At 69.5% G+C, this 57,671-nt stretch carries 37 protein-coding genes (2 of these 37 running past the window's edge); 22 read left to right on the top strand and 15 right to left on the bottom strand.

Going from position 1 to position 57,671, the window contains the following annotated elements; translation table 11 throughout:
- Positions 1 to 1,118: the 5' portion of a hypothetical protein gene (locus SYV04_RS17405; RefSeq protein ID WP_321546924.1), read on the bottom strand. Its footprint begins 1,018 nt before the window's first position; the window shows 1,118 of its 2,136 coding nt (coding positions 1-1,118); the start codon lies at positions 1,116 to 1,118; its stop codon lies beyond the left edge, outside the window.
- 24 nt (positions 1,119 to 1,142) lie between these two features.
- Positions 1,143 to 2,255 carry a hypothetical protein gene (locus SYV04_RS17400; RefSeq protein WP_321546923.1) on the bottom strand — a complete coding sequence of 371 codons (1,113 nt, stop codon included), beginning with the start codon at positions 2,253 to 2,255 and terminating at the stop codon, positions 1,143 to 1,145.
- Positions 2,256 to 2,329: 74 nt separating this feature from the next.
- On the opposite strand from SYV04_RS17400, the gene lpdA reads away from it, so the two are divergent.
- The 9 genes from lpdA (at position 2,330) to SYV04_RS17355 (ending at position 14,499) form a co-directional block, all read left to right on the top strand.
- Positions 2,330 to 3,727 carry a dihydrolipoyl dehydrogenase gene (lpdA, locus tag SYV04_RS17395; RefSeq protein ID WP_321546922.1) on the top strand — a complete coding sequence of 466 codons (1,398 nt, stop codon included), beginning with the start codon at positions 2,330 to 2,332 and terminating at the stop codon, positions 3,725 to 3,727.
- Between the two features lie 250 nt (positions 3,728 to 3,977).
- The gene (locus tag SYV04_RS17390) at positions 3,978 to 6,638 is read left to right on the top strand and encodes a choice-of-anchor A family protein (protein WP_321546921.1); all 2,661 of its coding nucleotides are present in this window, start codon (positions 3,978 to 3,980) and stop codon (positions 6,636 to 6,638) included.
- A gap of 297 nt (positions 6,639 to 6,935) precedes the next feature.
- Positions 6,936 to 7,865, top strand: coding sequence for a lipoyl synthase (gene lipA / locus SYV04_RS17385; protein ID WP_321546920.1), 930 nt, complete (start codon positions 6,936 to 6,938; stop codon positions 7,863 to 7,865).
- A 45-nt stretch (positions 7,866 to 7,910) separates the two neighbouring features.
- Entirely contained in the window at positions 7,911 to 9,191 is a 1,281-nt protein-coding gene (locus SYV04_RS17380; protein WP_321546919.1) for a dihydrolipoamide acetyltransferase family protein, read from the top strand.
- 14 nt (positions 9,192 to 9,205) lie between these two features.
- Positions 9,206 to 10,831, top strand: coding sequence for a ClpX C4-type zinc finger protein (locus tag SYV04_RS17375; RefSeq protein ID WP_321546918.1), 1,626 nt, complete (start codon positions 9,206 to 9,208; stop codon positions 10,829 to 10,831).
- Positions 10,828 to 11,910 (top strand): lipoyl(octanoyl) transferase LipB, encoded by a 1,083-nt coding sequence (gene lipB, locus SYV04_RS17370; protein WP_321546917.1) that lies wholly within the window; start codon positions 10,828 to 10,830, stop codon positions 11,908 to 11,910. Before SYV04_RS17375 ends, lipB begins: the two co-directional genes overlap by 4 nt.
- Positions 11,911 to 11,941: 31 nt before the next feature.
- Positions 11,942 to 12,652 carry an SDR family oxidoreductase gene (locus tag SYV04_RS17365; protein ID WP_321546916.1) on the top strand — a complete coding sequence of 237 codons (711 nt, stop codon included), beginning with the start codon at positions 11,942 to 11,944 and terminating at the stop codon, positions 12,650 to 12,652.
- Between the two features lie 42 nt (positions 12,653 to 12,694).
- A complete protein-coding gene (locus SYV04_RS17360) occupies positions 12,695 to 13,462 on the top strand; it encodes an SDR family NAD(P)-dependent oxidoreductase (protein ID WP_321546915.1) in 768 nt (255 codons plus the stop codon).
- On the top strand, positions 13,459 to 14,499 hold the full coding sequence (locus SYV04_RS17355) for an ABC transporter substrate-binding protein (RefSeq protein ID WP_321546914.1): 1,041 nt from the start codon (positions 13,459 to 13,461) through the stop codon (positions 14,497 to 14,499). Before SYV04_RS17360 ends, SYV04_RS17355 begins: the two co-directional genes overlap by 4 nt.
- A 12-nt stretch (positions 14,500 to 14,511) precedes the next feature.
- On the opposite strand, the gene SYV04_RS17350 is transcribed toward SYV04_RS17355, so the two are convergent.
- The 3 genes from SYV04_RS17350 to SYV04_RS17340 all read right to left on the bottom strand — a co-directional run bounded on the left by SYV04_RS17350 (position 14,512) and on the right by SYV04_RS17340 (position 17,451).
- A complete protein-coding gene (locus tag SYV04_RS17350; RefSeq protein ID WP_321546913.1) occupies positions 14,512 to 15,477 on the bottom strand; it encodes an MBL fold metallo-hydrolase in 966 nt (321 codons plus the stop codon).
- The gene (gene ribA / locus SYV04_RS17345) at positions 15,434 to 16,105 is read right to left on the bottom strand and encodes a GTP cyclohydrolase II (protein ID WP_321546912.1); all 672 of its coding nucleotides are present in this window, start codon (positions 16,103 to 16,105) and stop codon (positions 15,434 to 15,436) included. The genes SYV04_RS17350 and ribA overlap by 44 nt, the downstream gene beginning before the upstream one ends.
- Positions 16,106 to 16,215: 110 nt before the next feature.
- Complete coding sequence (locus tag SYV04_RS17340) at positions 16,216 to 17,451, bottom strand: molybdopterin molybdotransferase MoeA (protein WP_321546911.1); 1,236 nt, start codon at positions 17,449 to 17,451, stop codon at positions 16,216 to 16,218.
- 162 nt (positions 17,452 to 17,613) lie between these two features.
- On the opposite strand from SYV04_RS17340, the gene SYV04_RS17335 reads away from it, so the two are divergent.
- Both SYV04_RS17335 and rnr read left to right on the top strand, forming a co-directional pair.
- The gene (locus tag SYV04_RS17335) at positions 17,614 to 19,059 is read left to right on the top strand and encodes a protease inhibitor I42 family protein (RefSeq protein ID WP_321546910.1); all 1,446 of its coding nucleotides are present in this window, start codon (positions 17,614 to 17,616) and stop codon (positions 19,057 to 19,059) included.
- 112 nt (positions 19,060 to 19,171) lie between these two features.
- On the top strand, positions 19,172 to 22,057 hold the full coding sequence (gene rnr, locus SYV04_RS17330; protein ID WP_321546909.1) for a ribonuclease R: 2,886 nt from the start codon (positions 19,172 to 19,174) through the stop codon (positions 22,055 to 22,057).
- A gap of 6 nt (positions 22,058 to 22,063) precedes the next feature.
- Here the strand turns inward: rnr and SYV04_RS17325 are convergent, their stop codons facing one another.
- Positions 22,064 to 22,906 (bottom strand): hypothetical protein, encoded by an 843-nt coding sequence (locus tag SYV04_RS17325; RefSeq protein ID WP_321546908.1) that lies wholly within the window; start codon positions 22,904 to 22,906, stop codon positions 22,064 to 22,066.
- A gap of 277 nt (positions 22,907 to 23,183) precedes the next feature.
- On the opposite strand from SYV04_RS17325, the gene SYV04_RS17320 reads away from it, so the two are divergent.
- Positions 23,184 to 26,246, top strand: a complete 3,063-nt coding sequence (locus tag SYV04_RS17320; protein WP_321546907.1) for an ATP-binding protein — start codon at positions 23,184 to 23,186, stop codon at positions 26,244 to 26,246.
- 63 nt (positions 26,247 to 26,309) lie between these two features.
- Here the strand turns inward: SYV04_RS17320 and SYV04_RS17315 are convergent, their stop codons facing one another.
- From SYV04_RS17315 to SYV04_RS17300, 4 genes are all read right to left on the bottom strand, one after another.
- Complete coding sequence (locus tag SYV04_RS17315; RefSeq protein WP_321546906.1) at positions 26,310 to 26,603, bottom strand: hypothetical protein; 294 nt, start codon at positions 26,601 to 26,603, stop codon at positions 26,310 to 26,312.
- A 4-nt stretch (positions 26,604 to 26,607) separates the two neighbouring features.
- Positions 26,608 to 28,140, bottom strand: coding sequence for a DUF4331 domain-containing protein (locus tag SYV04_RS17310; protein ID WP_321546905.1), 1,533 nt, complete (start codon positions 28,138 to 28,140; stop codon positions 26,608 to 26,610).
- A 79-nt stretch (positions 28,141 to 28,219) separates the two neighbouring features.
- The gene (locus SYV04_RS17305) at positions 28,220 to 29,359 is read right to left on the bottom strand and encodes a HupE/UreJ family protein (RefSeq protein ID WP_321546904.1); all 1,140 of its coding nucleotides are present in this window, start codon (positions 29,357 to 29,359) and stop codon (positions 28,220 to 28,222) included.
- Positions 29,356 to 30,582, bottom strand: a complete 1,227-nt coding sequence (locus tag SYV04_RS17300) for a tetratricopeptide repeat protein (RefSeq protein WP_321546903.1) — start codon at positions 30,580 to 30,582, stop codon at positions 29,356 to 29,358. Before SYV04_RS17300 ends, SYV04_RS17305 begins: the two co-directional genes overlap by 4 nt.
- 460 nt (positions 30,583 to 31,042) lie before the next feature.
- Between SYV04_RS17300 and SYV04_RS17295 the strand changes: the two genes are divergently transcribed.
- Positions 31,043 to 32,314 (top strand): choice-of-anchor A family protein, encoded by a 1,272-nt coding sequence (locus SYV04_RS17295; protein WP_321546902.1) that lies wholly within the window; start codon positions 31,043 to 31,045, stop codon positions 32,312 to 32,314.
- Between the two features lie 108 nt (positions 32,315 to 32,422).
- A complete protein-coding gene (locus tag SYV04_RS17290) occupies positions 32,423 to 33,163 on the top strand; it encodes a class I SAM-dependent methyltransferase (RefSeq protein ID WP_321546901.1) in 741 nt (246 codons plus the stop codon).
- Positions 33,164 to 33,171: 8 nt separating this feature from the next.
- Here SYV04_RS17290 and SYV04_RS17285 read toward each other — a convergent pair whose 3' ends face one another.
- Positions 33,172 to 39,825, bottom strand: a complete 6,654-nt coding sequence (locus SYV04_RS17285) for an Ig-like domain-containing protein (protein WP_321546900.1) — start codon at positions 39,823 to 39,825, stop codon at positions 33,172 to 33,174.
- 84 nt (positions 39,826 to 39,909) lie between these two features.
- Positions 39,910 to 44,928: an Ig-like domain-containing protein gene (locus tag SYV04_RS17280; RefSeq protein WP_321546899.1), complete on the bottom strand. Its 5,019-nt coding sequence runs from the start codon at positions 44,926 to 44,928 to the stop codon at positions 39,910 to 39,912.
- Between the two features lie 337 nt (positions 44,929 to 45,265).
- Between SYV04_RS17280 and SYV04_RS17275 the strand changes: the two genes are divergently transcribed.
- The 3 genes from SYV04_RS17275 to SYV04_RS17265 all read left to right on the top strand — a co-directional run bounded on the left by SYV04_RS17275 (position 45,266) and on the right by SYV04_RS17265 (position 51,237).
- On the top strand, positions 45,266 to 45,787 hold the full coding sequence (locus SYV04_RS17275; RefSeq protein ID WP_321546898.1) for a hypothetical protein: 522 nt from the start codon (positions 45,266 to 45,268) through the stop codon (positions 45,785 to 45,787).
- Positions 45,788 to 45,969: 182 nt separating this feature from the next.
- A complete protein-coding gene (gene uvrA / locus SYV04_RS17270) occupies positions 45,970 to 48,486 on the top strand; it encodes an excinuclease ABC subunit UvrA (protein ID WP_321546897.1) in 2,517 nt (838 codons plus the stop codon).
- A 141-nt stretch (positions 48,487 to 48,627) separates the two neighbouring features.
- A complete protein-coding gene (locus tag SYV04_RS17265; protein WP_321546896.1) occupies positions 48,628 to 51,237 on the top strand; it encodes a sensor histidine kinase in 2,610 nt (869 codons plus the stop codon).
- A 9-nt stretch (positions 51,238 to 51,246) separates the two neighbouring features.
- On the opposite strand, the gene SYV04_RS17260 is transcribed toward SYV04_RS17265, so the two are convergent.
- Positions 51,247 to 52,080 carry an alpha/beta hydrolase gene (locus tag SYV04_RS17260; RefSeq protein WP_321546895.1) on the bottom strand — a complete coding sequence of 278 codons (834 nt, stop codon included), beginning with the start codon at positions 52,078 to 52,080 and terminating at the stop codon, positions 51,247 to 51,249.
- A 216-nt stretch (positions 52,081 to 52,296) separates the two neighbouring features.
- Between SYV04_RS17260 and SYV04_RS17255 the strand changes: the two genes are divergently transcribed.
- The 5 genes from SYV04_RS17255 (at position 52,297) to SYV04_RS17235 (ending at position 56,210) form a co-directional block, all read left to right on the top strand.
- On the top strand, positions 52,297 to 52,962 hold the full coding sequence (locus SYV04_RS17255) for a hypothetical protein (RefSeq protein WP_321546894.1): 666 nt from the start codon (positions 52,297 to 52,299) through the stop codon (positions 52,960 to 52,962).
- 54 nt (positions 52,963 to 53,016) lie between these two features.
- Positions 53,017 to 53,607 (top strand): hypothetical protein, encoded by a 591-nt coding sequence (locus SYV04_RS17250; RefSeq protein ID WP_321546893.1) that lies wholly within the window; start codon positions 53,017 to 53,019, stop codon positions 53,605 to 53,607.
- Between the two features lie 65 nt (positions 53,608 to 53,672).
- Complete coding sequence (locus tag SYV04_RS17245; RefSeq protein WP_321546892.1) at positions 53,673 to 54,308, top strand: hypothetical protein; 636 nt, start codon at positions 53,673 to 53,675, stop codon at positions 54,306 to 54,308.
- A gap of 121 nt (positions 54,309 to 54,429) precedes the next feature.
- Positions 54,430 to 55,137, top strand: coding sequence for a hypothetical protein (locus tag SYV04_RS17240; RefSeq protein WP_321546891.1), 708 nt, complete (start codon positions 54,430 to 54,432; stop codon positions 55,135 to 55,137).
- A 101-nt stretch (positions 55,138 to 55,238) separates the two neighbouring features.
- A complete protein-coding gene (locus tag SYV04_RS17235; protein WP_321546890.1) occupies positions 55,239 to 56,210 on the top strand; it encodes an Ig-like domain-containing domain in 972 nt (323 codons plus the stop codon).
- A gap of 16 nt (positions 56,211 to 56,226) precedes the next feature.
- Here SYV04_RS17235 and SYV04_RS17230 read toward each other — a convergent pair whose 3' ends face one another.
- Together SYV04_RS17230 and SYV04_RS17225 are read right to left on the bottom strand one after the other, a co-directional pair.
- Complete coding sequence (locus SYV04_RS17230) at positions 56,227 to 57,060, bottom strand: hypothetical protein (protein WP_321546889.1); 834 nt, start codon at positions 57,058 to 57,060, stop codon at positions 56,227 to 56,229.
- Positions 57,057 to 57,671, bottom strand: the end of a protein-coding gene (locus SYV04_RS17225; protein ID WP_321546888.1) for a TonB-dependent receptor. Its footprint extends 1,611 nt past the window's final position; 615 of the gene's 2,226 nt are visible here — the last part of the coding sequence; the start codon falls outside the window, past its right edge — the gene reads right to left on this strand; its stop codon occupies positions 57,057 to 57,059. The genes SYV04_RS17230 and SYV04_RS17225 overlap by 4 nt, the downstream gene beginning before the upstream one ends.

Below are 57,671 nucleotides of genomic sequence, written 5' to 3'. Positions count from 1 at the left end.
CGCGAAGTCTCCTCATGGCCCAGGGCGAAGGCGACATCCTGGGCGAGGTGGTGGACGGTGAGGTCGTCGGGGTAGCGCTCGGTGAGCTCCTGGGTGAACGTCTCCGCGCGATCCCATCCGTACGGAAGGGACCAGCGCAGCGCCTCCTCCCGGGCGCGAAGCGCGGTGGGGTCGGCGATGGCCACGTCCTGGGCGAGCTCCGCGGCTTGCTGCCAGTTCCCCGCCTCGGCGTACTCGCGCACCAGAAGCTCCCAGCCGCCGCGATCCGCGACCAGCTCCTCATGGGGCGCGAGGCTCGCGATGGTCCCTGGCAGCCGCCGGGGCGCGGCCGAGTCACTCGCGTCATCCACCTGCAGGGGGGCCGCGCCCAGGACATTGTAGACGGCGCGCGTGCCGCTCTGGATGGAGCGCGTCTCGAAGGGCTTGGGCTCACCCGGCCACCGGGCTTCGAGCTGGTGCGTGGCCTCCAGGCTGAAGATCCGCTCCTTCATCACGACGCCGGGCTCCAGCGTGATGGGCCGGCCGTTCAGACTCACCTGCACGGGCCGGGAGAGGCCGTTGGCGAGGCTCACCTCGTGGAGGGCGGCCGGAAGCAGCCCGACGACGAGCCCCGTGGTGACCAGGCCCACCGTGGCCAGTACGGCCACCCCACGCGCGAGGCCGAGGCTCGAAGGAACGCGGCCGAGGACCTCGAACTGCCCGTCCCGTCCCCGGCGGACGAGGTGCTGGCTGAGCGGCCAGATGGGCACTCCGAGGATGCGCAGGGCGCGGGTGGCGACGAAGGGCGCCTCCTGCTTCTCCACGGGAGGGAGACCGACGAACGCGAACCCCGTGCCCAGCGCGCCGCCCAGTCGGGGAGGGCGCTCGGACACGGCGAAGAGCTCGGGTCGGGCGAGCAGCCGCTGGAGCGTGTCCCGCGCGGGGCCCTTCGGCTCACGTTCGAAGCGAGCGGAGAGGGCGGCGTGTACGGCGAGCGCGTCTCCCCGCGACAGCGCCAGGGAGAGGGCCGTGTCCGGCAGCAGCGAGGCGAGGTCCGGAGCGCGCTCGGTGAACCCGCTCGGGTCCGCCTCCATGGGAAGGGACGGAGGGGCGGGGCGGACCTGGTCGCTCGATACCATCGAGAGGAGTCTACCCCCGAAGCCTCAGGGCGTGCGCGTGCCCTGCACGTCCACCTCGAGCACGGTGATCTTCGGGTCCGAGGGGAAGATGCTGAGCGCCTCCACCTCCAGCAGCGGCAGCGGCAGCGTACACAGCTCCCACTGGCCCGTGCCCTGGAACTGGCACACCGTGGGGTTCACGAAGGAGGTGCCGCGCTCGTCGTCCCGCAGGCCCATGCCCGCCGGAGCGCGGACGATGGCGCGCAGCGTGCCAGCCCCCTTGGCGCTGATGCGCAGGGCGGTGAGCTGCTTGAGCGGCGGCTTGAACTGCGCGCGCAGCGCTCCATCCGCCTCCCAGCGCGGCGTGCTCGCCTGACTCAGCTCCACACCCTTCCGGTCGCTCCCATCGAACGCCTGGCGAGCGTTCTCCGCGCCCGTTATCTCCGAGGGAGCGATGTAGGCGGGGCCCGCGATCACCAGTCCGGACAAGTCACCGGCCTGGGCGCCACGCTGTATCACCGCGGCGTTCACCAGGGCGGTGGGCAGGTGCCCGGCTTTCGCGCACACGGGCGCGAGCATGCTGAGCAGGGGAGGATACGTGGGCTTCAAGTCCCCACCCGTCACCGCCGCCGGGGCGAGCGCGGTGCTGGCCAGCGCCTCACAGGCCGAGGCCGTCCCGGGCCCGGCGTTCTCCAGGTTCCAGCGCAGCTCCTCGGGGCTTACCTGCCGCCCGATGAGGCCGCCGTGCAGCGCGCGGGTGACGACTCCAGCGCACGTGTTCGCCTCGGCGGGGCAGCGCTGGCACAGCGCCCCCAGCAGCTCCCGGCCCGCCGAGGGCTTCTCCGTCAGCGGCATGCGGACATCCAAGGCCCCGCCCAACTCACACGCTCGGGCGGGAGGCCGCGCGCAGGCCTCCACCTTCTTCCGGGCCTCGGCCAGCACCGTGGGGTCCTCCGTCTTGCGCACCACCGCCTCCAGCGCTCGCTCGAGGCTGTTGCAGGCGGGCGAGGGCGCCACGTCCACGGCCATTCCCGAGGCGGCGGCGGGGGGCTGGCCCGCCTCTGGCTTCTCGTCCTTGTGGGTGGTCCACCACAGGCGTCCGAAGACGATAAGGGCCAGGGCCATCAGCAGAAGGGTTCGGATCGGAAAGCGGCGCAAATGCAAACTCCTTGATTCCCACCGTGAGCGGGGGTTATCAGCCCCCGCGAGTTCTACCTGTAACGGAGGCGAGCGTGGCTGAGTCGTTCGACGTGGTGATCATCGGTTCCGGTCCTGGTGGCTACGTGGGAGCCATCCGAGCGGCCCAGCTGGGCCTGAAGACGGCCATCATCGAGAAGGACAAGCGCCTGGGTGGCACCTGTCTCCATCGCGGCTGCATCCCTACCAAGTCCCTGCTGTGGACCGCGGAGCTGTTCCACCACATCCGCGAGGCCTCGGACTTCGGCATCGACGTGGCCAGCCCGACCATCAACTGGGCCAACGCCCAGAAGCACAAGGAGAAGGTGGTCACCAAGGGTGCCAATGGCATCGACTTCTTGATGAAGAAGAACAAGATCACGGTGGTCAAGGGCCATGGCCGCATCTCCGGCAAGGGCAAGGTCGAGGTGACCGCCGAGGATGGCTCGAAGCAGACCCTCGAGACCAAGAACATCATCATCGCCACCGGCTCGGTGCCCAAGTCGCTGCCCAACGTCCAGGTGGACCACAAGCGGGTGCTCAACAGCGACTCCATCCTGATGATCGATCGCATCCCCAAGAGCATCATCGTCCTGGGTGCTGGTGCCGTGGGCTGCGAGTTCGCCTCCGTGTTCAACCACGTGGGTAGCCAGACGTCCATCGTCGAGTACATGCCCAACCTGCTGCCCATCGAGGACATCGACGCCTCGAAGGAGCTGGAGCGGTACTTCAAGAAGCGGAAGATCGACGTGTTCACCGGCACGAAGGTGGAGAAGGTCGAGCACACCGCCTCCGGCGTGAAGGTCACCATGGCGGTGGGCAACGAGACCAAGACGCTCGAGGCCGAGCTGCTGCTGTCGGCGGTGGGCCGCGCGCCCGTCACCGAGGACATCGGCCTGAAGCAGACCAGCATCCAGACCGACCGTGGCTACATCAAGGTCGACTCGATGATGCGCACCTCGGAGCCCAACGTCTACGCCATCGGCGACGTGATTCCGACGGCGATGCTGGCGCACGTGGCCAGCGCCGAGTGCGTGCTCGCGGTGGAGCACATCGCCGGCAAGAACCCGCAGCCCATCAACTACGACCTGGTTCCCTCGGCCACGTACTGCTACCCCGAGGTGGCCTCGGTGGGCCTCACGGAGAAGAAGGCCAAGGAGCGCGGCTACGACGTGAAGGCGGCCATCTTCCCCTTCAGCGCCGTCACCAAGGCCTCCATCTCCAACGAGGGCCACGGGATGATCAAGGTCGTCTCCGACAAGAAGTACGACGAGGTGCTGGGCGTTCACCTCGTGGGCCCGCACGCCACGGAGCTGCTCGCCGAGGCCTGCGTCGCGCTGCGGCTGGAGATCACCACCGAGGAGCTCGCGCACACGATGCACGCGCACCCGACGCTCTCCGAGATCATGAAGGAAGGCGCTGAGGCCACGCTGGGTCACCCGATCCACATCTAGGCTTCGCGCGGTTCTCCCCGGGTTGAGAGGGGCTGACCCTCTCCCCGGGGCCCGGAGGTGCAATGCCTCCGAGGGCTCCAAGGCATTGAAATCCCGACAGATTTGCTGTCTTTTTCCAGGTGGGACATAAAAATCCTGCCTTGAGCGATTTCCTGCTTGCCAGAGAATCCGGTCTTGCGGTAAAAATCCAACTTGAAGGTAGCAAGCTGGTGTCCCGCAATTCAGTGGTGCCTGCCTGGCAGGGGAGCTCATGAGCGCAACGACTCGAGGCAAGAAGGCGGCGGTTCGGAACTGGAAGTTCGGTCACGGCTTGGGGGCAATGGCCCTGCTGGTAACGGCCTCGTGCGGCAGCACGGTGGAGGGCGAGGCGCAGGCGGCGGATCAGCGCGCGCGCGTAGTCGCCTCGGCGGATGCGTGCGAGGTGCAGCCGCCCTTCACTCCGAACTTCCAGCCCGAGCTGGAGTGGAAGTGGCCGGCCACCTCGGCGGGCGCCGCGGTCATGCCGCAGTACAAGCAGGTGATGATGACGCCGGTGGTGGTGGAGGTGAACGGCGACGGTGTCCCCGACGTGGTGTTCAACTCCTTCGCGAGCACCAACTACACGACCGACGGTGTCATCCGCGCCATCAGCGGCGCGGACGGCAGCGAGCTGTGGACGGTGACCAACACCGCCCAGCGCGTGCGCGGCGCCTCCAGCATCGCGGCCGGCGACATCGACAATGATGGCCGCGTCGAGCTCTGCACCATCCCCGAGAGCGGCAACGGCATCATCTGCTTCGAGCACGACGGCTCCCTCAAGTTCCGCACCAGCGTCCCCGCCAACAACTGGGGCGGCGTGTCCTTCGCGGATCTGGAAGGTGACGGCAGCGTGGAGATCCTCAACGGCAACCACGTCTTCTCCGCCACGGGCGCGCTGAAGTGGGTGGGCTCCGACGGCATGGGCGGCGTCAACGGCGGCACCGGGCCGATCTCGTTCGCGGCGGACATCGACGGCGACGGCATCCAGGAGGTCGTCAACGACCGCGCCGTGTACCGCGCCAACGGCACGCTCAAGTGCATGAGCAACTCGGTGGGCCACGGCCTGGCGGGCGTGGGCAACTTCGATGGCGACTCGCACGGCGAGATCGTCGTGGTGTGGAACGGCAACGTGTCGCTGCTGGACGACAACTGCGCGCACCTGTGGACGCGGCTCCTCCCGGGCGGCGGCGTGGGTGGCGCTCCGAACATCGCCGACTTCGACAATGACGGGCAGGCGGAGATCGGCGTGGCCGGCGCCACCAACTACTCCGTGTTCGAGACCAACGGCACGGTGAAGTGGTCGCGCGCCACGCAGGACCAGAGCTCCAACCGCACGGGCTCCTCCACCTTCGACTTCGAGGGTGACGGCAAGGCCGAGGTCGTCTACGCGGACGAGACCCGGCTGCGCATCTATGACGGCGCCACCGGCGCGGTGCGCTTCGATGTGGCGCACAGCTCGGGCACCACGTACGAGAACCCCGTCATCGTCGACGTGGACGCCGACGACAGCGCGGAGATCGTCATCGCCGTCAACGACTACGGCGCTGCCTCGAACTCGGGCATCCGCGTGTTCCGTGACCGCACGGACGGCTGGGTGAACACCCGCCGCATCTGGAACCAGCACGCCTACTCGGTGACCAACGTCAACGACAACGGGACGATCCCCGCCCACCCGGTGGAGAACTGGCGCGTGCCGGGCCTCAACACCTTCCGCTCCAACAGCCAGGGCACCGGCACCACCAGCCCCTTCGCGGCGCCGGATGTGATCGCCTCCGAGGTGCAGGCCCAGTGCAACACCAGCGAGGAGATCCTCACGCTGGTGGCGCGGGTGACCAACCAGGGTGACGCGGCGACCTCGGCGGGCATGAAGGTGGCCTTCTACATGGGCAACCCGGCCGCTGGCGGCACGCTGCTGGATGTGGTGACGCTGTCGAACGTGCTGGCCCCCGGCACCAGCCGCACCGTGACGTACCAGATGAGCCCGGCCCCGGGCGGCCTGCACCAGGTGTACGTGGTGGCGGATGACGACGGCACGGGCACCGGCCGCGAGCTGGAGTGCCGCGAGGACAACAACGTCGCCTCGGCCACGCTGGACCTGACCTGCAGCGCCGAGCCGACCGATCCGTGCATCCAGGTGCGCCTGAACGACTACAACCTGTTCCTGCTCGAGGACTACAACCTGGGCACGGACGTCGAGGGCAAGGTGGCCGCGGGTGGCAACATCACCATGAACAACTTCGCGGTGGGCTCGCGCCTGCCGGAGACCGACACGGCCAACGTGCTGGTGGCGGGTGGCAACCTGACGCTCTCCAACGGCGCGGTGTGGGGCGAGGCGGCGTACGGCGGCACCCTGACGGCCGACCAGACCGTGCTCTTCCCGCGCGGCCCCGCCACGCAGGGCACCCCGATCGACTTCGCGGCTCGCGGTAACGAGCTGCGCAGCCTGTCCTCGTCGCTGGCCAACCTGGCCGTCAACGGCACCACGACGCTGGAGACCTGGGGCGGCATCATGCTGCGCGGCACGGACGCCAACGTGAACGTCTTCACGGTGAACGCCAGCTCCTTCACGGGCGCCACGCTGCTCTACATCGAGGCCCCGGCCAGCTCGCTCGCGGTGGTGAACATCTACGGCGCGTCGGCCCACTTCAGCGCCTTCGGCCACTCGTTCTCCGGCGTCGATGAGCACGGGGTGCTGTACAACTTCGTGGACACCACCAGCATCACCGCCAACGGCTTCGGCTTCTGGGGCACGGTGCTGGCGCCCTACGCCGACGTGAACTTCAGCAACGGCAGCTGGGACGGTGGCATGTACGCCAAGTCGCTCACGGGCTACGCCGAGGGTCACATCAACGCGCTGAACCCCCGCGACATCTGCGTCGAGGAGCCGAACTAATCGGCTAGCCTCTCAGCTCGGGAAGTAGCTCAGGGCCAGCGCCACCCTCGGGGTCGCGCTGGCCCTGTTGTTTTTTGGAGCCCGCCGATGGGAGCAGCCAGCGCCTGAACGGCCGCCTGGCATGGGCAGGGCTGCCCAGGGGGTGCAGGGCCGCCAGGGGGTGCAGGGCTGCCGTGGGGGCCTTCGGGCGTTAAGGAAAACAGCGCGTTCCAGAAGCCTTTGTCTCGGCTGATGCGCCGCGTTAGAGGCTTCTCGCTTGACCCTGGTTTTGACCCCAACCTACAAGGCCCGCGATCCATGGCGACTCCCGATCGGTTCCCGCTCCCCCAGGTCTCCGAGAGCACTCGCAAGCCCGAGTGGTTGAAGGTGCGCCTCCCTCATGGCGAGGGGTACGAGCGGGTGAAGGCCATCGTGAAGCGTACGAAGCTGTCCACCGTGTGCGAGGAGGCCCGCTGCCCCAACATCGCCGAGTGCTGGGGCGGGGGCACCGCGACGGTGATGCTGATGGGCGAGGTCTGCACCCGCGCCTGCCGCTTCTGCCACGTGAAGGTGGGCGCGCCTCCGCCGCTGGACCCGATGGAGCCCATCCACCTGGCCCAGGCCGTCAAGGAGATGGACCTCGAGTACATCGTCGTCACCTCGGTGAACCGGGATGACCGGCCGGACGGCGGCGCCAGCCACTTCGCCTCGGCCATCCGCGAGCTGCGCCGCGAGTCGCCCAAGACGATCGTCGAGGTGCTCATCCCCGACTTCAAGGGCGTGGAGAAGGACCTCGACACGGTGGCCGAGGCCCGGCCGCACGTGGTGGCCCACAACGTGGAGACGGTGGAGCGGCTGACGCCCACGGTGAGAGACCGGCGCGCCGGCTACCGGCAGACGATGCGGGTGCTCGAGTACCTCAAGAAGCGCCCCGAGGGCCTCTACACCAAGAGCTCGGTGATGGTGGGCCTGGGCGAGACGGACGCCGAGCTGGAGCAGACCTTCAAGGATCTGCGCGCCGCGGGCGTGGACGTGCTCACGCTGGGCCAGTACCTCCAGCCCTCGCAGTACCACCTTCGGGTGGAGCGCTTCGTCACTCCGGCGCAGTTCGACGAATACAAGAAGCTCGCCGAGTCCTTCGGCTTCCTTTACGTCGCCAGCGGCCCGCTGGTGCGCTCCAGCTATCGCGCCGCCGAGTTCTTCATGAAGGGGCTCATGGAGCGCGAGCGCCTGGAGCGCATCGGCTAGCCCCCACAAGTTCCTCGTCTCACAGGCAGGACGGACCCACTCCCCATGGCTCTCTTTGAATTCAAGCTCCCCGATCTCGGCGAAGGCGTCATGGAGGGCGAGCTCGTCAAATGGCACGTGAAGGAGGGCGATCTGGTCAAGGAGGACCAGGTGCTCGCCGAGGTGATGACCGACAAGGCCACCGTCACCGTGCCCAGCCCGAAGGCCGGCCGCGTCCTCAAGACGCACGGCAAGGAGGGCGAGATGGCCAAGGTGCATCAGCTCATGGTGACGCTGGAGGTGGAGGGCGCGGCGCCTGCTCAGGCCGCGGGCCACGGCGCTCCCGCGAGCCATGGCGCTCCGGCCGCCGCGCAGCCTCAGGCCGCGCAGGTGGCGGCCCCGGTGGGCAATGGCGCGACTCCCGCCTCCAAGGTGCTGGCCACGCCGCTCACCCGCCGCATGGCGCGTGAGCACGGGCTGAACCTCGCGGAGATCTCTGGCTCCGGCTCCCAGGGCCGGGTGACGAAGGCCGACGTGATGGCGGCGCTGGAGGGCAAGTCCTCCGGCAACGTCGTCGCCCCGGCGGCCCAGGCTCCGGCCGCGGCCCGGCCCTCGGCGCCGCCCGTGGCTTCGGGGCAGGGCGACGAGCGCATTCCCCTGCGCGGCCTGCGTAAGAAGATCGCCGAGAAGATGGTGCGCTCGAAGTTCACCATGCCGCACTTCGCCTTCGTGGAGGAGGTGGACGGCACGGACCTGGTGGCGCTGCGCAAGCGCCTCAACGCGCAGCTCCAGGCGACGGGCGACGACACGAAGCTGACGTACCTGCCCTTCATCGTGAAGGCGGTCATCGCCGCGCTGAAGAAGTACCCGCACCTCAACGCCAACTTCGACGAGTCCGCGCAGGAGTTGGTGGTCCGGGGCGATTACAACATCGGCATCGCCGCGCAGACGCCGGACGGCCTCACCGTGGCGGTGGTTCGCAACGCGGACCGGCTCACGCTGCGGGACCTGGCGCAGGAGATTGCCCGTCTGGGCACGGCGGCTCGCGAGCGCAAGCTGAAGATGGAGGAGCTGACGGGCGGCACCTTCACCATCACTTCGCTCGGGCAGAGCGGTGGCCTGTTCGCCACGCCGATCATCAACCACCCCGAGGTGGGCATCATGGGCGTGCATCGGCTGCGCAAGCGCCCCGCGGTGAAGGACGATGAGATCGTCATTCGCGAGATGATGAACCTCTCGCTGTCCTGCGATCACCGCGTCATCGACGGCGCGGTGGCCGCCGAGTTCGTGTACGAGGTCATCAAGTACCTCGAGCACCCGGACATGCTCTTCCTGGCGATGGCCTGACCCCTGATGCGCGCATGGCCAATCCTCGCGACCACATCCGTGCGGCCCAGGCGGCGGAGCTGAGAGGGGACAAGGCCAGCGCCATCGCCGAGCTGCGTCAGGCGGCGGAGCTCTACCGGAGCTCCGGTAACCCGGCCCGCGCGCTCCACCTCCTGCGCCATGCGAAGGGGTTGGATCCCAGCAGTGAGGAGCTCTCCGAGGAGATCCGCCAGGCCGAAGAGGCGCCCGAGACCTCCGAGGATGGGGAGCGGGTGCTGGAGCTGAAGCCTTCCCCCGAGGAGCTGGCCGAGCGCCAGCGGCTCATCGAGGAGGCTTTGCGCGAGGCGGGGGTACACGAGGCAGGGAAGGGTGCCCAGGACGAGGTGCAGCGGTGGCTCGTCGAGGAGCCTTCGGCGGCCAGGCGAGGGGCGCCGAGGGATCTCCTCTCCGCCCGGGAGCGGGCGCTCAAGTGGGCCCAGCAAGAGGCGGAGGAGGAGGAGGCCCTGCGCGAGTGGTCAGGCGACGCGGCGGAGGCGCTCCCCGTGGGTACGCCTCCCATCGCAGGAGCCCCGAACCCCGCCAGCGTGTCGCTGGAGGTGAAGGCCCTTGTCGGGGCCGATATGAAGGCCCTCGTGGCGGAGGTGGAGACCCTCACGTCTCTGTCCGACCCCGAGGAGCCGTTCCCCGAGGAGATGATGTCCTCCGAGTCCGAGCCCGCGCGGGAGCCTTCGCGCGCCGACCCGTCCCTCTTCGACCGAGGGCCGACCCGGGCCGATCCGTCGCTGGATGCGTGGTGCTCGTTCTGCTGCCGCCCTCGCGCCGAGGTGGGCGAGCTGGTCGCGGGGCCGACGGGCTCCTTCATCTGTGCCGCCTGTGTGGGCGAGTCCCAGGGGCTGCTCGGACTGGAGGGGGCCGCCCCCGCCGCGCGCCCCCAGCCCGCGCGACGCAAGGATGACGCTCGGGTGCTGGAACTCGTCGGTCAGGCGGAGGCCCGCGCGCTGCTGGAGCGAGGGCTTCAGGCCGGAGCGCGCCGGTTGCTGGTGATGGGCCCCGAGGGCTGCGGGAAGACGGTCTGGCTGCACGAGCTGGCGAGCCAGGAGCGCGGGGCGTTGATGACGCTCGAGGCGCTGGAGCAGGGCGGTGGCGGCCCCGTGGCGCTCGTGGAGGACGTGGACCGGCTCTCGCCCGAGGAGCAGGCGCGGCTGGGGGCCTTCCTCGCCCGTCATCCGGAGCGCACGGTGGTGATGAGCGCCCGGGGCACCTCGAACGTTCCCAGCCTGCGCTTGCAGGGGGCCGCAGGCAGCCTGCCCGTGTTCACCACCAGCGCGGTGTTCCCGCTCCTTCGCGGCGCGGTGCCGATGGCGCTGCTCGATCAGGTCCAGCTCGTCATCCCGCTACGGGAGCCCACCGAAGCCGAGTTCATCGAGATCGCCCGGCGACGGCTGGCCCTTCGTGGGCCAGAGGTTTCCCTCTCGGACGAGGTGCTCGCCGCTTTCGCCTCCGAGGCCGCACGCTCGCCTCGCTTCGGGCATGAGCTGAGCGCGCTGCTCTCCCGGGTGCTGGCGGGCTCTTGGAGCCTCCAGGGGGCAAGTCCGGACTCGCAGGATGATGCGGGAGGCAAGCCACCGGCTCGGCGCGGACGCCGGAAGGGAGCGCCGTGAACACGCTGACGGTGTACCAGCTCGGGCAGGTGGAGTACGCGGACGGCCTGACGCTCATGCAGCGCTTCGCGGATGCGCGGAAGCAGGGGCTCATCGGCGACTCCCTGCTGCTGCTGGAGCACCCGCCCGTCCTCACCCTGGGCCGGGGCGCGAAGCGGGAGAACATCCTCGCCAGCGATGAGCGCCTCGCCTCCGAGGGCGTCGAGCTCTTCGAGACCAATCGCGGCGGAGATGTCACCTACCACGGCCCCGGTCAGGTGGTGGGCTACCCCATCTTCCTGCTCCCGAAGCACCGCCAGGATGTGCGCCGCTACGTGCGCGACGTGGAGTCCTGCATCATCCGCACGCTGGCCGAGTACGGGCTCTCCGCCGGCACCATCCCCAAGTGGCCGGGGGTCTGGCTGGGGCAGGAGGGCGATCCCAACGCACGGAAGATCGCCGCCATCGGCATCCATATCTCTCGCTGGCTGACGACGCACGGCTTCGCGTTCAACGTCAACACGCACCTGCCGCACTTCGAGCTGATCGTCCCGTGCGGCATCCGCGAGGCGGGGGTCACTTCCCTGAAGCGCGAGCTGGGCCACCCTGTCTCCATGTCGGACGTGCAGGAGGCCCTCGCCCGTCACTTCTGCGCTGTCTTCGAGAGCGAGCGCCAGGAGCCCGCCGCGCCCATGCGCACGGTGAGCGTCGCGCTGGTGCGGGGACGAGGGCCCGAGGCCCGTGTGCTGGTGGTGCGCCGCACCCCCGAGCGCGGTGGCTTCTGGCAGACCCTCACCGGGCGCGTGGAGCCGGGTGAGTCTCCCGAGCAGGCCGCCGCCCGTGAGCTGGAGGAGGAGACTGGGCTTCGTGTCCCGATGCGAGCCCTGGGCTACCGGCACTCCTTCGCCCTGGGAGAGCGCCTGCCGCCGGTGTTGGCGGAGGAGACGGGCTTCGTCGCGTGGTGCCCGGAGGATCAGCAGGTGCGACTCGGGCCCGAGCACGATGCCTACGAGTGGCTGGAGCCGCGCGCCGCGATGGAGCGGTTGCCGTTCCAGGGCCTGCGCGGAACCGTGAAGCGCGCGGTGGCGATCTCGGAGTGACGAAAGCTCCCTGGAGAGGAGAGGCAGGAGCATGACGGAATCGATGCGCTCCAAGGTCGTCGTTGTGACGGGCGGCGTGCGTGGCCTTGGAAGGACGATGGCGGACTTCATGGCCCGAGAGGGCGCGGCCGTCTGGGTCACGTCGCGACAGGCGCCGCCGCCGCACCCGTCGCTCGTGGCCGCGGCTGGCGAAGTGCGCGCCGTTCGGCTCGATGTCACGGACGAAGCGAGCGTGAAGGAACTGTTCGCGCAAGTCGACGCGGCCTACGGGCGGCTCGACGTGCTCGTCAACAACGCGGGCGTCGGCGTCTTCAAGCCGGTGGTCGAGACGACGCTGGCGGAGTGGGACACGATGCTGCGGACGAATCTGACCGGCACGTTCCTCTGCTCCAAGGAAGCGTTCCGGCGCATGCAGCGCCAGGGCGGAGGCCGCATCATCACGATTGCCTCGGTGTCGGGCTACATCCCGATCGTGGAGAACGGCGCATACGGTGCTTCGAAGTACGGCGTGCGCGGGTTCTGCAAAATCTTGAATGAAGAGGGCAAGGCGCACAGCATTCGCGTGTCGCTGGTGAGCCCGGGGGCGGCGTACACGGACATCTGGGAAGGGCGCGAAGGGTTCGACCCGCGTGACATGTTGCAGCCAGAGGACATCGCTGAGTCGGTGCTGGATATCGCCCGCAGGCCGCTGCACGTGCGCATCGATGAAGTGAAGCTGCTGCCGCCCAAGGGCGTATTGTAGCGCACGGAGAGGAAGCGAAGCGTGCCTGAGACAAGGAGAGGGTTGACCGCCATCGTTACCGGGGCTGGCCGCGGCATCGGCGCGGCGACCGCCAAACGGTTGGCCGCGGGCGGCATGCGCGTCGGCGTCGTCGACATTCGCGAGGAGGAAGCGGCGCAGGTCGCCGCGGACATTACCCGCGAAGGTGGCAGTGCGCTCTCGCTGCGCGGCGACGTGAGCGTGCGGGAAGACGTCGAGCGAGTGATCGCGACGCTGGAGCAGCGGTGGACGACACCGCTCGTGCTGGTCAACAACGCCGGCGTCGGCGGCCCGTTCCATCGCGTCGACGAAGTCAGCGACAAGGAGTGGGACTGGATCATCGGCACGAACCTGCGCAGCGTGTTCCTGTTCACGCGCGATCTGCTGCCCAAGATGAAGCAGCAGGGGTTTGGCCGCATCGTCAATGTCGCGTCCATCCAAGGCCTGCTCGGTTCGGCGCACTCGTCGACCTACGTGGCCAGCAAGCACGGGATGATCGGCTACACGAAGACGATCGCCGCCGAGTGGGGCCCGTATGGGATTACGTGCAACGCCATCTGTCCCGGCTACGTCGATACCGCACTCGGGGTCCAGCCTGACGCGATCGCCGATTACATGAAGCGGGTCATGGCCAAGAGTCCGGTGAAACGGACCGCGCAGCCGGATGAAGTCGCCGCGCTCATCGAGCATCTCGTCGGTCCGCACAGCGGCTATATCAACGGCGCCAGCTATACGATCGACGGCGGCATCTCGGCGCACGTCGGCATCACGGACGATTTGGAGGGGTCATGAGGAAGCTGTGCTGGGTTGGGGTGCTGGGGTGCCTGGCGGCGCTGAGCGTGCTGGGCTGCAGCAAGGACAAGGCTCCACCCCCGGCGGCCGGGGAGGGGACTGCCGCGGCCGCGAGCCCCGCGCCGGCGCCGGTCCGGATGAAGCTGGCGCTGGACTGGGTGGCCGAGCCTGAGTTCGGCGGCTTCTACGCCGCGCGCGAGAGCGGGGCCTTCACCCGGCATGGGCTGGAGGTGGAGGTCATCAGCGGTGGCTCCGGCGCCCCGGTCAACCAGATGGTGGCCATGGGCCAGGTGGAGTTCGCCGTCACCGGCGCGGACCAGCTTCTGGTGGCGCGCGCCCGTGGGCTGGATCTGGTGCCGCTGTTCGCCGTGTACCAGAAGACTCCGCGCGCCATCATGGCCCACGCCTCCCGGGGGCTCACCTCGATGGCGGAGGTGTTCTCCAGCGGGACGGTGTCCCTGGAGCCCGGGGCGGCCTTCGCGATCTTCCTGAAGAAGAAGTACGGCTTCGACAAGGTGAAGGTGGTGCCCTACGACGGGGGCGTGGCCCGCTTCGTGGCGGACAAGGACTTCGCCCAGCAGTGCTTCCTTACCTCCGAGCCGCTGGCGGCCAAGAAGGAGGGCGCCAACCCTGTCGTCTTCGCGCTGGCGGACGAGGGTTTCAACCCCTACGCCACGGTGGTGATTGCCCGGAAGGATCTGGTGCAGAAGTCGCCCGAGCGCGTGCGCGCCTTCATCGAGGCCGTGCGCGAGGGCTGGCGGGCCTATCTGGACGACCCCAAGCCGGCCAATGACGTGATGGCGAAGCTCAACACCACCATGGATCCGGAGACCTTCGCCGCCGTGGCCGAGGTGCAGAAGCCGCTCATCGAGACCGAGGAGACGAAGGCCAAGGGCCTGGGCACCCAGAGCCGTGAGCGCTGGGAGACGCTGGGCCAGCAGTTGGTGGACCTGGGCCTCCTGGAGAAGGCCCCGCCCGTGGACGAGTACCTGCTGCCGGAGTTCACCCGCGCCGCCCCCGCCGCCAAGGCCCCGTGAGCCACCCGGGGCTCAGGGCAGCTTGAGCACCATGTCTTCCTTGGCCGCGATGGCCTCGGGGCGGTGCTTGCGCACCTGACGCAGCATCCGGTTCATGCTCGCGTCGTCACGCCCCGGATCATGGTGGAAGAGCACCAACGTCTTCGCCTGGCACTCGTTGGCCGCATGCACCGCCGCCTGGAACGTCGAGTGTCCCCAGCCCGTGCGCGGCGGTCCGTGCCGCCCGCAGTACTCATCCTCGGTGTACATCGAGTCGTAGATGAGCAGGTCGGCGCCCCTGGCGAACTCGAAGAAGCGCGCGTTCTCCTCGTCGCTGTGCTCGATGTCCGTCGCGTACACCACCGAGCGGCCCTCGCACTCCACCCGGTAGCCCAGGTTGCCGCCCGGGTGGTTCAGCTCCACCGTGCGCACCCGCGCCGGACCCACCGTCAACACCGAGCCCGGCTGGATGTCGTGGTAGCTCAGCTGCGCCCGGAACACCCCTTCCGCCGTCACCGGGAAGTAGGGCTGCGTCATCTGCCCCGAGAGGATCTGCTTCACCGACTGCCCGTTGCGAGGCGCGCCGTAGAAGGTGAACCCGTTCTGCGGCACGAAGATCGGCTTGAAGAACGGCAGGCCCTGCAGGTGGTCGTAGTGGTAGTGCGACAGGAACACCGAGGCCTGCACCGGCTTGCCCGACGCCAGCAGGCTATCGCCCAGCGGCAGCGCGCCCGTGCCCAGATCGAACACCAGCAGCTCGTCCCCCACGCGCATCTCCACGCACGGGGTGTTGCCGCCGTAGATCCGCGTGTGCGGTCCCGGAGAGGGAATCGAGCCACGCACGCCCCAGAAGCGCACGTGGAACGGCACCTTGCCGGCGCCGTCCTTCGAGGCGCGCTCAGCGGCCTGGACTCGGCGTGCCGACTCGCGCGCGCGGTACTCGCGCAGCGGCTTGTCAGCCGGCTTTTGCTTCCGTGTCTTCCTCGGCGAAGAGCTCAATCAGGTGCCCCGTACGCTCGCGCTTGGTCTTCAGGTAGCCGACGTTATGCGGATTGTGCTCGGTCCGGGAAGGGATTCGACGCCGCACGGGGATGCCTTCCTCCACCAGCCCCGCGATCTTCAATGGGTTGTTCGTTATGAGGTCCACCGACCGCACGTCCAGCGACCGGAGCATCTCCGCGGCGATATCATAGCTGCGAAGGTCGTCCGCGAAACCCAATTGCCGGTTGGATTCGTACGTGTCGTACCCCTTGGCCTGCAGGGCGTACGCCTTGATCTTGTTGCCCAGGCCGATGCCTCGGCCTTCCTGGCGGAGGTAGAGGACGACCCCACATCCCCCCTGGGAGATGAAGTCCAGGGCCCGATCCAGCTGCTCCCGGCAGTCGCACTTCAGGCTGCCGAAGACTTCCGAGGTCAGGCACTCGGAGTGAACCCGGACCGGCACGCCCTCCACGCCCGCCACCTCGCCCACCACCAGCGCCACGTGCTCCCGCCCGTTGCGGCGATCCTTGAAGACGACCGTCCGCAGCACGCCCCGCTCGGTGGGAATGTCCGCTTCGGAGTAGCGCTCCAGGTGCTGAGTGGGCTTGCGGGCCGGGAGGACCTGGGGTGGACGGGTGTCAGACATGGTGAACCGTTCTCCAGTCGAGAGAGCCCTTTTCAGGGTTCGTTGGGGTTCAAGTCAAGTGAGGCCCACGGGAACCAACAGGTTGGATGAGCCAATCCCCCCGATGTTCTTCAGGCGCTCCAGGAGACCGGCAAGAGTTCCACATGCGCCCCATGAGTCAGACTGTTGGCGGAGCGGGGAAAGTGCAGCAGGTGAGTGGCCGATGCCGCGGAGCGCAAAGCCCCGGAGGTCTGCGTGGCGAGCGGACGAACCCAGAGCTCGCCCTCCCGCCAGGAGGCCGCTACACGGATGTAGTGCGCCAGCCCAGGTGGCTTGCGCAGCTCTCCCTCCAGGCGGCCGGGCACGCGAGGGGGCTCCACGTCGGTGTGGCCCTGCAGGCGGCGGAGCACGGGCCGGACGAACAGCTCGAAGGTCACCAGGGAAGAGGTGGGGTTGCCCGGTAGCCCGAAGTACAGCGTGGCACCGCGTCGGCCCACGGCCAGGGGCTTGCCGGGCTTGATGGCCACCCGCCAGAAGTTCATCTCCACGCCCTGTTGCTCGAGGGCCGCCTTGACGAAGTCCCGCTCGCCCACCGAGACGCCCGCGCTGGTGAGCACCACGTCGAAGCCCTGCGCGGCCGCCAGGCGCGAGGACACCTCTTCCAGCGTGTCCCGGGCGATGCCCAGCACGGTGGGCAGGCCGCCCGCGCGAGAGACGGCCAGCGCCAGCGCCGGGCCATTGGTGTCGACGATGCGGCCCTCGGGGGGCTCATCCGCCCGGCACAGCTCGTCTCCGGTGGAGAGGATCGCCACCCGGGGGCGGCGAGGCACGGGCACCAGGGACATCCCCTGGCCGGTCAGCAACCCCACCTCCGGAATGCCCAGCGGCGTACCCTGGACGAGCAGGGGCTCTCCGGCCCGGGCATCCTCTCCTCGGGGGCGGACGAAGGCGCCCGCCGCGACGGCCTCGAGGATCTCCACGGTGGGTGGCGTCTCGCCTGGGGCTCCGGGCTTCGTGCGCTCCTGCATCACCACCGCATCCGCCCCCGCCGGTAGCGGCGCGCCGGTCATGATCCGGGCGCAGGTGCCAGGACGCAGCTCGTGGCGGGGCGTGCCGCCAGCGTGGATCGTCTCCAGAATGGTGAGCCGCGCGGGCAGTTGCCCGGTAAGGTCCGCGCTACGCACCGCGTAGCCGTCCATGGCGGAGTTGTCCCACGGGGGCAGCGTCCGCTGGGCGCGGACATCCGCCGCGAGCGCCCGGCCCAGGGCCTCCTCGAGGCGGGCCCACTCGGCGGGTAGGGGAGAGGCGAGGGCGAGCGCGCGCGCACGCGCGTCCTCCACCGGCAACAGATCGGATCCAATGCTCATGGGGGGCACTGAGATCGAAGTCTCTAGGAAATTCAAGACTTTGTTTGACAGTCCCGCTGATCACCGTTACAAGCTCCGTTGATCGCGTGACACGCCTCAAGTCGGGGAGGCGACCCGCCAACCCGTTGAAATCACACGGGAAACCCTAGGGAGACAGCGTCGATGGCCAAGCCCAAGTCCGGGGCCAAGAAGGCGACCTCCGCAGCCAAGAAGGACAAGGCAGCGCGGCTGGAACTTCTCAAGAACGCGAGCAAGCGGGTGGCGAAAGTGGCGACGAAGGTGGCGAAGGCCGTGAAGGAGAAGGTCACTGGAGGCAAGGGCGCCAAGGCTCCCGCCGCCAAGACTCCCGCCGCCAAGGCTCCCGCCGCCAAGGCCCCTGCCAAGGGCAAGGCAGCCAAGGCCGAGAAGGGCGAGAAGGCTGAGAAGGCCGAGGCCACCAAGCCCGAGAAGGCTGAGAAGGGCGAGAAGGCTGAGAAGGCCGAGAAGGCCGAGAAGGCCGAAGCCACCAAGCCCGAGAAGGCTGAGAAGGGCGAGAAGGCCGAGGCCGCTCCCAAGGGGAAGGCCGGGGGCAAGGGCGCCAAGGCCGCGGCCGCTCCGGTCGCGCCGCCGCCCGAGCGCCAGCGGCCGCGCGCCACGAAGCTGCCTCCTCCGGGAGATCCGCTCACCAAGCGTGAGATGGAGCAACTGCTCACCGCCGGCGAGGGCCGGGGCGTCTTCGGCGAGGGCAGCCTCAAGGGCCGCCTGGTCGTCCAAGAGGGCCTGCCGCAGCTGATCGTCGTGGGCCGCGACAAGCGCGAGCTGACGTTCCTGCTGATGGGCCCGGATCAGGAAGTGCTGCCCGCGTACGTGGACCACAAGGTCTCCGTCAGCGGGCTGATCCGCAAGACGACGAACTACGGCGGCACGGTGGATGTCCGGAAGTACTCCGCCAAGAAGCCAGAGGCCGAGGTTCCTGTCGTCGCTCCGGTCGAGACGGAGGCCAAGCTGCGCTTCCTGTCGCCCGGCGAGGTGTCCATGGTGGTGAGCGCCGGAATGGGCGCGGGCATCAAGGGCTTCGCCTCGCTGCGCGGCAACCTGGAGATGACGGGCGAGGACTTCGTGCTCGTGGTCTCCAACGCCGGTACCCGGCAGCAGGTGTCCTTCATCCTCGAGGGCAAGGGCACCAAGGGCATGCGCCGCAACGTGGGGCAGCTGCTCCAGGTGACGGGCGTGGTGGAGAAGGCCTCCGGGTGGGGCGGTCGGGTGAGCGTGGAGAACTTCGAGCCGCGGCCGGTCGAGGCGCGCGTGTCCCGCGAGGACATGGAGATCGTCCACGTGGAGGGCGAGGTGCCCACCTCGGTGGACGTGAAGCTCAACAACGGCCTCACGGTGCGCCTGCAGGAGCAGCCCGGTTACACCTGGGCCGTCGAGCCGACGATGGCCAAGCGCGTGGGTCTGCGCGAGGCGCGCTTCGAGCCGGGTACGGGTGAGGGCGGCACGGCCACCCGCGAGTTCTTCTTCACCCCGCGCAGCCCCGGGGCCAGCGAGATGGAGTTCTTCCTCGCCAAGGCCTTCACGCCGGGCGTGGTGGAGCGCTCGTTCAAGATCAACGTGACGGTCAAGCCCTGAAGCCCGCTCCCGCTGGGGCAGGCCAGGAGTCAACCGCTCGCTGGGGGGTTCCCCTCCAGCGAGACAGGGCCTACCCGTTCTCGTAGCGGACAGGTCCACGCTACGAGTCCTTGTGAATCCTTCGCCTGAACAGCTGAAGCAGATCCTCTCCGATGCCGATCACCCCCTGGGAGTGAAGGAACTCCTCAGGCTCGCCGGTCTTCACCCCGGGCAGCAGACCGCCCTCAAGCGCGCCCTTCGCGATCTGGTGCGCGGCGGGGAGATCCTCAAGGAGGGCAAGCGCTTCCGGCTCGAGGAGCGGCGCCCCGCGCCCGCCGAGCCGAAGGGTCGCAAGGGTCGCAAGGAGCCCCTGCCTACCCGCCCGGAGCGCAACCAGGTGGAGGGCATCCTCTCCGTTCACCGGGACGGCTTCGGCTTCGTCCGCCCGCTCTCGGGCGAGGGGGACGATGTCTTCCTGCCGCCGGCGGAGGCCGCGCGCGCCCTGGACCAGGATCGCGTGGTGGTGGAGGTCGCGGGCCGGCCGGGCCGGCTCGAGGGCCGGCTGGTCACCGTGGTGCAGCGCCGGCGCGAGCTGGTGGTGGGCGAGTACCAGGAGCAGGGCGGGCGGCACGCGCAGGTGGTGCCGAGCGATACGAGCCTGCAAGGGCCCATCCGGGTACCGCGCACGCAGATGGCGCGGGATGGGGACATGGTGAAGGTGCGCCTGGGCGTGGGCGCGCGGATGCTGGACCCGGGCCAGGGGCTCTTCGGCGAGGTGGCTGGCTCGCTGGGACGACCGGGAGACCCGAGCGTGGAGGTGCTCTCCATCGCCTACGGGAAGGGCTTCAACGACGAGTTCCCGCCCGAGGTGATGGACGAGGCGGACGCGGTGGGCGCGGCGGTCTCCGAGGAGGAGGCGCGCGGCGAGGCGCGGAAGGACTTGCGCACCCTGCCGCTCATCACCATCGACGGCGAGGACGCGCGCGACTTCGACGACGCCGTGTACGCCGAGCCCCACGGAAATGGCTGGCGCCTGGTGGTGGCCATCGCGGATGTGACGCACTACGTGCGCGAGGGCAGCCCGCTCAACGCGGAGGCGCTGCGCCGCGCCACCTCGGTGTACCTGCCGGACCGCGTGCTGCCCATGCTCCCGGAGCGGCTGAGCAACGGCATCTGCTCGCTGCGCCCCGAGGAGGATCGGCTGTGCATGGTCGCCGACATGGTGTTCGACGCGCGCGCCCAGCTTCGCTCCTATGAGCTGTACCCGGGCGTCATGCGCAGCGTGGCCCGGTGTACCTACAACGAGGTGCAGGACGTCCTGGATGGCAAGGACGTGCCCCACCGCAACGCGCTGCGCCCGCTGTTCGAGCGGCTGCTGGCCGTCTCCCGCGCGCTGCGAAAGATGCGCAAGGAGCGCGGCGCCATCGACTTCGACCTGCCCGAGCACAAGGTGGTGGTGGGCGAGGATGGCATGCCCGAGCGCATGGAGAAGCGCGAGCGCAAGGAGAGCCACCGCCTCATCGAGGAGTGCATGCTCGCGGCCAACGAGGCCGTGGCCAAGTTCTTCCAGGACGAGGGCCTGCCTTCCGTCTACCGCTTCCACGGCGAGCCGGACGAGCAGAAGCTGGCCGCCTTCGCCGCGCTGGCCCAGGCGTACGGCTTCAAGCTGCGCTTCGACGACGGCGTCACCTCCAAGGAGCTGGATGCCTTCATCTCCCAGCTCGAGGGCCACCCGGAGCAGCGCGCGCTCAACCAGCTGTTGCTGCGCTCGATGATGCAGGCGGTGTACTCGGCCTCGCGCGTGGGGCACTACGGCCTGGCCGCCGAGCACTACCTGCACTTCACCTCACCCATCCGCCGCTACCCGGACCTGCTGGTCCACCGGCTGCTCAAGGCCCACTGGCTGCGCAAGGGCAAGAAGCGCTCCCAGGCGGCGCTGGATCGCGAGGAGTCCCAGCTCGAGGACATGGCCGAGCAGAGCTCCGAGCGCGAGCGCGCCGCCATGCAGGTGGAGCGCGAGGTGGTCTCCTTCTACGCCACGCTGCTGATGCAGGACCGGGTGGGCGAGGAGTTCGACGCCACCGTCTCCTCCATCACCGACTTCGGCTTCTTCGCGGAGCTGGAGGTCGAGCACGTGGAGGGGCTCATCAAGACCGAGTCGATCGGCTTCGGCGGGCGGCTGGACAAGCTGCTGCACGCGCTGGTGTTCCCGGACGGGCGGCGCATCCGCGTGGGGCAGCGGTGCCGGGTGCGGCTGGTGTCCGTGAACCCCGAGCGGCGGCAGATGGACTTCGAGGCGCTGGAGATCGACGGCAAGCCGGTGACGCGCCGCGAGCGGCCCCAGCGCCGTGGGCCGCGCGAGGAGTGGCAGCCTTCCGCCCGCTTCGACGAGGCGCCGCGGTTTGGCGTGGTGCGGCCCCAGGCGCGGCAAGAGGCGCCTCGGTTCGAGGAGCCTCGCCGGGGGCGGTTCGTTCGCGCGGGGCAGCGCGAGGAGGCGGCGCCGAGCAAGGCCGAGCGCAAGCGCTGGAAGGCCGAGCGCCCCACGGAGCGCTACGAGGAGTCCCGGCGTGCCCCTCCCAGGGAGCAAGCCCCCGCGTCCGAGGGGGGCCGCGGTCGCCGGCGCTTCCTCGTGCGTCCGGCGGAGGAGTCCCCGTCCCCTCGGGAGGCCGAGGACACGCGGAAGCCCTGGCGCCCCGAGCCTCCGCCTCCGGAGGGAGATCCGTTGGCGGCCTTCATGGCGGATGCGCCCCCGCCGACACCGCCTCCGGGGTTCGATCGGCTCCGGGCCCTGGCCGCGCGCAGCCTGCGGCAGGGCGGAGAGCGTCCCGCGCCGGCGTTCTCGCACGAGCGGCCGTCTGAAGAGGCCGGGGAGAAGCGGCCTTCGCGCCGGCCGGCGCCAGAGCGGAAGAAGGCGCTCAAGGCCGCCCCCGCGGGCAAGCGCAAGGGCGCTCCGGGGAAGGGCGGCGGGCCCAAGCCCCGGGGCAAGGGCAAGTTCAAGCCGGGTCGTCGCGGGCGCTAACGTCCGCTACTCGAGCGCGCTCGCCAGCAGCTTGAAGTCTTGCCTGCGCATCCGCGTGCTGAGGGCCCGGTACGTCACACCATTATAGGTGCAGGTCTTGTAGGAGGGCCCCGCCAGCAGGTCCGCCTGGCAGTGTTGCCAGCACGAGCCGGCGTACTCGATCGGCGCGCAGCTCGAATCCGAGCCTCCCGAGACGGTGCAGGCCCGGGTGTGGATGGCGCCATTGAGGGGCAGCCGATCCACGCCGAAGAAGAGGCCCTGCTGGGTGAAGAGGTTGCCGAAGAAGCAGGCCTCCTGGACCGGATAGCTCAGCAGCTCGTGGGGGGTGAAGGGGATGGGCTGGCCCACCGCGCTCCGTCCAAGGACGGAGATGTTGAGGTTCGCGCCCGCCTGGTTCACATGGGCCAGCAGACAGGCGGTGAGGACCTGTTGCTCGGCAAAGCTCGCGGGCTGGCCGTTGCTCCAGCCGGGCGTGAGGCCCAGCGCTCCGTTCCAGCTATAGCTCTGGCCCGTTTCGGCATCGGTATAGGAGCGGCTCTGGCCCGCGGGAACCGCGCAGCGGACCAGGTACGTCATCACCATGGTGGAGAGGATGGGGTCCTGCGCGAACCAGCTCGCGAACTCGGCGCTCGCCAGTCCGTTGGCTGACAGCCCGTTGAAGGAGAGCCCATTGAAGGAGAGCCCGTTGGCCGACAGCCCATTGGCTGACAGCCCGTTGAGGGTGAACCCATTGTCAGAGACCAGCTCCTGGCTCTGGCTCTCCAGCGCGCCTTCCTCCGACTCCTTGGGGAACTCCTCCGGGCCGCAGCCTGGCGCCCCAACCAGCAGGAGCACAGCTGCACACAGCACCCTGGCATTCACTCGCGCTTCCGTACAGGCGCTTCCGACCGGCCTCTTCGTCGCGTTTGTCATGGGGGTCCCTTTCCAGGGCCAGAGTGCCAAGGAGTGAGCTGCTGCAACTTTCCAAGGCGCTCTGAGTTCCGGTTCCGAACGAGTTGGACGTGCGCTGGCCAACAGCCCACCGATCATTCGTCCAGTTCTCGATATCTGGGGATGCCTCGGCGTGGGGGATGGCTCTCTTCTTGGGAGCCTTGCGGCACCGTTGAGGCGTCACTGAAGCTGGCCCATGAACGCACTCGCCATGCCTCTGGAAGCCCCGTCCGGGACGGTGGCCCTCGTCTTCACGGACATCGAGGGCTCGACCCGGCTGTGGGAGCATTGCAGCGAGGGCATGCGCGTGGCGCTGGAGCTCCACGATCGGATCCTCCGCACCTTGCTGGCCTCCAGCTCGGGCTATGAGGTGAAGACGCAGGGCGACTCCTTCATGGTGGCCTTTCCCACCGCGCTGGAGGCCATGCGCTGGTGCCTCAACGTGCAGCAGATGCTGCTGGAGGCGCCCTGGCCGGAGGAGATCCTCGCCGAGCCCGAGGCGGCACCCGTGCGCGGCCCCCGGGGGGTGTTGCACCGGGGCCTCCGGGTGCGCATGGGCATCCACGTGGGCGAGCCCGAGCGGCGCCTCAACGCGCGCACCGGGCAGGTGGACTACATCGGTCGGATGGTGAACGTCGCCTCCCGCGTGGCCGAGGCGGGCCATGGCGGCCAGGTGCTCGTGAGCGGGGCCGCGTGGGCGCAGGTGGCCGGCCTGCTGGATCGCCTGGACCGGCCCGTGGTGCGCGTGCTGGGCAGCTTCCGCCTCAAGGGCATCGCCGAGCCCGTGCCGCTGCTGGAGGTGCTGCCCGTGGCGCTGGCGGACCGGCGCTTCGAGACGCTGCGCGTGCGCGAGGAGCGCCGGGGCAACCTGCCCGAGGATCCGGGAGACATCATCGGCCGCGAGGAGGAGCTGAACACGCTGCGGCTGTGGCTGGGGGAGGGTGCCCGGCTCATCACCATCCTGGGCCCGGGCGGCATGGGCAAGACGCGGCTGGCCGCCTACTTCGGCAGCCTGCAGATGGGCACGCGCCAGTGGGATGGTGGCGTCTGGTGGTGCGATCTCACCGAGGCGGCGACGGTGGAGGACATCTGCCACGTCGTGAGCCAGGCGCTCGGGGTACACCTCAGCAGCGGCGGGGCGACCGAGCTGGTGGGGGTGCTGGGCAGCGCGCTGAGCGGCCGCGGGCAGGCGCTGATCATCCTCGACAACCTGGAGCACCTCACACAGCACATCCCGGCCGCGCTCCGACGCTGGATGGTGATGGCGCCGCAGGTGCGCTTCCTCATCACGTCCCAGGAGTCGCTGCGCCTCGCCGGGGAGCGCATCCTGGATCTGGCCCCGCTGGGGCTGCCGAGCGAGGCGGACAGCGGGGTGGAGGCGATCGCCCGCTCGGAGGCGGTGCGCCTGTTCGTCCGCCGGGCCCGCGCGGCGCGTGGGAGCTTCGAGTTGTCGGAGACGGAGGCCCCCCTGGTGGCCGACATCGTCCGGCGGCTGGATGGCATCGCCCTGGCCATCGAGCTGGCGGCGGCGCGCACCGCCCTGCTCGGGGTGTCGCAGATTCGCGAGCGGCTGTCGCGGCGCTTCGATCTGCTGCGCGGTGGGCAGCGCGACGCGATGTCGCGCCAGGCGACGCTGCGCGGCGCCATCGACTGGTCCTGGAACCTGCTGGACATGATCGAGCAGGCGGTGCTGGCGCAGTGCTCGGTGTTCCGGGGCGGCTTCTCCCTGGAGTCCGCCGAGGCGGTGCTCGCGCTGCCCCCAGGCGGCGTGGACGTGCTGGAGATCGTCCAGGCGCTGCGCTCCAAGTCGCTGCTGCGGGCGGACGCGCCCGAGGGGCTGCCCGGCGAGCTTCGCCTGGGCATGTACGAGAGCATCCGCGAGTACGCCTCGGCGCGGCTGGCGGAGACGGGCAGCGGCCCGGCGCTGGTGGCGCGGCACGCGGATTACTACCTGGCCCTGGGCCGGGAGCTCCACGAGACGGCGCGCCGGGGCGACGCCGAGGCGCTGCGCCGCCTGTCCCTGGAGCGCGAGAACCTGCTGGCCGTGTGTGACCATGCGCTCGCGGCGTGGCCTCCGACGCCCGAGTCCGTGCTGCGCGCGCTGGAGGCGCTGGTGGTGCTCGAGCCGGACATCGCCTCGCGCGGACCGGTGGGCATCACGCTGCCCCGCCTGGATCGGGCCCTGGAGCAGGCGGCCACGCTCTCGGAGAGCTCCCTGCCGCGGGCCGAGGCGCTCGCGGTGCGGGGCCGAGCCCACTTGGAGACGGGCGAGCTCGCCGCCGCGCGGAGGGATCTGGAGCTGGCGCGCACCTCCTTCCAAGCGCTGGGAGAGGTGGCTCGGCAGAAGCGCATCCTCGTCGATCTCTCCATCGTCGCCCGGCACGAGGGGAATGTGGCCGCGGCCTGGGAGCTCGTGCAGCAGGCGCAGCACCTGCCCTCGGGACGGGATCGCTGGCTGGAGGCCTACGCCCTGGGCAACCTGGGCATCACCGAGCAGGTGCGCGGAGGCCCCGCCGGCGCCGTGCCCCACCTGCACGCCGCGCTGGAGCTGTTCCGGGTGGTCGGCGACAGGACCTTCGAGGTGCTGTTCCTCAACAACCTGGCCCTCGCCATCGGCGAGGCCGGAGGCACCTCGGAGGCGGTGGAGTTCCTGGAAGAGGCCATCGCCAAGGCGCTGGGGACGGGCAACCGCTCGGGCTATGCGATCGCCCGGCTCAACCTGGGCTGCTTCCTGCTCGACGCCGATCGCCCCATGGAGGCCTGCGAGCACCTGGAGGCGACGGTGGAGCTGGGGCGGCAGCTCGGCCAGCGAATCGTCGAGGGCTGCGCGCGAGGGGAGCTGGGGCGGGCCTTCCTCGCCTCGGGCGCCACGGAGATCGCCCGCATGCACCTGACGCACGCCACCTCCACCCTGGCCCACGTGTCGCGCTGGCACGCGCTGCGCTTCTCGCTCCACCTCGCGGCGGTGCAGGCCCTCCAGGGGGCCATGCAGGAGGCGCGTCGCGGGTTCGCCGCGCTGGGCGGCACGTCCGAGATCCAGACGGATCCGGTGCTGCGCGAGCTGGCGGAGTTGCTCTACGCCACGGTGGAGCTGGCCGAGTCCCAGAACGGGCCCTCGGGCAGCGCCGATGCGGGGCGGAGTAGGGAAGGCGTACACCGCCGCTTGGAGCGGGCGCGCAACGTTCCTCCCGAAGGGGCCTCGTCCGATCTGCGCGGCTGGGTCAGGCTGCTGGAGCTCGAGTCGAGCCCCGAGACATGAGGCCCTCAGGGGCCCTGGCGCAGGCCAGAGCCCCCGAGTCCTGAAGCCTGGCGCGGTGCCGGGCTACTGGAAGAACGACGGCGGGAAGGCCTCCGCCGGCGGTGGCTGCGTGTCCTTGAGGTTCTTGTCGTCGAGCGTCGTGGGCAGCGCCGTGTCGTTCGTCTGGTTGAGGATCAGATCCTTGACCAGATCCGTGACTTCGGTGCCCGCGTCGGGCGTCGGGTTCGTGCCGCCATCCGTCCCCGCGTCCGGCGTCGGCATCGGCCCCACGGGCGGCAGCGAGTCGTCGCTGCACCCCAGGTAGGTGAGCGCGGCTCCCAACGCCAGCAGGCAGGTCAGTGAGCGAAGCCTGTGCATGGCATCACGTCCCATCGCCGTTGGCGCCCGCCTTCGGCGTCTTCAGGTAGGGGAAGGCGTTGTCGAACTGCGAGGCGTCCTGGAGCACCGCGTCGTGGAACGGCACGTTGCGGGCCGGAGCCTGCTCGTCGGTCGCGAGCAGGTAGCCCATGGCCACGCGCAGCGCCACGTCCACCACGTCATCGCCCGGCCGGCGGCCGTTGGGGAAGCCCGCGGGATCGCACCCGGGGTTGGTGAGCGTGAGCTGTCCGTTGACGAAGCACGCGGCGGCGCCCAGGTTGTTCTGGGTGGCCCGGGGCGTCGCCGGCAGCGCGGTGTTGAGCCGCTGCATCTCCGCGGCGGGGGAGCCGTTGGCGTTGACGTTCGGCACGCCCGTGAGGAAGGCCGCCACCAGGTCCGCGCGCGGGAAGACGGTGGGCGCCCGGACGCCCGCGCTGCCGAAGAGGAGCTCCAGCACCGCCGGCAGCGTGGGGTGGGTGACGTAGTCGGCGAACTGGCCGTCGTTCTTGGGCTCGCTCGCGTTGAAGCGATCCTTGTCCTTGATGCCGATCACCACCTCGTTCACCAGGGGCATGCCCAGGCGGCTGACCTGCGTCCACGCGCCGCCAGTCCGCGAGGGCTTGTCGTAGGAGGCCGTTGGGTTGAGCGCGCGCGCCTGACGCACGCTGGCCGTCGTCCATCCGCCGATCACGTCATGGGTGCCCGCCTTGAGGCAGGCGATGGGGACCTCGAGCGCGATCGTGGTGATGTTCTTGTTCTCCAGCGGGTTGGGCACCGCGTCGCGGGCGCCCGCGTCGGTGATGACGCTGGGAGGCGCGTTCACCAGGTCGAACACCGGGCCCAGGTTCACCGCGAAGGGCTCGCGGCGCTGGCCCACGAACAGCTTCGAGGTGCCGGTGCAGCCGGGGACGGTCACCTCGTAAAGGTGCGCGCGCGCGTAGGCCTCGTACTCCGTGGCGGTGCCGAACGTCTTCGTGCCGATGTAGTCCACCGGCTTGACGAACGTGGCGGCGTTGCCGCTCGCGTTCGTCACGTCCGCCGCGGTGCCCGCGCGCCGGGTGCCCCGGACGAGCTTGACGGTGTAGCTCTCCTGCACGTTGAGCGCGCTGCGGTCGGTCGCGGTGACCTTGCCCACGTTGAAGAAGGGCACCGACACCGTGCGCTGGTTGCTCGCGGGGCCGATGGGCAGCGAGATGCTGTTCTGGCCGTTCAGGGCGTTGGTGAAGCGGAACTGGAACGTGAGGTCCTCTACCGCATCCCCATTGTTGTCGATGTGGATCTCATAGAGCGCGTCGGGATCCAGCACGAAGTAGTTGGGGCCGCCGTACGCATCCTGGAGCGGGAGGTAGTTGGCGATCAGCGTCACGTACGCCTCGCGCCCCGGCTCGTAGCTGCGGAACATGTAGAAGTCGGTGGCGTCGACCTTCGGCATCTTGCTGATGAAGGGCGCCTCTCGATGACTCGATGCGTCGGCCGCGGGAGCGGCGCCCAGTGCGGCTGCGAGCGTGAGCGCGCTCGCAAGGTGTCTGACTCTCATCCTCTTCCTCCAAGGGGCTGCGGTTGGGGTGACGAAGAGGCTCTCTACGGATGCCGACCCGATTTGGATGTACACGCGTTCACGCCAGCGGGAGCTTCAGGTCCAGCGCGCGCTCGGCGAGCCACACGCAGGCCACGAGCGCGATGGCCACCGAGCCGCCGATGAGCAGGGCGCGGCGGTAGAGCAGCGAGCCTCGCAGGAGGAACGCCAGCGGCAGGAAGGCCACCACGCACGCCAGTTGCCCCAGCTCCACCCCCAGGTTGAAGCCCAGCAGCGTGGCGGCGAGGCTGCCCGCAGGAAGCCCCAAGTCGGCCAGCACGGAGGCGAAGCCGAAGCCGTGCAGCAGCCCCAGCGCGAAGGCCGCCACCCAGCGCCCACCCCGCACGAAGGGGAAGACGTTGTTGAGCGCGGCGAAGATGACGCTGGCGGCGATGGCCGACTCGACCAGCCGCGAGGGCAGCGCCACCAGCCCGAGCGAGGCGGCGCTCAGCGTGAGCGAGTGGGCCAGGGTGAAGGCGGAGACCACGCGGATGACATCCAGCAGCGCGGGGCCGAAGCGCGACACGGGCGCCCACTTGCCGTTCTCGTCCCGGCGCAGCACCGAGGGTAGGAGCAGGGCGAAGAGGAAGAGCAGGTGGTCCACGCCCTCCCAGATGTGGTGCATCCCCGAGGCCACCATCTCCCCGAAGCGGCGCCAGGGGGAGAGGCCCGCGAGGGACACGCGCGCGGTGCGGCTCGTGGCGGAGAGGATGAGTGGCTCGCCCACCTCTCCGCTGCTCACGCGGACGATGCCGCGATGCTGAGGATCGCGATCGAACAGGAGCGTGTAGTCCAACCCCAGCTCCGAGGGCGGGGCAGGGCAGCGCACGGTGAAGCCGAGGACCGCGTAGGTGCCGTCCGAGTGCCCCACCACCCGCAGCTCCCCGTCGGGTTGGCTCGCGCAGGCCGCTCCATCCGCCGCCAGTGACAGCCGCCCGAGCGCATGGGCGGCGATGTCCGGCTGGCGCGCGCGCACCTCTCTCCAGGTGAGGGCCCCGTTGCCGTCCGCGTCGAGGCTCAGCACCTCGTCCAGGTCGCGGAGCGCGATGTCCCAGCGGCCCGTGAAGCCCTCCGCCGAGCGCTCCAGGGAGAGGTAGCTGTCGCTCGGCTTGTGGGCGAGCGCCGCCAGGGGCGCCAGGAGCAGCACCAGCAGAAGGGGGCGGGCAGGGAGCTGTCTCATGGGGCGGCCTTCCGAATCTTCTGGGCGAGCGCGGCGAGGCCCGGATCCTCACACCCGCTGGCCTCCAGGAAGCTCAGGGCGGGCTGGGCCGCCGCGGGCTTGCCGGCCGCGAGCGCTGCTTCGAGCAGCAGGCGCGTGTCCCAGGGCTCGCGCTGCACCCGCCAGTTGGCTTCGGCGAGCGCCAGGGCTCGGGGGAAGTCCTTCTCGATGTGGAGCGCGAAGCGGGCCTCCTCGCGGGCATGCACCGCGTCACCGCGCAGCCGGCTCGCGGCATAGCGCGAGGCCAGCTCCGCCACGAGCGCGGGGGCCTGGGGCGAGTCGAGCGCCTTCTCGGCCAGCACGCGGCGCAGCAGCATGGCGTCATCGGCGCCGTGCTCACGCACCAGCTCGGCGGCCTCGCGCGGCCGGCCGAGATCGATCAACAGATCCGCCCAGGCCGCCCGGGTATAGGCGTCGCGCGGATCCAGGGCCATCGCCCGGGAGAAGAGGTGCTCGGCCCGAGGTGCGTCCCCCGCGCGCGCGGCCGCCTCGGCCAGCGTGGAGATCGCCCAGGCTTGCTGCTCCAGGGACGCTCCCTCCCGGCTCGCGCTCGCCAGGGCCTCCGAGAGCAGGGTGTGGGCCTGGCGCGAGCGGCCCGCGAGGCTGTGTACCTGGGCCTGGCACACGGCCGAGACGAGCGCTCCGGCGAGGCGGGTCAGCGGCGCACAGCTGCGGGCCGCCTCGGCGTGCTCGCCACGCACCCCCAGCACCACCGCGCGGGTGAGCCAGGCCTGGGCGTCTTCGGGCTGCTCGCGCACGGCGAGCTCCAGATCGGCCAGCGCGGCCTCGAACTCGTGGCGGCCCTGACGGATGGTGGCCCGCAGCAGGAGCACCTCGTGAGGCGGCTGAGGCGCGTCCCACCATGGCGCGAGCGCCGCCTGGGCCCGGCCCAGGTAGCGGGGATCCCCCCGGGCGCGTCCCTCCTCGATGTCCAGGCGCGCCAGCCGCAGGGCCTGCTCGAGCTGCTCCGGGCGGGTGGTCAGTTGCCGACGGAGGGCGGCCCGCTCTCGTGCGCGCTCGTCGAGGGCGGTGGCCGGCACCTGCTCGAGCACGGTCTCATCCGAGGCGGGGGTGTAGGGCAGGCGCTCACTCGCGGGGGCATTGCTGCACCCGCCGCCCAGGACGGCCGTCAGGAAGAGGAGTGACAGCGCGGCGCGCCACGGCAGCCAGGTCTCGGGCGACATTCACGCCCTATACGGGAGCGGGCTTCTTCCGGATTTCTACTGCCCGCAACCCGGCTACTCGACACTCCTACCCCCCGAAGGGACGCCTCCGTCCAGAGCCTCGCGCCCCTTTCTCCGTGCCCTGTCTCCTGGGCGATGGTGGCCTTGCTCCAAACGGGAGCTACTGCACCCTCGCGAGAGAGACGCCGCCAGAACGGGCCTCTGTCGCGTCCTCTTCTGAGCAGCCTCGCGCCTCGCCGCGAAGGAAGTCCGCGAGAGCCTTCCGAAGCGCCGCGCCGACCCCCCACTAATGGGGGAGCGCTGAAATCCCACCGCACTTCCTGTGGGCACCCGTCTGGACTTCCCGAGAGCCCTGGCTGTGCTCGGAGCCCGTGCTTACCGTTTTCTTCGACCACCCGGGCCCCCCGCGCCCCGCGGTTCCCTGCCTTCGTGGTGGTCGATCCCTAGCAGGAGGAAAGCCGTGAAGAGACAGTCCAGGGGCTGGTGGGTGTTTCTCGCTCTCACCGCAGCCGCTTGTGGTGTGCCGGAGTCCGCGGACTCGGGTTCGGCGCGCGAGACGTCGGATCCGCAGAACCTGTCCCAGGGGGCTCCCTCGGGGGATGAGTTCGACATCACCCCGCCGGTGAGCGTCGCAACCCTCAACTCCGTACCGGATGTGAACGGGGTCCACCACGGGCCCGTCACGGTCTCCATCGTGGCGACGGATGACCTCAGCGGCGTGGCGAGCATCTCCTATTCCTTGAGCGGCGCGACGACGGGCTCGGGCTCGGTGGCGGACGCCTTCCTGGAGCTGCAGCTCCTCAACGAAGGAACCACGACGATCACCTTCTTCGCGCGCGACTACGGGTACAACGAGGAGTACGCCCAGTCGATCGACGTCACCATCAACCTCGAGTCCCCGCCTCCGCCGCCGCCTCCTCCTCCGCCTCCGCCGCCCCCGCCTCCGCCGCCGCCCGAGCAGTGCTTCGTTGTCGATCTGAACGATTACAACCTCTTCGTGACCGGCGACTACACCGGCGGCACTGATGTGCAGGGCAAAGTGGCGGCTGGCGGCAACATCGCCATGAACAACTTCTCGGTGGGCGCGGTGCTGCAGCCCACCGACACGGCGAACGTGCTCGTGGCCGGTGGCAACCTGAACCTCACCAACGGCGGAGTCTTCGGCAACGTCTCCTACGGGGGCAGCTCCACCACCAATGGCACGGTGACGATCCACCGAGGCGTCCTGGCGCAGGGCACGCCCATCAACTTCAGCGCCGCGGCGAGTGCGCTGCAGCAGCTGTCCTCCAACCTCGCCGGGCTGGCCGTCAGCGGGACGACGCGCACCGAGACGTGGGGAGGCCTGTTCCTGGAGGGGAGCGATCCGGTGCTCAACGTCTTCCTCGTGAACGCCGAGCTCTTCGCCACGACCCGGTACCTGTCCATCCACGCGCCCGCGGGCTCGCTGGTGGTGGTGAACATCGTCGGGACGACGGCGAGCTTCTCCGGCTTCAGCACCAACTTCAGCGGGGGCATCAACCAGACCGGCGTCGTCTACAACTTCGTGGACGCCACCAGCATCACCGCCAACGGCTTCGGCTTCTGGGGCACGGTGCTGGCACCGCTCGCGCACGTCAGCTTCAGCAACGGCAGCTTCGACGGCGCCATCTACGCCGCTTCGATGTCGGGCAACGCCGAGGGTCACCTCAACCCGCTGATCGAGGTGGATCTCTGCGCGTCCGAGCCGCTCTAGAAGTAGGGTAGCAGCACCGGAAGTCCTCCGACCCGGTCGTGGAGGTGGCGCCTGTCAGGCCATCCCGCGATCGGGTCGGTCCTTTCTATGGAGCTTCGAGAGGCCGTTATGAAACTCTACGAAGAGCTGGCCGAGTGGTGGCCCCTCGTCTCGCCGCCCTCCCATTACCGCGAAGAGTCCGGGGAATACCTCCGGCTGCTGCGGAGCGGGGCGTCCGGCCCCCTGGAGAAGGTGCTCGAGCTGGGCAGCGGCGGCGGCAACAACGCCAGCTACCTCAAGCACGCGTTCTCGCTCACCCTGGTCGATCTGTCCGAGGGGATGCTGAAGGTGAGCCGCGCGCTCAACCCCGAGTGTGAGCACGTCCCCGGCGACATGCGGACCGTGCGCCTCGGGCGCGAGTTCGATGCCGTGTTCGTCCACGATGCGGTCGAGTACATGACCACGGAGGCCGAGCTGCGCGCGGCGCTGGAGACGGTCTCCACCCACCTGCGGCCCGGCGGGGTGGCGGTGGTCGCACCCGATGCCACCCTGGAGACCTTCGAGCCCGGCGAGTCGGTCGAGGGCGAGGATGAGCTGCCCGGTCCGGACGGGCGCTCGCGCTCGTTGCGCTACCTCATGTGGACGCTGCCCCTGGAGCCGGGCGCGACCTCGGGGGCCGTCCACTTCGCGCTGCTGCTGAAAGAGCGCGATGGAAGCGTCCGCTGCGTACACGACGAGCACCAGTTCGGCGTGTTCCCGGAGGCCACCTGGTTGCGGCTCTTCGACGAGGTGGGGCTCGACGCCCGCCCCGAACCGCGGACGATCGAAGGCACCGTGTACCCCACCTTCGTCGCCACGAAGCGCCGCTAACCCGGAGCTCAGTTCACCTTCACGGTGATGGGAGCCGAGGTCGTCACGTTGCCCGCCGCGTCGTAGGACTTGACCGTCAGGGTGTGGTTTCCCTTGGTCACGGAGAGCAGGCCCCAGCTGAAGCTGTAGGGGGCCGAGGTGTCGGTGCCGAGGACCTTGGTCCCGTCGTAGAAGACCACCTGGGTGACGCCCCGGTTGTCGCTGGCGCTGGCCTGGATGGTGGCGCTCAGGAAGAGCGAGGCCCCATTGGCCGGCGAGGTGATGGCCGCGGTTGGGGCGGCGTTGTCCACGGTGACGAGGGTGCCGATCCACTCGGTGAGGTTGCCAGCCGTGTCATAGGCCTTGGTCGTCAGCGTGAAGCTGGTGTTGGCGGCGGTCGTGGTGTCCCAGGTGATGGCGTAGGGGGCGGTGGTGCTCGTGCCGAGCAATGTCTCGCCCGCGTAGAACTCGACCCGGGCCATCTCCAGGTTGTCGCTGGCGGTGGCGCTGAGCAGGGCGGAGCCTCGGAGCACGGCGTTGTTCGCCGGCGTGGCGAGGACCGCTTCCGTCGGCGCCGTGTTGTCGATGAGCACCTGCGCCCCCGAGGAGGTGCGGGCGTTGCCGGCACGGTCATAGGCCGTCGCCGTGAACGTGTGGGTGCCGTCCGCCACCAGCGTCGTGTTCCAGCTCATCTGGTAGGGCGTGCTGTAGACGGTGCCGAAGTGGACTCCGTTGATGGCGAACTCGACGCGCGCCAGCGCCACGGTGTCGCTGGCGGTGGCCTCGACCACGATGGTGCCTCGAAGCTTCGTTCCCGGCGCGGGGGAGAGGAGCGCCACCTCCGGCGGGGTTCTGTCCACGTTCACCGGGACCGCGGCGGAGGTCGTGACGTGGCCGATGCCGTCGTAGGCCTTCGCGGTGAGGGAATGAGGCCCTTCGGCCCAGCCGAGGCTGTCCCAGCTCGCGTGGTAGGGCCAGCTGGTGTCGGTGCCGATCAGCGCTCCGTCCACGTAGAACTCGACCCGCGTCACCCCGAGAGGATCGCTGGCGCTGGCGCCGAGCAGGACCCCTCCCCGAATCTGGGCGTTCCGCACCGGCTCGGTGAGGGAGACCGTCGGCGCGACGTTGTCGATCGTCACCGACGCCGTGGAGGAAGTGCGAACATTGCCGGCTCCGTCGTAGGCCCGCACCGAGAGCTGGCGCGAGCCTTCCGGCATGCTCAGCGTGCTCCAGAGCAGCGTGTAGGGCGCGGTGAAGGCCGTGCCGAGCAGCGTGCTGGCGGCGTAGAACTCGACCCGAGCCACCCCCAGGTTGTCGCTGGCGCTGGCCTCGAGCAGCACCGTGCCTCCGATGAGCGCGCCCTGCGTGGGGCTCGTGAGCGCCACGGTCGGCAGGGTGTTGTCGATGATCACCCCGACCGCGGTGGAGAACCCCACGCGTTCCCCCGCGTCGTAGGCCTTCGCGGTGAGCGTGTGGGCACCGTCCGCCAGGGTCGCGCTGTTCCAGCTCGCCTCGTAGGGCGCGCTGGTGTCGGTGCCGATCAGCGTCCCGTCCAGGAAGAACTCCACCCGGTTCACCCCGAGGTTGTCGGTGGCCGTCGCCGTCACCGAGACGGTGCCCTTCACCAGGGTGTTGCTGGCGGGCGCGGTAATGGCCACCACGGGGCTCGACTCCACCGCGAAGACCAGGTCGTCATGGTCATCCTGGGCGCCGGTGCTGCACGCCGAGCTGCTGTTGCCGCCCACGCGGAACTGGGCCCGCACCGCCTGGAGGATGCCGGCCGGCAGCATGTACTCCGTGGAGAGCACCTGGGGTCCCGTCGTGCTCGGCATCAGCGTGGTCAGGTACGTCCACGCGGGCGTGTTCGCGTCGCTGGCGTAGAACAGGTCGAGCGCGTCCATGGCGGTGTCGTGGGCGGTGACGTGGACCTCCACCCGGACGGGCTTTCCCTCCTCGAACGGGGCGCCATCGACGGAGGACAACTTGATGCGCCGGATCTGCTGCATGGCGGGGTAGAGCGTCCCGTCGGCACAGCTGGAGCGGATCGTGTTGGGCGGGGAGGGCTCCTGGTAGGCGCGGCCCTTCACCAGGGTCGTGGTGTCGCAGATGCTGCTCGGCAGGGAGCAGCGGGACACCGCGAGCGCAGCGTCTCGCGTGGCGCTGCCGGGCTGGGACACTGTCACGGGCAGGTAGATTCTCGCGCTCGCGTTGTTCGTCGCGTCATAGGCATGGGCGTACAGCGAGACGGTCCCGTTCTGCCATTCGGTGGTGTCCCACTCCGTGCCGTAGGGCGCCGTCGTGTCGCTCGCCAGCAGCGTCCCTCCTTCCAAGTAGAAGTCGACCCGGGTCACCCCTTCGTTGTCCGTGGCCTCCGCCTGGATCAACACCCGGCCCGACACGGTCGCCCAGCGGGCCGGGGAGGTGAAGGTCAGGGTGGGCGCAGCGTTGTCGATCACCACGCTCACCTCGGACGAGGTGCGGACGTTGTCGTAGATGTCCGTGGCCCGAACGCTGATCAGGTGACCGCCGTTGGCCACCGTCTGGGTGTCCCAGGGGAAAAGGGAGTAGGGCGCCACGGTGTCGGTGGCGAGCAGGGCGCCGTCCAGCAGGAACTCCACCTTGCTCACTCCGGAGGCATCCGTGACGTTGGCCTCGAGCGATGTCATCCCGCGAAGCCGGGAGCCCTCCGTGGGCGATGTGAGCGACACGGTGGGCGGGGTGAGTTCGGGCAGCGCGGTCACCTCCACCGGCGGCGCGAACCCCACGTTGCCGGCCGCGTCGTAGGCCCGGGCGCTCAGGATGCGCTGGTGAGGTCCGCCGAACCGCGTGGGCCAGTCATAGCTGTAGGGCGCGGTGGTGTCGGAGAAGAGCATCCGCTCACCGTCATAGAACTCGACGCGGGTGACCCCGAGGTTGTCCGTGGCCTCCGCGGCCAGTGCCACCGTCTCTCCAATTCGGGCACCTGGGACAGGCGCGGTGAGGAAGACCTCTGGTGGCGTCAAATCGTTGTCCGCGATCACGGTCACCGGCAGCGAGGTCATCCGGTTCCCGGCCAGATCGAAGGCCATGGCCGTCAGCGTACGAGGGCCGTTGGCGCCCTGCCGGCTCTGCCACGTCACGCTGTACGGAGGCTCGGTGTCGGTGCCGATCAGCGACTCGCCGTCATAGAAGTCCACCGACACCACGCCGAAGTTGTCGCTCGCCTGGGCCGTCACCGTGAGGGTCTCGGTCACCGTCGCGCCGAAGGCGGGAGAGGTGATCGCCACCATCGGAGGCTCGGCGTCCGTCTCCTGGCCGACCGGGAAGGCCACGTCATCGCGATCCGTGAACAGGCCATAGTCGCAGGGCTTGGGGGGCAGTCCACCGATGCGGTAGACGGCGCGCACGGCTTGCAGACTGCCCACGGGCAGAACGTACTCCGCCGAGAGCCGCTGGACCGTCTTGTCGGGGGCGGTGGGCGTGACGCTGGTGATGTACTTCCAGTTGGGCTGGGCCGCGTTCGACGTGTAGTACAGGTCCAGGACGTCGATCTGGGTGCTGAAGATGAACACGTCGACGTCGATCCGGACCTTCTTTCCCTCCGCCAGGGCGGTGCCGTCCTCCCGGATCACCCGGACCCGCTCGACGGACTCGTCGAAACGGTAGCGGCCCCAGTAGCCGTCGTAGCAAGTGTCCAGGGTGTTGGGCGTGTTGAGCTCGGGGCCCAGGTGGCCGCGGCCTCGGACCTGGTTCTGGGTGTCGCAGCGATCCTCCACGGAGTCGCACCGCGGCACCCTCAAGCTCGGGTCGAAGCGGGTATTGCCCGCGTTGTTCACCTCCACGATGACGTGCGCGCTCGTCCCCTGGTTGCCTCGGCCGTCATCCGCGACGGTGTACAGCCGGTGGAGGCCGTTGAAGACCGTGGCCGAGTCCCAGACCAGCCTGTACGGCGCCGTCGTGGCGGTGCCGACCCGTTCGTCGTCCACGTAGAAGTCCACCTTCGCCACCTGCCGGTCATCGCTCGCGTCCGCCTCGATGGAGACCGTGCCGCTCAAGAGCACCCCGTTCACCGGCGAGGTGATGGAGGTCTGGGGCGGGAAGAAGTCGTTGTCCACGTGGACGGTGACCGTGCGCTCCAAGGTGTTGCCCATGGCGTCCTGGGCGATGGCGGTGATGACGTACATCCCGTTGGACACCGTGCGGGTGTCCCAGCCGATGCTGAAATACTCATACGAGCCCAATGAGTGGCCGATAGGGGCGCCGTTGGCGTAGAAGTCGACGCGCGTCACGCCCCGGTTGTCGCTGGCCCTGACCTGGATCCCGATCTGGCGGCGCACGAACGAGCCGTCCACGGGCACGTCGAACACCATCTGCGGCGGCGTGTGGTCATTGTTGATGAGGACGTTGACCGCCGTGGAGACGGCGACGTTGCCCGCCACGTCATACGCCCGGGCCGTGAGGACGTGGGCACCGTTGGGCACCGGCCAGGTGTCCCAGTTCATGGCGTAGGGCGCGCGGGTGGCGGTGCCGACCCGGGTAGCGCCGTCGTAGAACTCCACGCGCTGCACGCCGAAGTTGTCGCTCGCCGTCAGGGAGACCGGGACGAGGCCCTCCAGCGTCGCGCCCTCGGCCGGAGCGGTGAGCTCCACGCTCGGCAGGGTGGTGTCCTGCTCCACGCCCACCGGGAAGACGAGATCGTCATGGTCGTTGAAGGGCCCCGGGACACAGGCCGTGCCGTTGCCGGCCCCCGAGCGGTACACGCCCCGGATCGCCTGCCGCGTACCCGAGGGGAGCAGGTACGTGGTGGAGAGGACCTGAGCGCCGACGGCCGTGGGCGTCAGGGTGTCGAGGAGGGTCCAGGTGGGGTTGCTCGCGTCCGGCGCGGCGTAGAGGTCCAGGGCCTCCTGGGCGAAGTGGAGGCTCGCGTGGACCGTGGCTTGGATCACCACCTCCTTGCCCACCGCGAGCCGGGTGCCATCGCTTCGAGAGACGACGAGGCGCTCCAGGGAGGGGCTTTCGCGGTACACGCCCGCCGTCCCATCCGTGCAGGCGCCCTCACCCCCGGCCAGCGTGTTGGGTGCGTTGCGCTCGGGGCCGAGGTTCGCTCGCCCCGCGAGCAGTCCTCCCGAGTCGCAGCGGCCGTTGTAGGCCAGGTGGGTGCAGGCGGGGGCTCCCAGCGTGGGGTCGAACGTGGGGTTCTGGGCGTTCGCGATCGTCACGTTCACGGGCGCGCTCACCCCCACGTTGCAGTTGGCGTCGTAGGCCCGGGCGGTGATCACCTCGGGGCCGTTGCTGAAGAGGGCGCTGTCCAGGGACTGCAGATAGCGGCCGGAGTAGAGGTATCCGGGGCCGAGCGAGCGGTTGCCGACGAAGAACTCCACCTTCACGACGCCGGTGTCGTCCGTCGCGTTGGCGAACAGATAAGACCCACCGCTCAGGATCGCTCCCTGGGTGGGCGCGGTGAGGGTGATCTGCGGCGGAGTCTGGTCCGTGCCTGTGCAGCTCCGCGCGTACAGGAGCCGGTTCGGAGAGTAGTAGGCGTTGGTGATCTTGTCGGGCGTCGTCTGGCGGATGAGCTCGGCGGAGACCTGCTCCGCGGAGGACAGCGGATGGCCCTCCAGGAAGAGCGCGGCCACACCCGCCACATGCGCGCTCGCCGCCGAGGTGCCGCTGAGGGTGTTCGTGCTGGTGTCGGTGGTGTGCCAGGCCGAGGGGATGTTGCTGCCCGGGGCGTAGAGGGCCACGCAGGGGCCGTAGTTGGAGAAGGAGGCCCGGGTATCCGTGCTGTCGGTCGCCCCGACGGCCGTGACCAGGTTGGCGCTGGCGGGAGACCGGTGGCACGCGTAGGCGTTCTCGTTGCCGGCCGCGGCCGCGTAGAAGACGCCGGCCTGGATGGACGCGGTAATCGCGGCGTTCAGCGCATCCGATCTGTCGACGGAGAGGCTCAGGGTCGCCACCGCCGGCTTCACGTGGTGGGCGTTGACCCAGTCGATGCCGGCGATGACCTGGGAGACGAGGCCCGTGCCCGTACAGTCCATGACGCGCACCGAGTGCAGGGTGACGTCTTTGGCCACGCCATAGGTGGCCCCGCCGAGGATTCCGGCCACGTGGGTGCCATGGCCGTTGCAGTCGTTCGAGCCGTTGCCGTCGTTGACGGTGGTGAAGCCCTCGAGGGCACGCCCGCCGAACTCCGTGTGAGTCAGGCGGATGCCGGTGTCGATGACGTAGGCATGCACGCCGCTGCCGGTGGAGGCGTACGTGAACGTCTGGTCCAGGGGCAGGTCCCGCTGGTCGATGCGGTCCAGGCCCCAGGGGGCGCTGCTCTGGGTGCCGGCCAGGGAGACCTCGGCATCCTCTTCCACGTAGAGCACGCGCGGGTCGTTGCTGAGCTGAAGGGCGGCGGCCTCGGACATGGAGGCGGCGAAGCCGTGGAGCGCCCGGGAGTAGACGCGCTGCACGGAGGCTCCGTGGAGGGAGGAGAGCTGGCGGGCGAGCAGCTCCGCCCCCTGAGCCTGGAGCTGGGCCTTCTCGTCCAGGACGACGATGTAGCGGCCGGGCACCGCCTTCTCGCTCTTCAGCAAGCGGCTGCCGGCGACGAAGGCCTTCTGCGTCTTCGTCGCGGCTTCGGGGGTGGACTCCCCCGGGGGGAGTTCGCAGGAAGCGAGGACGAGGCTCGTCGCGAGCAGTGTCACCAGGAACCGCATGGTTCTCCCCCTTGGGGTTGAAGCCCGTTTCCTGGTTAATTGAAGAAATACGGGGTGGCTGGATCCTCCCGCGTGCGAAAAGCGTCAGTTCACCTTCACTGTAATGGGGGCCGAGGTCGTCACGTTGCCCGCCGCGTCATAGGCCTTGGCGGTCAGGGTGTGGTTGCCCTTGGTCACGGAGAGCAGGCCCCAGCTGAAGCTGTAAGGGGCCGAGGTGTCGGTGCCGAGGACCTTGGTCCCGTCATAGAAGACCACCTGGGTGATGCCCGTGTTGTCGCTGGCGCTGACCTGGATGGTGGCGCTCAGGAAGAGCGAGGCCCCATTGGCCGGCGAGGTGATGGCCACGGTGGGCGCGAGGTTGTCCACGGTGACGTAGTACGCCGGGGCGGACAGGCTGTAGTTCCCAGCCCGGTCATAGACCTTCGTCCTGAGCTCGATGCTGTAGTTGGCCTCGGTCGTCGTGTTCCAGCTCACGGAGTAGGGCGCGGAGGTGGCCGTCCCTACCAACCGCTCGCCCGCGTAGAACTCGACCCGGTCCACCGCCTGGTTGTCGGTGGCGGTGGCGGTGAACTGGACGGTTCCTCCGACCCGGGCGCTCTGCGTCGGCGAGGTGATCGCCGTCGTCGGCAGGGTGTTGTCGACGATCACCGCCACCCCGGCGGAGGTCGTCACGTTGCCCAGGCTGTCATACGCCTTCACCGTGAGCGTATGGGCGCCGTCCGCCACGCCCTGGGTGTCCCAGAGGTGCATGGAGCTCGTGGAGCTGTACGTACCCAGCAGCGTGGCGTCGACGTAGTACTCGATCTTCGAGACACCGTGAGTGTCGCTGGCGCTGGCGCTGAGCATGAGGCCCTTGCGGAGGTGAGCATCTGGCGCCGGAGCGGTGAGGGCCGTCGTCGGCCCGGTGTTGTCGACGGTCACTCCCACCGAGACGGAGGTGCGGACGTTTCCCGCGATGTCATAGGCCTTCACCGAGAGCGTGTGGGCGCCGTCCGCCGCGCTCGCGGTGTTCCAGCTCAGCGCGTAGGGCGAGGCGGTGTCCGTGCCGATCAGCGTCGCGCCATCGTAGAACTCGACCCGCGCCACGCCCTGGGCGTCGCTGGCGGTGGCCGTGAGCTGGGCGCTCCCTCGGAGGAGGGCACCCTGCGCGGGCGCGGTGAGCGTCGCGGTCGGCGGGGTGTTGTCGGTGTACACCACGACCGAGGCGGAGGTGCCGACGCGCCCCCCGGCGTCGTACGCCTTCGCGGTGAGCGTGTGGGCGCCGTTCGCCATGTTCGTGCTGTTCCAGTTCTGCTGGTAGGGCGCGCCGACGTCCGAGCCGATCAGGATCCCGTCCACGTAGAACTCGACGCGCCGCACCTCGTAGTTGTCGGCGGCGGTCGCGGTCACCGCGACGGTGCCCTGCACCTGCGCGTTGTGGGCGGGCGAGGTGATCGACACCGTCGGATCCGAGTCCACCAGGAAGGCCAGGTCGTCATGGTCGTCCCGAGCGCCCGTGCTGCACGCCGAGCTGGCGTCGCCGCCCACGCGGAACTGGGCGCGCACCGCCTGGAGGAAGCCTGCGGGCAGCACGTACTCGGCGGCGAGCACCTGGGTCCCCGTCGCGCTCGGTACCAGCGTGGCCAGGTGCGTCCACGAGGGGGTGTTCGCGTTGGAGGTGTAGAACAGGTCGAGCGCGTCCGTGGCGGTGTTGACGGCGTTGACGTGGACCTCGACCCGGACGCGCTGGCCCTGCGCGAAGGTCGAGCCCGTGGTGGAGTACACCTTGATCCGGTGGATCTTCTCCGACTCGGGCAGCTCCGCTCCGTCGGCGCAGCTCCCGTGGAGCGTGTTGGGCGCGTTGGACTCCGAGCCGTCGCGGCCCTTCACGAGCAGCAGGGTGTCGCAGAGGCGCTCGGTCGAGGCACACGTCGGCACGCGGAGCACGGGGTCGAACACGGCGCTCGTGGGCTGGCTCGTGTTCACCGTGAGCTCGGGGCTCACGGCCATGTGGCCCAGCCCGTCATAGGCCCGGGCGTACAGGGTGTGGCTCCCGTTGACCCACCCCGCGCTGTCCCAGGTCACGCTGTAGGGAGCGCTCGTGTCGCTCGCCAGCAGCGCCCCATCCACGAAGAAGTCCACCCGGGTGACGCCCGTGGTGTCCGTGGCCTCCGCCGCGAGGGAGACCACACCCACGAGGGTGGTCCCGCTGGCCGGGGAGGTGAGGGCCACGCTCGGGGGCAGGTTGTCCACCTTCACGCTCACCCCCGGCGACGTCGCGGCGTTGCCGTGGATGTCGGTGGCACGCGCGGTCAGCGTGTGGTTGCCGATCGTCGCGGTCAGCGTGTTCCAGGTGAAGCTGTAGGGGGCGGAGGTGGAGGTCCCCACCATCTGGCCGTCGATCAGGAACTCCACCCGCTGCACCCCGAACTCGTCCGTGGCGTTGGCGGAGATCGTCACCGTCCCGGCGACCGCCGCACTGGCGGTGGGCGAGGTGATCGACACCGCCGGGGGCGTGGTGTCGCGCACGACGAGCACCGCCACCTCCTCTGAGATCCCCACGTTGCCCGCTGCGTCGTAGGCCCGGGCGGTCAGCACGTGCGTGCCGCTCCATTCGGACCGCGTGTCCCAGGAGTAGCGGTACGGCGCGGAGGGGAGGGTCACGAGCAGCCGGGTGCCGCTGTAGAGTTCGACGCGGGTGACCGCCCGATCGTCCGTGGCGTTCACGGTGAGTTCCACCGTGCCAGGGATGAGGGTGCCCGGGGCGGGGGAGGTGATGGCGACCGTCGGCACCACCAGGTCGTTGTCCACCACCACCGTTACGGGCTGCGAGAGCGCCATGTTTCCGGCCAGGTCTCGGGCGCGCGCGATCAGCGTGTGGCTGCCACTGGGGCCGCTCCGGGTGGCCCAGCTCAGGCTGAACGGGGCCGAGGTATCCGTGCCCAGCAGCGTCTGCCCGTCATAGAAGTCCACGGCCACCACTCCGAAGTTGTCGCTCGCCACCGCCGTCACGGCGACCGTTCCGCTCACCGTCGCCTGCGGGGCGGGAGCGGTGAGGGCGACCTGAGGGGGGAGGGTGTCCGGTTCCTGGCCGACCGGGAAGACCACGTCGTCGCGATCGTTCCACGAGCCATCCGCCGGCTCCGTGCCGCAGGGCACGCCCGTCGGGGACAGGAACAGGCCGAACTTCGCGCGCACGGCCTGCAGGCCTCCGGCGGGCAGGATGTACTCCGCCGAGAGCGTCTGCGCGCCCGGGGTCGTCAGCTTGATGCTGGTGATGTGGGTCCACGCGGGCTGGGTCGCATTCGCCGCCGAGAACAGCTCCAGGTACTGGTAGCGCCACGCGTCGTAGGTGGAGTGCACGTCCACCTCGATTCGAACCCGCTTCCCCTCGGCCATGGGCGTGCCGTCCTCGCGGAGTACCCGGATCCGCTGGATGGCCTCGCCCAGGTCGGTGCGTGTGCCGTCGATGCACCCGTCCAGGGTGTTGGGCGCGTACCGCTCGGGGCCCGCGGGCCCGCGTCCCTTGACCAGCGTCAGGGTGTCGCAGCGGTCCTTCACGGTGTCGCACCGTGGCGCCTTCAAGCCCGGGTCGTAGCGCACGTTGCCCGGGTTGTTCGTCTGGACCGTGACGGGCGCGCTTTCCGTCGAGTAGCCCGCCGTGTCATAGGCCCGGCTCGTCAGCGTGTGGCTGCCGGTGAACATGGCCGCCGTGTCCCAGGACACCGCGTACGGCGCCGTCGTGTCGAACCCGACGGGCTCGCCATCCACATAGAACTCCACGCGCACGATCTGCCGGTTGTCGCTCGCGCTCGCCTCGATGGAGACCGTGCCGCTCAGACTCGCTCCGCTGGTCGGCGCGGTGATCGCCGTCGCGGGCGGGATCAGATCATTCTCCAGCACCACGTGTACCAGGGCCTCGGGCGAGACGTTGCCGGCCGAGTCATGGGCGATCGCCTGGAGGACATACGGGCCGTCGGGCGAGGAGCGGGCATTCCAGGCCACCCGGTACGGCGGGGCGTTCGCGCTCCCGATGTGGCGGAAGGCCACGTTGCCGCCCGTATCGCGCGCCACATAGAAGTCCACATTCACCAGCCCGCGATCATCGCTGGCGTTGACCTCGAGGGAGACGGTCTCGCCCACGGTCGCGCCCTCCACGGGCGTGAGGAACGCCACCTGCGGCGGCACGAAGTCGTTGTCGACGAGGACGTTGAGGGGAGTAGAGAGGGCGATGTTGCCGGCCACGTCATACGCCCGCGCCGTGAGGGTGTGGGGGCCGTTGGCCACCGCCCGGCTGTTCCAGTACAGCGAATAGGGCGAGCGGGTCACCGTGCCGATCAGGGCTGCGCCGTCGTAGAACTCCACACGTTGCACGCCGAAGTTGTCGCTCGCCTCCGCCTTGAAGGGGTAGTAGCCCCGCACGATGGCGCCCTCGGAGGGGATGGTGAGCGCCACACTCGGGGGCAGGGAGTCCGGCTCCAGGGCCACCTCGAAGACCAGGTCGTCATGGTCATTCAGGGAGCCCGGCATGCAAGGCGAGAGGTTCTCGCCGAGGCGGCGGTACACACCTCGGAGGACCTGCCGCGAGCCGGCGGGGAGCACGTACGAGGTCGACAGGACCTGGAGTCCGCTCTTGCTCGGCCACTCCGTCTTCACGAGCGTCCAGCTGGGGCTGCTCGCGTCGGGCGCGGCGTAGAAGTCCAGCACTTCGGCCCAGTAGTTCGTGCTCGCGCGGACCGTGGCCTGGAGCGTCACCTCCTTGCCCACCGCGAGCGCGGTGCCATCGCTCCGGGAGACGGAGAGCCGCTCCAGCGAGGCGCTGGTGCCATAGGTGCCGTCCGTTCCATCCGCGCACGCGCCGCCCACGGTGTTGGGGGCGTGGGGCTCGGGGCCGAGGTTCGCCCGTCCCACCAGCAGCTCCCCCGAGTCACAGGTGGGGCCCACGCTGGCGCAGGCGGGCGCTCCCAGCGTCGGATCGAACGTCGCGTTTCCGGTGCTCTCGGCGGACACCTGCGCGGACAGGCTCCGCTCCAGGGCTTTCGACTCCGACGCGTCGTCGTCCGAGGGCAGCTCGCAGGCAGCGAGCACGAGTCCTACCGCGAGCAATGGCACCAGCGTTCGCATGCGTTCCCCCAGGGAGGCGTAACCTGTTTTCTGGTGTATTGAAGAAATCCCGGCTGACTGGATCGTCCAGGGTGCGGAAAGGGGCCGCCTTCGGGGGCGAGCCCGCGAAGGCCCCAGGCTGGGAAGCCGAGGGCCCACGGTGTGTAGGCCGCGCTCGGCGACGTTCATGCACTCCACGCTGGGAGGCCCCGCGGGTCGCTGGCTCCTGCCCTCGCGGTCGGGCTCACTTTCGAGGGCCCAGCACCTTCGCACGCGGCATGTGCGTTGCTCGAGGCGTCGCTCCGGGAGCGATGGCCGCTCCCTGGGGATGTCCTGGGTAACGGAAGCGAGGTCTCGGATGCGTCAGTGGAAAGCAGGCCTGGTGACGGCGGTGATGGCGGGCGTGGTGGGCTTCGGTTGTGGCGTGGGGCTGGAGGAGGAGGAGGAGGCCACTTCGGGGGCGACGGCGCACTATGTGGAGCAGCTCTCGGGCAGTGGCCCCAACCAGTGCGGCAAGCGCATCTGCTTCGACCCCATCGTGCGCGACAAGAACATCACCCACATCTTCCTCGACTTCGGCAACTGCCCCGTGAAGGACTTCCGCGTGTTCCTCACCACGGAGCACTTCGGCACGGTGGAGGTGGACAAGATCAAGTCGAAGGGCGGCCCGTGCAAGGAGCTCGACGCGGACTACCACTTCGAGGTGCCGGGCCCCGACAAGAAGGCCAAGGTCTGCATCGTCTTCAAGGACTACGTCACCGATGACGTGCGCATCGGCGCGAAGTCCGCGGACGAATGCCGGTACGAGGGGACGAACGGCCTGCAGTCCTTCAAGAAGGACGACTGCCGGAAGTGCCCGAAGAACGACCACCCGAAGTGAGGGAGGCGTCCAGGTCGGAGGTGACGAGGGCGGGCGAAGGTGCCGCCCTCGTCGGCTCCTCGGCTCGTTAGCAGTAAAGCTAGGAAATCTAGTGATAAAGGAGTTTCGAAAGTCTGGGTGTCTTGAAGCCGGCATCCCCTCTGTTCCTTTGGGCCCGCCGGTAGCACGTTCACGAAGTGCGAATGCCCAAATCTCCGGGTTCGGGGCTCGTTCGGGTGCGTGGAGCCCGCGAGCACAACCTCAAGAACGTGGACGTCGAGATCCCCCGGGATGCGTTGGTCGTCTTCACGGGGGTCTCTGGCTCGGGCAAATCCTCACTGGCCTTCGGCACGCTCTACGCGGAGGCACAGCGGCGCTACTTCGAGTCCGTGGCCCCGTACGCACGGCGGCTGATCGATCAGGCAGGGGTCCCCGAGGTCGACGCCATCGACGGGTTGCCCCCGGCGGTGGCGCTCCAGCAGCACCGAGGCGCGCCCACGTCCCGCTCGTCCGTGGGCAGTGTGACGACGATCGCCAACTCGCTGCGCCTGCTGTACTCGCGCGCCGGCACGTATCCGCCCCACCAGCCGCACCTCGACTCCGACGCCTTCTCGCCCAACACCCCCGCCGGGGCCTGCCCCCACTGCCATGGGCTGGGCCGCGTCTATGAGGTGACCGAGCGCTCCATGGTGCCGGATGACTCCCTGACCATCCGCGAGCGGGCCATCGCCGCCTGGCCACCCGCGTGGCATGGCCAGAACCTGCGCGACATCCTGGTGACGCTCGGCTACGACGTGGACCGCCCCTGGCGCGATCTGCCCAAGAAGGATCGCGACTGGATCCTCTTCACGGACGAGCAGCCCACCGTCCCCGTGTACGCGGGCTTCACCCCGGCCGAGACGCGGCAGGCGCTCAAGCGCAAGGAGCCTCCCAGCTACATGGGGACCTTCACGGGTGCCCGGCGCTACGTGCTGCAGACCTTCGCCACGACCCAGAGCGCGCTGATGAAGAAGCGCGTGTCGCAGTACATGGTGAGCGGAGAGTGCTCCCTGTGCCAGGGCAAGCGCCTGCGCCGTGAATCCCTGTCCGTCACCTTCGCGGGTCTGGACATCGGCGAGCTGGCCCGGCTGCCGATGAAGCGGGTGGCAGACATCCTCCGCCCCGCCGCGGACGGGACGGCCCCCGGGGCGGCGAAGCTGGTGCGGGAGCACCCGGAGAAGGCGCTGGTGACGCAGCGGATCGCCAAGGATCTGCTGGCGCGCATCCAGGTCCTGACCGAGCTTGGGCTGGGCTACCTCTCCCTGGAGCGCAGCACTCCGACGCTCTCACCCGGAGAGCTCCAGCGGTTGCGGCTCGCCACCCAGGTGCGCTCCAACCTGTTCGGCGTGGTGTACGTGCTCGACGAGCCCTCCGCGGGGCTCCACCCGGCCGACACAGAGGCCCTGCTGAAGGCGCTCGACCAGTTGAAGGAGTCGGGGAACTCGCTGTTCGTGGTGGAGCATGAGGTGGATGTGATCCGCCACGCCGACTGGATCGTCGACGTGGGGCCGGCCGCGGGCGAGAAGGGGGGGCGGGTGCTCTACAGCGGGCCGCTGGAGGGGCTCGAGGACGTGGAGGCGTCCCAGACGCGGCGCTACCTTTTCGGGGCCCAGTCCGTGCGGCGTCGCAATCCCCGCTCGCCCAAGGGCTGGCTCCGCCTCGAGGGCGTCACCCGCAACAACCTGCACCAGCTCGATGTCGACTTCCCATTGGGCGTGTTCACCTCGGTGACGGGCGTCTCCGGTTCGGGGAAGTCGAGCCTGGTGAGTCAGGTGCTCGTGGAGCTGGTCGCCGAGCAGCTCGGCCACGAGCTGCCCACCGAGGAAGAGGAGGGCGAGGAGCTGGAGCGCACCGTCGTACTCACCACGGGTGGGCGCATCGTCTCTGGGATGGAGGGCATCAAGCGGCTGGTGCGCGTCGATCAGAAGCCGATCGGGCGCACACCGCGCTCCAACCTGGCCACCTATACGGGCCTCTTCGACAACGTCCGTAAGCTCTTCGCCGCCACGCCGGCCGCGCGCTCCCGCCGCTTCGACGTCGGGCGCTTCTCGTTCAACGTGGCCAAGGGGCGCTGCGAGACGTGCGAGGGCGAGGGCTTCGTGAGCGTCGAGCTGCTCTTCCTGCCCAGCGTCTACGCGCCGTGTCCCACGTGCCATGGCGCCCGCTACAACGCCAAGACGCTGGAGATTCAGTACCGGGGCAAGAACATCGCCGAGGTGCTGGGGATGACGGTCGACGCGGCCCATGCGTTCTTCGCCGAGGAGCCACAGGTGTCGCGCTCGCTGAGCGTCTTGCGCGAGGTGGGCCTGGGCTATCTGCGCCTGGGCCAGCCCGCCACCGAGCTCTCCGGCGGTGAGGCCCAGCGCATCAAGCTCGCCACCGAGCTGCAGCGGATGCAGCGCGGCAACACGCTCTACGTCCTGGACGAGCCCACCACGGGCCTGCACCCCGCGGACGTGGACAAGCTCATGGCTCAGCTCGAGGGGCTGGTCGACGCGGGCAACACCGTCATCCTCGTCGAGCACGACATGCGCGTCGTCGCCGCGAGCGACTGGGTTATCGACATCGGCCCGGGCGCGGGAGAGGAGGGCGGTCGGGTGGTGGCGGCCGGAACGCCCGCCAAGGTCGCCACCTCGAAGGCGAGTCGCACGGCGTCCTTTCTGACCCGGCTCGTGACCTGAACCTTTCGGCCAGGCTGCCGGCCGGCCCGAGATGACGCCTGCCCCTGTCCTCCCTCGCGCGCTGGCAGGGGGGCCAGGAGGAAGAACCCGTGGGGCACTGTTGTGTCTATGGGAGCGGACTCCCGACAGCGGGGCCACGGGATGAGCGAGACGCGGCAGCGGATGTCGAAGCAGTCGATGGAGCGGCTGCTGCGCTTGCAGGGGGTGACGAGCGGGCTGTCGCAGGCGCTGACGCCGGAGCAGGTGACCCGGATCATCGTCGACCAGGCCGGGCCCACGCTGGATGCCACCGAGTGGGTCTTCTACCTCTTCAAGGAGCCTGGGGTGCTGCGGCTCGCCGGGCGGTCAGGTCTGCACGAGATGGACCTCGATCCCTGGCACAACGTGTCGGTGAACGCGCCTGTCCCGGTCGCGGAGGTGGTCCGCCAGGGCGAGCCGGTCTGGGTGGAGTCGGTGGAGATCCTGCGGCAGCGCTACCCCATCCTGGATGGGGTGCGGTTGCACCCACCGCGCGCCCTGGCCTTCGTGCCGCTGCAGGCGGAGTCCAAGATGTTGGGCGTGCTGGCGCTGGGCTTCGCTCGGGAGCAGGGCTTCTCGGAGGAGGACAAGGACTTCGCCCTCCTCGTCGCCACGCAGTGCGCACAGGCGCTGGAGCGCGCCCACCTGTATGCGAAGGAGCGCGAGCTGCGCGAGGTGGCGGAGCGGGCGCGGGCCGAGGCCGAGGCGCAACGCCGCTTGCTGGAACTCGAGCACCGACGGCTCCAGGCCGTGCTTCAGCAGATGCCCCAGGGCGTCCTCCTCGTCGAGGCCCCGAGTGGCAGGTTGCTGATGACCAATGCCCATGCGGAGCCGCTCCTGCGAGGGGTCCTCTCTCGGGCCCGGACCCAGCAGGAGCCCCTGTGCCTGGCTGGGGGATGCATGGAAGGGAGGAGCGGTCGGCCGAAAGAGGGGCCCCTGGTGCGCGCGCTCACCCGTGGTGAGGTGGTGCGCGATGAGATCATGGACGTGCCGCGCGAAGGCGGAGGCCGCGTCACCCTGGAGGTGAGCGCCGGGCCGGTACGCGATGCGGAGGGGCGGGTGACGGCCGCCGTGGCCGTCCTGGAGGACATCACCGAGCGCCTGCGCATGGAGCAAGCCATCCGCGAGGGCGAGGCCGTGTTCCGCCGCTTCATGGAGACCGACCTGATGGGGCTGTCCTTCTGCGACCAGAAGGGCGTCATCCTCGAGGCCAACAGGGCCTTCCTCAAGCTCACCGGCCACCAGCGCAAGGAGCTGGGGAGCTTGCGCTGGGGGGAGCTGGTGGCTCCCGAGAAGAAGGAGATCGGCGCACGGGCGCTGCGTGAGTTGTGGGATCGCGGAGTGACCACTGTCTTCGAGCTCGTGCTGCTGCGTGGGGATGGCACGCGGGTGCCGGTGATGACGGGCTCGGCGCGGGTGGAGGAGCTGGACCGCGTGCTCACCTTCGTGCTGGACCTGTCCGACCTCAAGCACGCGGAAGGGGCGCTGCGCTTCCTGGCCACCGCCAGCCACGTGCTGGGGCAGTCGCTGGAGGTCTCGGACGCCACGCTCCAGGAGGTGGCGCGCCTGGCGAGCCGCTCGGTGGCCTCGTGGTGCATCATCGATCTGGCGACGCCCGAGGGGTTGCTGCGCCGTGCGGCCGTGGCCCACCAGGGCCCGGAGCAGGAGGCGCGGCTGCGCGAGGCGTGGCCCTTGCCCGCGGTACACGACTCCGGGGGCCCGCTGCTGGAGACCCTGCACTCGGGCAAGCCGCTGCTCTTCCCGGACTTCAGCCCGGAGACGTGGCGGTATCTGGTCCCGGGGGCCTCGCCCGCGCGGGTGCAGGGGACGGCGATGGCCTGCTCGGTGTTGGTGGTGCCCATGCGGTTGCACGATCGGGCGCTGGGCCTCGTCACGATGGGCTCTTGCAGGCCACAGCGGCGCTTCGGCACCGAGGACATCTCGCTGGGACAGGAGCTGACGCATCGCGTGGCCTCCTCATTGGAGAGCGCGCGGCTCTTCCTGGAGTCCCAGCGGGCGGTGCGCTTGCGCGACGAGTTCCTGGCGGTGGCCTCACACGAGCTGAAGACGCCGCTCACGCCGCTGCGGCTCCAGTTCCAGGGCCTGCGACGGGTGGTCGAGTCGAAGGTGGGGGAGCCCGTGTCCCCCGAGCGCGTCCTTCGGGCCGTGCATGGCTGCGAGTCCCAGGTACGCAAGCTGGCGGGGCTGGTGAACGACTTGCTGGACGTGGCGAGGCTGGCGCAGGGCCGGCTCCCGCTTCACCTGGAGGTGGTGGATCTGGTGGAGGTGACGCGAGAGCTCCTCGAGCAGTTCTCCACCGAGTTCGGGCGCGCGGGCTGTCGGGTGGAGTTCGAGGCGGGGGCCCCCGTGCTGGGCTTCTGGGATCGGCTGCGGCTGGAGCAGGTGGCAACGAACCTGCTGACCAATGCGCTCAAGTACGGGGCTGGCCGGCCCATCCGCGTGCGGGTCTGGCAGGAGAGAGGCGTGGCGTGGCTGTCGGTGCGGGACGAGGGCATTGGCATCGCGCCGGAGCATCGCTCGCGCATCTTCGGAAAGTTCGAGCGCGCCGTCTCCGAGCGCCACTATGGCGGGCTCGGGCTCGGGCTCCACATCACCCAGCAGATCGTCGGCGCGCTGGGGGGCTCCATCCAGGTGGAGAGCGAGCCGGGCCACGGCTCCACGTTCACCGTGGCCCTTGCGTCCGGCGAGCAAGACACGATCGCGCAGTCCTGAGCCCCTGCGCTACGGCGCGCGGGGAGGGGACTTGGGCGCGAACCACTTGCGCAGGACCTGCGGCGAGGCCGAGCGGTAGATGTTGTCGTGGCGCAGATCCGGCCGGGGCTCGAACTGCCACTTCAGCCCGGCTGGCGCGCTCGCGCGGAGCGTCTCCGCCAGGCGCTCGGCGGCGGGGACGATGTTGTCCTCGTCGGCGGACGACAGGTACAGCGCGTTGCGCAGCTCCTTCCGGGCCGCGAGGCGCTCGCTGGCCTTGCGCACCAGCTCCTCACCGTTCCACCAGAGGCTCGGGCTCAGGGCGATATAGGTGTCGAATAGCTTCGGCTGCAGGAAGAAGGTCTCGACGATGAACAGGCCGGCGAGGGACTCGCCGATGATCGCCGTCTCGTCCGCCACGCGGTACCGGCGGCGCACCTGCGGCATCAGCTCGTCGCGGATGAAGCCCCGGAACGCGGCCGAGCCGCCGACGCGCGGGGCGATCTTCTTGTCCTCGTCCACCTCGGTCGGGCCGGTCATGTCGCGGCGCCGCTCGGTGTTCTCGATGCCGACCACGATCAGCGGCCGCATCTCTCCGGCCTTGATCGCGGTGTCGACGGTGGTGGCGACGTGCGGGAAGTCCTCCTTCTCGCCTCCGTCCGGCATGTAGAGCACCGGGTAGCGCGCGGCGCCCTTCGCGTCGTAGCCCGGCGGCGTGTAGACGTTGATGCGCCGGGTCTCCTTGAGCGTCGCGGACTCGAGGGTGAACGACTGGTGCGGTGGCATCGGCTCGGTGTCGGCTGCGGCGCTCTCCGCCGAGCCGAGGGTGAGCGCGGCGAACAGGAACAGGCTGGCCAGCTTCATCGAGGGTCTCTCTCCTTGGCGCGCTCCGAGCGCGCGGCGGCGAGAGTGTAGCCGTTGTGCGCCGGGCGACCCAGCACCGCGCCCGATTGCAAGAGCACGCCGGTGAACGGCGAGTAAATGCAACTTGATTGCTTTTATAGTTCTGTGGCATTTGATCGGGCACTCCTCGAGCCGGAGTGCGGCCACCTGACGGCACAGGTGCGCCCAGGAGGGTCCATGAGCAGAATTGTCTTGGGAGTGGGAGGTACCGGCCTGCTGGTGGCGGGTGTGTTGGCGCTCTGGTTGCGCCAGCCGGTGGAGCTTCCCGCCGATGATGAGTTCACGACGGAGTCCTTCACCACCGAGCCTCGGCGGGAGTTCAGCTCATCCCCGGTCGTGGTCAGGACTCCGCCCCCTCTTGAGGCGCGTCCCGCCTCCCCGCCACCCGCCAGCCTTCGTTCTGCTCCTGTCGCTCCTCCGGAGCCTCTCCCCAGGGAGGAGGAGGTCACCCAGGCGACCCGACTTCGCTCCCGCATCGTCCTGGCATTGCGCGGCCAGCACCCGACGCCGTTGGCGCGTAGGGATGCCGTTCTCTCCGAATTCCTCTCCTCGGGTGTGAGCCAGGAGCCCTGGACCCAGGAAGCCCGCGCGGCCCTGGAGCACTGGCGCGAGCAGATCGCCGCCTCCGTGCTGCCCGTCCGTGCCGAGCCCTCTGTCTGCTACGCCGCCGGCTGCCTGGAGCGGGTGACGTTTCCGGACCCCGAGTCCTTCGCGGAGGCGCAGCGGCGCGTGCCTCAGCTCGCGCTCGGAAGCGTGGGGCCGCACATGCAACTGCCCCCCGAGCATCTGCCCTCCGGCGAGGTGGTCGTGTCCTGGGCGGTGCTGCGCCCGGAGCCGCTCTGAGTCCACGCGCCCTTCATTTGTCCCCGTCGTCCCTCAACCCAAAGGAGTGTCACCATGAAGATGGAGTCGATGTTCAAGAAGACCCTGCTCGCGGTCAGCCTGCCGCTGCTGCTCACCGCTTGCGGTCAAACGATGGAAGCCCCCGACGAGCTGACGCAGGTCGAGGTGCAGGAAGAGCCGCTCGTCGAGGCGATGTCGACGTGCGAGGGACCGGACGAGGAGGTCGTCGAGCACGCGTGCTACCACGGTGACTTCGGCCCGTTCACCGCCGTCACGGCGGCCCCGCTCGGCGGCACCACGCTCCCCAACGTCAACCTGCCGCATACGGCCTACAACATCACCCTGCCGACCCACTCCCTCTACTCCTACGCCGGTTCCGTGACGTACCGGCCCGCGGAGTCTGGCGAGTACGCCTTCCTGCTGTCCCGCCAGCGCGGGCTGAAGATCTACGACGGGAACACCCTCGTCTCGAAGGAGTGCTCGTACGCCATCGACGAGACGGCCTGCGGCAGCCTCCGCCGGATGGTGACGGCGGACCTGGAGGAGGGAAAGGTCTACCGCCTCGAGTTCAAGGCCGTGCTGCGGCGTAACTCCGCCTTCACGCTCGTCATCGAAGAGGCGGGCGCGCACGACCACGAGGAGTAGCTCCCGCGCGCGCTGAGTGCAGTTCAACCACGTTTGACCGAGGGCTCTCGGTCGGGTCGAGACACATGCGATTGCTCAACCGTTTCATCGTCCCGGCCGCGAGCCTGGCGGTTCTCATGGGCTGTGGTGGCTCACAGCCCCCGTTGTCCGAGGAACTTCCTCAACAGCAGGTGGATCCCTGCGCTCCTGAGGGTCACATCCACCGCGAGCCTGAAGGAGATTGGTGTCACTGCGATCGCGGCTACATGGCTCCCGAGGAGCAACTGGCGTGCGTGGTGGACCCCCACTACACGCCTCGCGAGGGCTTCGACTTCGGGGATGACGGCGACCACGCCTGCTGGCACGTGGACAATGGCCCCTACGCCACGGTGACAGCCTCGGAGAGTCGCAGGCCGCGCGCTGACGCCTTTCACACGCTCTATACGTTGAACCTGCGCCCGGTGGACGGCCAGTACACCGGCACCTTCCAGTTCAAGGCCTTTGGCACCGGGGACTTCATCGTCTACTTGAGCCAGAACGTCCCCTTCGCCGTGCGCGAGGGGGAGCGGGTGGTCGCCTCCGTCGCGGAGAAGCCCACCACGGCCTGCTCCGGACTCCAGCACATGGTGGGCCTGGAGCTGACCGAGAGCGTCATCTACACCTTCACGCTCGGGCCCACCTCGCTGCCGCAGCTCCAGATGGTCACCGAGTACTTTCCGTGACGCGCTTGAGAGCCACGGCTTTCGCGCATCGCTCGTAGCTGCCTCACCGCAGTACCCCGTGGAGGGCGGCGGCGCTCATGGCGAGCGCCGCGCTCTCTCGGTTCACCCAAAAGGACATGACATGAAGATGACGATGCGCAACCTCGGAGGGGCCTTGCTGGGCCTCGCCCTGGCGGCTTGTGGCCCCACCGAGCTGACGGAGGAGACGCAGGCGCTACCGCTGCAGGAGCAGGGGCTGTTGGAGGCCGGCTGCACGGCCCTGGGCCCCGTGCCCGTGAGCCACGCGTGCGGGCACCTCATCAGTGGGCCCTATGCCTCGGCGACGGCGAGCGCCTCCAGCACGGACCCCAGCATGCAGAGCATCAACTCCACGCACACGGCCTACACCGTGACGCTGCCGGGCTCGGGGAGTTCCTACACCGGAACGGTGAAGTTCGTGCCGAGCCGGACCAGCTCGGCGTGGGCCTTCTTCGTCTCCGCGAACATCACCGTGGTGCTGAAGGACGCCTCCGGTAACACGGTGACGCCCGCCTTCTCGCCGCAGAGCATCAGCCAGACGGGCTGCGGCCTGAGCCAGGTGGTGGTCTACAACAACCTCACCAAGGATGCCGTCTACAAGCTGACCCTGGGCCCTTCGACCACGAGCACGGTGCAGGTCATTCCGGAGCGCGTGGAGGACAGCCGCGTCTACTACTTCCAGGACGCGGACAGTGACGGCTACGGCAACACCAACGTGTACACGCTGACCGCTTGCACGCCGCCGGCGGGGTACGTGCTCGACGACACCGACTGCAACGATGCCAACGCGGCCGTCCACACGGGCTGCTAGCCCGACGACGCACTCGCGCCGCTGGCTTTCCTCCGGGGCGTCCCTCGATGCAGGGGCGCCCCGGTTCTTCTCTCTGACGCTTCTCTTCCCGAGGTCCTGGAATGCGCCGTCTGTCCATCGCCGTCCTGCTCGTCACCGCTTGCGTGCTTCCGCTCACCCCTGGCTGCGCGGGCGATGAGGTTGTCCCCCAACTGCCCTTGGAGCCCTCGCCGGATGGCGGCAGCCCGGATGGAGGAGGGCCCGGCGGAACACCGGACGCGGGGCCGGGCGACACCACCGCGCCGGGCGTGGTCTCCGCCAACCCCGCGGAGGGCACCACGGGGCTCTACCCGGTCGAGGTGTACTACCGCACCACCGGGCAGGGAGGCCTGTCCCAGCGCAAGGTCTTCACCGTTCAGTTCACCGAGCCCATGGACACCTCCATCACCCAGGCCTCGCTGTTCAACCTGACGGATCCATCTCTCGAACCTCGCCTGATGGAGGGCACCTGGTCCACGGACGGGCAGACGTTGACGCTCCTCCTGCTTCAGCCCGAGGAGGGCGGCCCCGTGCTCGAAGAGGAGAACGCCTACGCCGTGGATCTGAAGGGCTTCAAGGATCTGGCAGGCAATCTCCTCGACGCGACGCACGCGGGGCTGGGAGATGGCCGGCTCGATTTCAAGACGGGCCCTACCGACCACCTGCTCAACCATGCCTGCGGGCACACCCTGGTCGATACCGTCATCCCCGTGGAGGCTTCCGCGACGCCCACCGGCACGGTGCCTCGCACGGATCAGACCCACAAGTACTATGAGGTGACGGTGCCGATGGGGGAGGGGACCTACTCCGGCTACACGCGCCTGCGCCTGGTACCCGAGACCCCCTACATCCTCTTCCTCGACCAGGACGTCTCCGTGGCCCTCAGCAGCACGGTGGATGGCACGCCTGTCGAGGCCCAGCTGGAGGCAGCGTCTCCGGCGTGCCCGGGTATCACCCACCGCGTCCGCTTCACTTCGCCGGATGCCCCCGAGCTTCGTGTTCGCTTCACCACGCCGGGCTCGAAGCTCCGGCTCCTCCTCGAGGAATCCATCTGAACGCCGGCACCGCTGCTCAGGCGGTGCCGGGCTCCCAGGTGCTCGTGAAGGCGGTGTGCCGCCGCACGTTGATGAAGAGGGCGCGATGCACCTGGCTCTCGGGGGAGACCGTCACGGGGCCGCCGCTCGCCGGCGCCTCCAGACGATCGAAGTGAGCCCCCGAGAACCAGGCGTGCGGCTGGGGCTCGATGATGAACAGGCCGTCATCGTCGAGCTCCACTTCGCTGGGCACGAACTCCACCCGCTGCAGCTCCACCGGCGGTGGGAAGTCCAGCTCCACCCGAAATGCCACCACCTGCTCCTGGCGTGAGGCCGTCCCCTCCAGCACCACCGAGTGTCCTTCCAGAGGCGCCGCCTCCGCTCCCATCCCCGCGCTCGCGGGCTGGAGCAACAGCGAGAACGAGCGCACCATGCCGGCGATGCCTGGAGCCCGGCCGAGGACGTGCGTGGAGGCTCCTCCCTCCAACAGGTCGAACACCACTTCCCGGTCCCACTCTCCGAGCACCCTGCCTCCGGAGAAGAACGTGTCGTGCGCGTGCGCAGTGGGGAGCAGCAGATCGCCCAGCCCGCGCCACAGCCGCCGCGCCGGGGTACTCGCCAGGGGCGAGGCGCTCTCGAACAGGTAGATGGGCCCGAGCAGCATCCGCGCGGCCGTCAGCTCCACCCGCCAGCCCGTATCCGTGGTGAAGCGTCCTGGCTCCGTCTCTCCGGGCGCAAGCGCCGTGCGCAGCCCCATCTGGAACATCACCGAGCGTCCCGTCGTGCCCGAGAGCCCACACCGCAGCCCCGCGAGTCCCCCGAGCAGCCCTGCTCCCAGGATTTGGGTGAAGCCCCTGCGCGTCGTCTTCATGGGCGATCCTCCTCGAAGTCCAGGTACACGGTCAGCGTGCCGCGCACGGTGCGGGGCGCGCCGGCCGAGAAGTGGCGCGTGGCCAGCAAGGACGCTGGCGCATCCGGGCCACGGAAGTTGGAGACGTAGTTGAACTCGGCCTCGCGCCAGCTCGCGTCCAGCAGGTTCTCCACCGTCAGCCCCAGCTCCACCGCCCGCCATCGCCCGCGCACCGCCGCGTCGAACAGGAAGATGGGCTCGCTGAAGCGGTCCAGCGGCAGCGGCTTGGGGCCGATGCTGCTGTGCCCCAACGCCACGTTCCATCCCAGCCGCTCGCCCGCCAGCGTTACCTCTCCGCGCACGGAGGCATCCAGCCGGCCGAGGAGCTGAGGGATATAAGGGAGCACGGGCCCCTCGAAGAGCTTCCAGGGCGAGGCCCCCGCCGCCGGCAGTGAGGCGCGAGCCCAGGCGACACTCGCCTGTATGTCCAACCGCTCGTGCAGTACCACCCGGGCCTGGGCGAAGGCTCCCAGGCGTTGCGAGGCGCCCACCGGCTGGTTTCGCCCGGCCTCCTCGTCGAACACGAAGTCTCGCGAGACGCGGGTGGCGAAGAGCGAGCTCCGCGCTTCCAC

This window comes from Hyalangium ruber (assembly GCF_034259325.1).
Classification (GTDB): domain Bacteria; phylum Myxococcota; class Myxococcia; order Myxococcales; family Myxococcaceae; genus Hyalangium_A; species Hyalangium_A rubrum.
This window is presented reverse-complemented; position numbering and strand designations above follow the sequence as displayed.

Coding starts and splice junctions, on each gene's coding strand:
- SYV04_RS17390 (WP_321546921.1), top strand. CDS start 3,978: ATGAGCGCAACGACTCGAGGCAAGAAGGCGGCGGTTCGGAACTGGAAG.
- lipA (WP_321546920.1), top strand. CDS start 6,936: ATGGCGACTCCCGATCGGTTCCCGCTCCCCCAGGTCTCCGAGAGCACT.
- SYV04_RS17380 (WP_321546919.1), top strand. CDS start 7,911: ATGGCTCTCTTTGAATTCAAGCTCCCCGATCTCGGCGAAGGCGTCATG.
- SYV04_RS17375 (WP_321546918.1), top strand. CDS start 9,206: ATGGCCAATCCTCGCGACCACATCCGTGCGGCCCAGGCGGCGGAGCTG.
- SYV04_RS17365 (WP_321546916.1), top strand. CDS start 11,942: ATGACGGAATCGATGCGCTCCAAGGTCGTCGTTGTGACGGGCGGCGTG.
- SYV04_RS17355 (WP_321546914.1), top strand. CDS start 13,459: ATGAGGAAGCTGTGCTGGGTTGGGGTGCTGGGGTGCCTGGCGGCGCTG.
- ribA (WP_321546912.1), bottom strand. CDS start 16,105: ATGTCTGACACCCGTCCACCCCAGGTCCTCCCGGCCCGCAAGCCCACT.
- SYV04_RS17340 (WP_321546911.1), bottom strand. CDS start 17,451: ATGAGCATTGGATCCGATCTGTTGCCGGTGGAGGACGCGCGTGCGCGC.
- SYV04_RS17335 (WP_321546910.1), top strand. CDS start 17,614: ATGGCCAAGCCCAAGTCCGGGGCCAAGAAGGCGACCTCCGCAGCCAAG.
- SYV04_RS17320 (WP_321546907.1), top strand. CDS start 23,184: ATGAACGCACTCGCCATGCCTCTGGAAGCCCCGTCCGGGACGGTGGCC.
- SYV04_RS17315 (WP_321546906.1), bottom strand. CDS start 26,603: ATGCACAGGCTTCGCTCACTGACCTGCCTGCTGGCGTTGGGAGCCGCG.
- SYV04_RS17310 (WP_321546905.1), bottom strand. CDS start 28,140: ATGAGAGTCAGACACCTTGCGAGCGCGCTCACGCTCGCAGCCGCACTG.
- SYV04_RS17305 (WP_321546904.1), bottom strand. CDS start 29,359: ATGAGACAGCTCCCTGCCCGCCCCCTTCTGCTGGTGCTGCTCCTGGCG.
- SYV04_RS17300 (WP_321546903.1), bottom strand. CDS start 30,582: ATGTCGCCCGAGACCTGGCTGCCGTGGCGCGCCGCGCTGTCACTCCTC.
- SYV04_RS17290 (WP_321546901.1), top strand. CDS start 32,423: ATGAAACTCTACGAAGAGCTGGCCGAGTGGTGGCCCCTCGTCTCGCCG.
- SYV04_RS17285 (WP_321546900.1), bottom strand. CDS start 39,825: ATGCGGTTCCTGGTGACACTGCTCGCGACGAGCCTCGTCCTCGCTTCC.
- SYV04_RS17280 (WP_321546899.1), bottom strand. CDS start 44,928: ATGCGAACGCTGGTGCCATTGCTCGCGGTAGGACTCGTGCTCGCTGCC.
- SYV04_RS17275 (WP_321546898.1), top strand. CDS start 45,266: ATGCGTCAGTGGAAAGCAGGCCTGGTGACGGCGGTGATGGCGGGCGTG.
- uvrA (WP_321546897.1), top strand. CDS start 45,970: ATGCCCAAATCTCCGGGTTCGGGGCTCGTTCGGGTGCGTGGAGCCCGC.
- SYV04_RS17265 (WP_321546896.1), top strand. CDS start 48,628: ATGAGCGAGACGCGGCAGCGGATGTCGAAGCAGTCGATGGAGCGGCTG.
- SYV04_RS17260 (WP_321546895.1), bottom strand. CDS start 52,080: ATGAAGCTGGCCAGCCTGTTCCTGTTCGCCGCGCTCACCCTCGGCTCG.
- SYV04_RS17255 (WP_321546894.1), top strand. CDS start 52,297: ATGAGCAGAATTGTCTTGGGAGTGGGAGGTACCGGCCTGCTGGTGGCG.
- SYV04_RS17250 (WP_321546893.1), top strand. CDS start 53,017: ATGAAGATGGAGTCGATGTTCAAGAAGACCCTGCTCGCGGTCAGCCTG.
- SYV04_RS17245 (WP_321546892.1), top strand. CDS start 53,673: ATGCGATTGCTCAACCGTTTCATCGTCCCGGCCGCGAGCCTGGCGGTT.
- SYV04_RS17240 (WP_321546891.1), top strand. CDS start 54,430: ATGAAGATGACGATGCGCAACCTCGGAGGGGCCTTGCTGGGCCTCGCC.
- SYV04_RS17235 (WP_321546890.1), top strand. CDS start 55,239: ATGCGCCGTCTGTCCATCGCCGTCCTGCTCGTCACCGCTTGCGTGCTT.
- SYV04_RS17230 (WP_321546889.1), bottom strand. CDS start 57,060: ATGAAGACGACGCGCAGGGGCTTCACCCAAATCCTGGGAGCAGGGCTG.